Below are 57,169 nucleotides of genomic sequence, written 5' to 3' on the forward strand. Positions count from 1 at the left end.
ATTAAAAAAGAAGGGCTAGGATTACCCGCCTCTCCGGCGGGTAATCCTCTGCTTGGGTTGAGCTCCCTTGTTTTTAACCCGCCTTCTGGTAAATCTTTCCCACAAGCAAACCGGCGACGGTTGACTCGATCATCCCGCCGATGAACCAGGCGACAAGGAGCTTCGCCGGATAAGGAACATAGGCGTAGTGGGCAACGGTCATCGGAAGATGCAAAAGAAGTCCAATCCATAATCCATAGCGCAACCCCTGACCGATCGGAGATTTTCCCGTCTCCATCCCCTTCGTGTAGATATAACAAAAGAAAAGGGCGAAGAGGATGTGGCCGAGATAAATGAAATGCATCAACTTCATCATCTCCGCCTCAGGACGCCAGAACTGCATCGTTTCAATGTAGGTCGATTCCAGAATCTTGCCGTGGTAAATCATTCCGAAGATCGTGAGCCAGACAAAGACGGCGACTGCCGATAGCAGATATCTTTTGGTGTTCATTGGATCCCCCTTTTTTTAGGCCCTCATATCATAGGAGGTTAAGCAGAGGAATCAGAAAGTAACCCAAGGGGTAAAAAGATCAGTAATCCAATTGTCAGTTTGGTAAAAATTTCCGGCAAGGGTCCTGGGAAGCGCGCCGCAAGAAATTTAACCTCCGTAACAAATCGAGCCGCCGTTTTTTTTGGGCCTAACTCGCGAGCCACGATTCTCAAAATACCCAGACCATTTGTTGCCCTTTCGCAATGGCTCGCCAACTCTGCTGTATCCGCAACCATCCCCATTTGAGAGATCCTCGTTGTCGCTAGTGAAGGGGGGACTCCTCGCTGTGACCTGTGTGGAGTCCAACCTGGGGAGGCGGAGTCTGGTTGAAACCAAACATGACCGATCTTCGGCGCTTCTTCCCCCTCCACCGCCAGAACAGTGCCACGAAGAGCTGTAAATCCATATCTTCTTCCACCGGCTCCGGAGTCTCGTGGCATATGACCGGCAGCGAATTGTGCCTGTTCGATAATACGATTCGCAGCCATCTCTGCAGAATGAACTTCAGCAAAAACCGCATCCAAAAAACTCCCCAGATTAGCAGCCTCCTCCGGACCTCTCAAAAGAAGGGAGAATCGGCCCACTATTTGCTCGATCGGTTGAAAGAGCTGACCGACCCATTGACCAAAGGACCGGAATGTCAATTTCTCGGCAAAAATTCTTGAGGTTGCCTGGAGCTGAAACAAATCTTCTCCGCCAACCAATCCCGAGCCCGTAGCCAACGATCTCGCGAGCTGATCAATGTCACCTACAGAGGTTGCGGAGGCGATCGCCGGATGTTCATGAAGAGGAGGTAATTCCGACAACGTCCGAATCACAGCGACCGTTGCTTCTTCCGTAGGACTTGGAGTCTTCATTTTTTAATTCCGGTTTCGAAATTTACAAACCAGCAACAACCGATGTTCCTTGGGACCAAAGTAGTTTTGGATAGAACGACTTTTTCTGAAACCAAATTGGCCCAACAATCCCTGCGAGGCGTTGTTCGAGGGGCTGCAAGTAGCGTAGACTTTTTTGACTCTCAGTTGCTTGAAGCGTTGAAATAAATTCCGACAGAGTTTTTCTCCAACACCTCGACGGTGGAGATTTTTAGCAACAGCGATATCCAGCAACCATCCCTGGGATTGATCGGCCGAAATCAGACCGCCGACGACAAAACCAACTACTTTCCCTTTCGATATCGCAACAAAAAACAGGTCAGAGAAGAGATCGAAATATTGAATGAATGAAAAAAGTGGAAGGAGACTCGATTTTGAGAAAAACCGGGCCTCAATGGCTGCAACGGCAGACAGATCACCTTGCTGGCACCGTCGGATTTTAATGAATGGCGGGGCCATAAAGTAACCGGTACCTTCTGGTCTTCCTAAGAGTCAATAGATATCGGTTGATTGGTAATGGGAACCTTGCTACCTAAGCGACCGTAGCGACGGCTCCCATCGTCTAGAGGCCTAGGACGGTGCCCTCTCACGGCATAAACACCGGTTCGAATCCGGTTGGGAGCGCAAACAAAGGAGGACTCTATGCACATCACAAAACTAGCCATCATGATGGTGGTATTTCTGGCTCTGTCGATTCCGGCACTGGCCAAGACCTTCAAGGTCAGTGAGTATAAAAAGTCGGGTATTTATGAGCAAGAGATCGGCGATTTCCGTTACCTGTATGATACGGTGACTGAATTGTGTTACTTCATGTATGTAGACGGAAGCACGGCCGCCGGGCTGACCTCTGTCGATTGCAATCGCGTCACGAGACGGCCCGAATGGTCCGACTCGCTAAAAACACCGGCGTCCGAAGCAGAGCCGGAGGTAGCGCCAGAGGCAGAATCTAAAGCTGCTAAGCCCAAGAAAAAGAAGTAACGAATCGGACGGCATCTATTTCTTCTCGTGCCGATACAGAACGACTCGAACTTTTTCGACTGTCACCAGTCCCTCTTTGACCATTCCGTTCAAAATCGGCAGGAAGGATTCGATCTTTTCCTCAGCATCCACAATCTCAATAATGACCGGCAGGTCCTCCGAAAGCCTCAGGATCTTCGCCGTATGAATTCGACTGGCCGCCCCAAATCCCTCAAACCCCTTGACCACCGTACATCCGGCCAAACCCCTCTCTCTGGCCAACAACATAATCGCCTCATGGAGCGGTTTTCCGTCATGCCGGTCCGATTCACCGATGAAAATCCGGAGCAACTTTCCCTCTTCGGGTATCTGCATAACCCCTCCCTTATATGGTTCGCGCCAGGAGAACACCAAGTAACAACCCAACAAAACAACCTGCAAAGCTTGCCGCTACATTCACTCCAGCCAGGAGATACTCGCTCTCCTTGAATAACCCCCAGGTCTCATAGGCAAAACTTGAAAAGGTGGTAAAGGCACCGAGAAAACCGATCAGCAGGGTTGTTCGCATAGCGGAACTCAGCAAAAACTTTTCCTCGGCGATTGTCCCCAAAAAACCGATCGCACAACAACCCGCAAGATTCACAGCAAGCGTTCCATAGGGAAATTCGGATCCCAGAAAGCGATGAACCAACCCACCCACCAGATAGCGAGAGAGGGTCCCCGCTGCCCCGGCCACTGCCAAAAGAGTTAATCTCGCCATATTTTTTAATAAGGTCGTACCAGAACCCGGCTCAGGAAAGAACGCGTTCGTTCCGCCTTCGGGCAATTGAAGACCTCCGCCGGTGTCCCGATCTCGACGATCTCCCCCTGATCGAGGACAATGATCCGATCGGCCACCTCCCGCGCGAAGCTCATCTCATGGGCCGCCATGAGTGTCGTCATCCCATCGTCAATCAAATCCCGAACGACTGAAAGGACGTCACCGACCATCTCCGGATCGAGTGAGGAGGTCGGCTCGTCAAAGAGCATCGTCTGAGGCCTCATCGCAAGCGCCCTCGCGATCGCGACCCTCTGCTGTTCACCACCGGAAAGCTTTTCGGGATAACGGTCTTCCTTGGAATTCAGATTCACCTTCCTTAAAAGTTCCCGCGCCTGGCTGACCGCCTCCTCATGGGAAAGACCCAAGACCTTCGTTGGTGACTCAATGATATTTTGCAAGACTGTCATGTGGGGAAAGAGATTCAGATGTTGAAAAACCATCCCGACCATGAGACGGATCTGGCGAATCGCCTCACGATCCTTCCGCTTGGGCCTCAGCCGCTCGATCGAATGGAGTTCGATCGGCCCGACATCAATCTCCCCCTCCTGGAAATATTCGAGTCCATTAATACACCGAAGCAAGGTGCTCTTCCCGCTCCCGGAGGGTCCGATGATCGCCACCGCCTCGCCTTTCGCAATTTCGAAGTCGATCCCCTTGAGGACATGATGATCGCTGTATGACTTGTGAAGTCCTTGAATTTTTATCATCGAAGAGCCCTCCCCATACGCCTTTCCAGCCGCCTACTCAAGAGGGAAAGTGGGTAACTCATCCCAAAATAGAGGAAGGCGGTAATCAACCCCAATTCAAAATACTTAAAGGTTGTCGAGGCCAGAATGCTGTACGTCTTCGTAAGCTCAACCATCGCAATCATGGAGACGATCGAGGAATCCTTAAAAAGGGCGATGAAATCATTTGTCACTGCCGGCAGGGTGATGCGAATCGCCTGAGGAAGGATGATCCGTCTGACCACAACCGACTGAGGCATCCCCAAGGCCTGGGCCGCTTCACTCTGGCCTCTCGGGATGGCGGCAATCCCAGCTCGATAGATCTCGGACTCGTAGGCGGCGTAATTCATCCCAAGTCCGAGGATCGCCGCAACGAAAGGACTCAAACTGATCCCAATATTCGGAAGACCATAATAAAGGATAAAGAGTTGAACCAGCAGCGGTGTCCCTCGATAGATCTCGATATAGGCGGTCGCCAATCGACTGAAGGGCCCCGGTACATAAACACGAACGATCGTCAGAGCTAATCCGAGGACAATCGCCAAGACCATAGAAAGCACGGAGAGCCCAATGGTAATACCGGCCCCTTTCAAAAGGGTCGGGATAAATCGTAAGGTCGACACCTCCCGTGCCATCTCCCAAGTCATCATGCCGGAAAAATCACTCTGAAAAAGTTTGTCTTGTGCCTTATTCCAAATCCTCCATTTCTCATAAATTTTCTGCAGCTTTCCATTATGGAGGAGTTTTTCCAAAATCCGATCAATCTCCTTTTTGAGTTCCTCCTCCCCCTTCCTCATCGCAATCCCGTAAAAACCCTCACCGACCGGATCTCCGACAAATTTCAGCTTCGGATTCGGTCCGGCATAATACTCGGCAATCGGAAGGTCGAGGAAGACCGCATCCAATCTCCCCAAGGCAAGATCGGTATACGGCTCTACCTGCCCTTTGTAGACACGGATATTCACTCCACCGAGCTGGCCCAGCATCATCATCGCGGCTGAGGCAGAAAGGGTCCCGACCCTCTTTCCCTTCAGGTCCTCAAACTTTTGAATTTTTTCTTCTTCCCTGCGAACAACGATCTGTTCGGTATAGACGTAAAAGGGGCGTGAGAAGAGAACCTCCCCCTCACGTTCCGGTGTGATCTCGATTCCATCCAGAGAAAGATCAAAGTCTCCCTTTTGCAACGCAGGGATCAGGTTGTCCCAATCATCCTGGAATTGTCTCTGGCCGACACCAAGCTCCTTCGTTATCGCCTCGACAATCTCCACCTCGAAGCCCAGAAGACGATCCGGATCCTTCGGGTCCGGGAAAATAAATGGGGCACCCCCTTCACGATCAGCCCCCCAGAGGAGGAAGCCTCGAGATCTGATTTTCTCTAGTGTGCTTTCTTGACTAAAGGCCGCTCCGGAGAGCGCGGAAAAACCGAGCACCAGGAAGGCCAACCGGATCCAGGACATTTTTCTTCTCTTTAACAACTGATTTTCAAAAGTTCCAAGGGAAATCAGAAAAATTTTCAAATTTGATACTTGGGGTATTGGTGATGACCATTATCATCTTGCCCTCATCATGAGGATGCCTTAAAACCCTCTCCTATGAAACCCATACAAACCATCGGCGTCATCGGCTCCGGACAGATGGGTTCCGGAATCGCCCAGGTCGCAGCCCAAGCCGGCTACAAAGTCGTACTTGTTGATCTGAAGGAGGAATTTCTCAAAAAAGCGATTTCAGTCATCGATAAGTCGCTCGCCAAACTCGCCGAGAAAGGAAAGATCCAGGATATCCCGGCGATCAAAGAGAGGATTCGAACCTCGACTCAAACAAAAGACCTCGCAAACTGTGATTTTATCGTCGAGGCGATCACCGAAAATGAACCAATTAAATTCAAAACCTTTGAGGAGCTTGACCGGATTTGCAAGCCGGAGACCTTTTTTGCCACAAACACCTCGTCGATCTCGATCACGCGAATCGCCGGAAAGACCAAAAGGCCAGAACGGATCATCGGGATGCACTTCATGAATCCTGTCCCGATGATGGAGCTCGTGGAGATTATCCGTGGTCTTCAGACCTCCGACGAAACCTATGCCATCACGAAGGCGCTTGCCGAGAAGATGGGGAAGATCAGTGTTCTGTCAAAAGACTCTGCCGGATTTATCGTCAACCGGATCCTCGTCCCGATGATCAACGAAGCGATCTATGCCCTTTATCAAGGGATCGGCACCGCCGAGGATATCGACAAGGCGATGAAGCTCGGCACCCATCAGCCGATGGGACCCCTGACCCTCGCCGATTTTGTCGGACTCGATACGATCCTTTGGGTCCTCGAGGTCTTCCACGAATCATTCGGTGACAAATTCAAGCCGTGCCCCCTTCTCAAGCAGTACGTCGATGCGGGGTGGCTAGGGAGAAAGACCGGAAGAGGGTTCTACACGTACTCGTAATATGCCAAAGAAACCCCGCGTCGCGATTGCCATCCCCCTCGCCTCACCAATGATCTATTGGCAGACGGTCGCGGCGATCCTCGAGATGGAAAAGCCGAGGGGTTCCGAACTCATGGTCTTTCAGGGGGCGCTTGTCGATCGCGCACGAAATCACTTGGTCGAACAGATGCTCTCTCACGCGAACCAATTCACCCACCTCTTTTTTCTCGACGCTGACATCGCGCCTCGCCCAGACGCCCTCGCCCAGCTTTTATCAAGAAATCTCCCGATCGTGAGCGGCCTCTACCGGAAAAGGACACCACCCCACGAACCAATGGCCTTTATCAAAGCAAAAAAAGGTTTTATCCCAATCTCGGAAAGAGGCCCAGCCCTTCAGGAGGTCGATCGGGTCGGTGGAGGTTGTCTTTTGATCCGACGAGATGTTTTTCGAAAAATGAAACCCCCCTGGTTTGTCAATGGATGGACAAAAAAGGGACACGTCAGTGAGGATTTTTATTTTTGCGACAAGGCACACGCTTGTGGATATAAGATTTTTCTTGATCGAGAAACGAGGCCGCTTCATCTTCAGCCGGTAGGGATTGGAACATCGCCAGAGGGAAAGATGATTTATGAACCGTTCTAATTCACCAAAGACTCTCTTCGAAAAGATCTGGGACTCCCACGTCGTTTGCGAAACCGATAGCAATACCCTTCTTTATATTGACCGGCACCTGATCCATGAGGTGACAAGCCCACAGGCATTCGAGGGGCTCCGACTGGCGAGGCGAAAGGTCCGTCGTCCGGATCTGACCTTCGCCACGATGGACCACAACGTCCCGACGGTCGATCGACTCTCGATCAAAGATGAAATCTCACGAGCCCAGATCGAGGCGCTCACCAAAAACTGTCGGGAATTTGGGATCACCCTTTTTGATCTGAGCAGCGAGTCGCAGGGAATTGTTCATATCATCGGTCCTGAGCTTGGGCTAACCCTACCCGGCACAACGATTGTCTGTGGCGACAGCCACACCTCGACCCATGGGGCCTTCGGGACACTCGCCTTTGGGATCGGGACGAGTGAGGTCGAACATGTCCTAGCCACCCAATGCCTTGCTCAAAAAAGACCAAAGACGTTCCGGGTTGAGTTTGTCGGTAAGCTCTCCACTGGCGTCACGCCGAAGGACTTGATTCTCAAGCTGATCGGAACCATCGGCACCGCTGGGGCGACCGGATATGTCCTCGAGTACTGTGGTGCGGTCATCCGTTCTCTCACGATGGAAAACCGGATGACGATCTGTAATATGAGTATCGAGGCCGGGGCCCGTGCCGGGATGATCGCCCCGGATGAAACGACTTTTGAGTATATCGCCAAGGGAGACCGTCCTTATGTCCCGAAGGGGAAAAAATTCGATGAGTCTGTAAAGATTTGGCAACAATTGCCGACCGATCCGGAGGCGAGGTTTGACCGATCAATCACGATTCCGATCGATGAACTCGCCCCCCAGGTCACCTGGGGGACCAATCCGGGGATGGTGACCGATGTGACCTCTGTCGTCCCCGATCCGTCTAAAGTCGCTGGTCTTTCCAAAAAAGACGCCGAGCGCGCGCTCGACTATATGGGACTAAAACCCGGGACGCCGATCACGCAAATCCCGATCGACGTCGTTTTTATCGGAAGCTGTACCAACGCCCGGATCGAGGACCTCCGTGTCGCTGCAAAGATCTTGAAGGGCCGGAAGGTCTCTCCAAAGGTGAAGGTCCTCATCGTCCCAGGATCTCAACAGGTCAAAAAACAGGCGGAATCGGAGGGGCTTCACAAAATCTTCCTCGACGCAGGGGCGGAATGGCGGGAGTCGGGATGTAGCATGTGTTTAGGAATGAACCCCGATCAACTAAAAGAGGGAGAACGATCTGCCTCCACCTCGAATCGAAATTTTGAGGGACGCCAAGGGAAGGGGGGTCGAACCCATCTCGTGAGTCCCGAAATGGCCGCAGCAGCCGCGGTGGAGGGGCATTTTGTGGATGTGAGGAGATGGAAGTGAAATCCTTTAAATCACATCGCGGACTGATCGCCACACTCGATCGTACCAATGTCGACACCGATCAGATTATTCCGAAGCAATTTTTGAAGTCGATCCAGAAGACCGGATACGGCGAAAATCTTTTCTTTGATTGGCGTTATCTTCCGGACGGAAAACCAAACCCGCAGTTCGAACTGAACCAACCTCGATTTAAAAACGCCTCGATCCTCATGACCCGAAACAACTTCGGTTGTGGCTCGTCACGAGAACATGCGGTCTGGGCTGTGGTCCAGTACGGATTCAAGGTCGTCATCGCCCCAAGGAAGGGGGAGATCCCCGCATTCGCAGACATCTTCCATAACAACAGCATCAAAAACGGTCTCCTGAATGTCCAACTGAAGGAAGAAGAGGTGGAGGAGATCTTTCAGATGGTCGAACGTTATGTAGGACTGGAGGCGACTGTGAATCTCGAAGAACAGAGGGTCACACTCCATCTGCCGGAAGAGATCTCGTTTCACTTCGAGATTGACCGGTCTGTCAAAGAACACCTGATTCGTGGACTCGACGAGATCGGACTCTCCCTTCGACATGAAAAGGAGATTGCCACATTTGAAAAAAAACATAACCCGCAAATCTGAAGAACCACCTGCCTTTGATCCGAATCATCAAAGATATTCTGACCAGCCGCTCCCATCGTATCGATTTATTCCGGGGATTACACTGCATCCACATTTGAAAAATCCCCCCCAGCCCCCCTTTGTTAAAGTGGGGGGGGTAAATGATGAAACCTCTGAAAAAGACCCAGATGCGAGGCGGCTGAGGAGGCGCGACGCAGGCGTACTTACGCTGGTACGTCGAGGAGCGACCGACGAAGACAACGAAGCAGATGGACTTTTGCAGAGGTTTCTCTATGGAATCGATCTCTTCAATTTTAACTACTGGTGGGAGGCCCACGAGGCGTGGGAGACAGTTTGGAAAACAACGGAAAAAACAGACGAGGCAGGCCGTTTTCTGCAAGGCCTGATCCAAATCTCCGCCGGGATGATCAAGTGGTGGGTTGGAAACTCTAGCGGGATGAAGAAATTATTCAAAGAGGGGCTTGAGAAACTACAGACCGTTTCGACACAAAACTTGATGGGACTTGATCTCAGGAGTCAGATCGCCAAGATCCAACAATTTGAAGAAAATCCTTCCCCAGAAGACTACCCCTTCCTGAAATTAACAAGAAAATGATCTCTCTGGAAAAACAAAAACAGCTTTCGGAAAAAATGGCGGCGCTCGGGATCCGGGAATCCGATATCGAGGAACATTTTGTTCGCGGCACCGGTGCAGGGGGGCAGAAAATCAACAAGACATCGAGCACGGTCCTCCTCATCCATCACCCCACATCTCTCCAAATCCGTTGCCAATCTTCACGAAGTCAGGCCGATAACCGATTCCTCGCCAGACGCCTCCTTGTGGACAAGATTGAGGCACTTATCCTCGGCAAACAGAGTGAAGAGCGAAAAAGGATCGAGAAGATCCGTCGTCAGAAGAGAAAACGATCGAAGCGGGCGAAGGAAAAGATGCTGAAAGAAAAACACCGACGGTCGAAAATCTTGGCCCAGCGAAAAATTGAATTTTAACGGAAGATGGCTAGCCGCACTTCTCTTTCGGGATATCACAGGCATCACAAAGCTCCTGCTCCATCTCCGCTTCAGTCATGCTGTCGTCAATCTCAACCCCTTCGAAGGTACAAGAGGCAGATCCACCGGTACATGTCCCACTGATCGCGCCATCAAACTTCATCACCGTTTTGGCAAGGGTCCCTGAGAAGGTCACTTTAAAATTATCGGTAGAAAGTGACGTGCATCGAGAGGTGCTCCCACTCATTGTTACCGTCAATGAACCGCTTATTTTGGTCTTTGACGAATCCTTTGCATCAACATCAACCGTCAAATCACCCGCTGTGGTGACTGTCCCTGTCAGTTTGTCCTCTCCACATTCGGTCGCCGTCCCGGTCATCGTAAAACTCGATGTGATCTTCTCTCCTTCAGTTGCGCTGACGGTTGAATCAGCGGTGTATGCCATCGTACCGCCCCCTGTGCAATCGATCGAACCAGATGCGGCGTCTTTCGTCAGCGAAAGGACGTCGACAACAAGCGAGCTCGTCGAATCAGAACTTCCCCCTGCGGCACTTGACGTAGAGGCCGAGGCCCCTGTCAACTCCGCCCTATCCTCTACCTCTCCCGTTCCACTACCACCTCCTCCTCCACCACAGGCAGTGAGAGTTAGGCCCACAAGAAGCATGACAAAATAGAATCTATTTCTTCTTTTCATTTTTTTCTCCTTTTGAATAACCCCTCTTTTAAATCGAGGCCGAACGGTATCGAATCTGAAAGCCCAAAATCAAGCAGAAAGATCAAGACCTCATTTTTCACGAACCTTTTTGGCGATCGCTCGATAAGCTGTTCGTAATCGAGGTGCTCTTGAGACGACTCACTGCGTTAGCAAGATCAGGTGTTTCTCTCATTCATCATACCGGCCTCCCGGCCGCTGCCGAAAAAGTTGTCGGTCGGGTTGTTGGAGGGGTAGCAGATGTCGTCGTGAGTGGTTATGAAAGCTCTGCCGCTCAACGTCTTGGCAGTGGATTCTCACCAACTCTCCCCTCAGGGGCCCGAAGCGTTCTCCTGCTGCGCTGTCTTGGACATCTCCAGTATGCACCCCGTTTCATTGAAACGCTCGAGAGGGGCGGGCTGAGGGGCCAAACTGTCTTTTTCTCTCCTGAGGCGGAAAGGAGACGCCTCCTCGCGTTGAAAAGAACAATTGCCGAGACATTCGAAAGCCTGATTGTCCATCCCCCCGAAAATCCGGCAGCGATCGTCGGATCTTCACTGGGGGCAGTCGTGAGTGTTTTTGTCGCCGCACCGGCAAAGTTCCCTGCTCTCAGACGTGAGTTAACTATCCGAAGACTCGATCGTCTGTTCCCTCCAACGCCTCATCGAAATGTCCATGCGCTTCATGAATTGGCGGAACGTCTGGAAGGTGTTCGTGTGATGCCGATGGGAGGTCCATTGAATGAGGTCGAACTGACCGCCTTCGGTCAACAGGGGATCGGTGGCATCGAAATGGTCCTGCCGGGAACGCTGAGGTGGTTAAGAAAGGGGTATCTCAACGGGATCGGTGACAAACCCGGGTTATATCAAGAGATCGGTTTACGTCCTGAGGATTTCGAGACGATTGTTGACTACTTGCTTATTGGCGGTGCCCAGACCTGGGGGCTCCATGGGGGAGGCCCTCGTTCTTTGGTGGCAAACGCCTTTATGCAAGGAGGGACACGGCTTGTCTCGAGACTTGCGGTCAGACGCACACCCGGCGAACTTTACGATGGCGTCGTCGGTCATCGGTCGGCCCTTCTTCCGTTAGGACCCGGTCGCGTGATCGTCTTTCCACGCCGGAATCATATCGACATGATGGAGGCGGAGGAGGTGGCACAGGTTATTGTGGACCTTCTGAGTTAGAATTACCCCAGGCTTCTTCTGACCTTGGCTGCATGCAAGATCTCTTCGGTTATCTCCCCTTTTCCCTCTTGCCAAAGATGATAAATATTTGACGTCAGGTTTCGGTGGATAAAATGTTCTGTTTTTTGAGGGCCAATCCTCTTCCCCAGGTAATCTTCGATTGCGAGGACATCCTCCCGAATCTCACTCCAGCCAGGATTCCCTCGGGCAAGGAATTTGAGATTCTCCCAGTTTAGATAATTCCCAACATTTTCGAGATCATTCTGAAAGGTCGGCAGGAATCTCTCTAATAATTTCTCCTGACGATTCCGAATAACAGCGCGAAGAGCCCGGCCAGTCCCGATGAGACTTGGTGGGATACCAATCGAAGCGAGGGCGGCGACAAAGGCGATCGCACGCGGCATTTTTGTCTTATCCCTTCCAACCTTGCGAGAGTATCCGAAATGACCGGTGTGAGGAATCCTCTCCCGATGCGAAGGAACAAAACGAGCGATCTGGTTGATCACAGGGGCGAGGCGGGTCACCACTGGTCGATAAAATGAGGCGAAGTGTTCCGCCAGAATGGTGAGTTCCCGAATCTCGCGATCATTGAATCGAACAGCCCTCTTCTTCGGAAGTTCGCGATGGAGGCGCCGAATCGCATTTTTGACCTGAGGGAGGGGGTAATCATACCGAAAGGCTGACTGAATCGTAACGGTTCGAACCCCGGAATAATTTTTGAAAAAATCGTCGATCGTGGTTGGCGACAAACCACCCCGAAACGGCAGCGATCCGACACCAATAATCGGATAGACACGGATTCCACTCTCCTCTTCAAACCGGTAATATTCCGAAATCGCCCCGCGCGCCGAAAGGAGGGCGGGCACAAAGCCGGCATCCAGAGCTGGATCCGATCGCGCAATGAAAGGTCTCATATAAGTCAGTCTCTTTCTGAAAAGTCGTTCGTACCCCGCCGCATAATCCTTCAGAATTTTCCGGGAATGGAGAAGTGTGACACTCCCCTCGATCAGAGGGATTAATTCGATCGAATGTCGGCCGGCTACCTTTTCCTCAAAAATCGCCTCCTCATATTTCAAGGCCTCTTTGTATTTTTTTAAAACAGTCAAAAGTTGTGCCGCCTGCGTCGTCATCGGGAGGATCACCTCAAAGAGCGGTGGCACATGAAGTCCCTGTTCTTCAGCGGTGTGTGCCGCTGTAATGATCGTCATGTAGGAGCGTGCCAGCCGGTACCCTTTCTCCTCCCAGATGTTCGGGATTCGAAAGGTCAGGAACTTGTCCTTGCCAAGCTGATTTTTTCGAAAGTAGTCGTGGTAACGATTGAAGAGTCGATCGACGACCGCCTCATCAACAAACTTCCCCTCCCAATCCCACATATACTCATCTCCCCCGAGGTCCGAAAAGACGTGATAACACTCCTCCACCTCCTCGAGGGTGGAAATGGCGGCCGACTTTCCCCAATAAGGGATGTTGGCGTTGTCAGGGTGCTGGGTCGCCATCGTGGCGGGGATCTTGCGCATTTCTGTTAGAGATCCTATAAAAAGAAATCATGCAAGTGAAGAGTAATCAAACGAAAGAACCGACGTGGGACGCTGAATTCTATTACGATAACTCAAGACCACAATTTGAGGCGGCCCAAAGATTGATTCGGCAAATCTCCTTTCAGGGCAATGAGCATATTCTCGATGTTGGCTGTGGAGACGGCAAGATTTCAGCTGTATTAACCAAAAAGGTTCCGAAGGGACGGGTTGTTGGCATCGATCCTTCTCAATCGATGATTGATTTTGCCAAGAAAACTTTTCCTGTTTCAAAATACTCTTCCCTAGAGTTCTTCCGTCTCATGGCCGAAGAGATAACCTTCCAGGAGGAATTTGATCTCGTTGTCTCTTTTACCGCCCTGCATTGGTCTCGTGACATACCTGCTGTCTTGGCTGGTATTTCAAGGGCTCTCAAAAGAAAGGGGAAATTTTATTTGACCGTCCCAGCCAGCCTTGGAAGCCGATTTTACGAGGCTGTCTCACAGACGATTTCGACCGAACGTTGGAAGAGATATTTCGATAATTTCATACGACCTGTAACCCTTTTATCCGATACGGAATATTCTCAATTGTTGGCAAAACAAAATCTGCAGCCACTTTCTGTTCAAACATTTCCATTGTCTTATCGTTTTGAAGATGCGGAAGAATTAAAAAATTGGCTGCTGGGGCATAGTTCGTTTTTGACGCCAATTCCCCAACCTCTCCGTTCTCATTTCATTTCAGATCTTGTTGCGATCTTTATGAATCATCAAATTGGCAGACCCCAACCGGTTTTCTACGATGAAACTAGAACGGAGATCCATGCGGAAAAACTTGAACCTTTGCATGACTGATTTTTTGAAGGGCCTTCTTCACCGCTTCCCGATCCTTCTTTTTCACTTTATCCAGGACATTGCGCGTCTTGTGCGCCCAGCAGCGTTGCAGGGGGGTCTTGGGATAAACGATCTCCAAGGCGGCGTGAAGGCCTGTTCCCCCATCGGTGGCGATCAGCTGACAGGAACCCCATTCTTCCATCCGTCCCTCAAGAATCTTCTTTAACGCCTGCCTCGCCATCGGCTTGAAATCCCCCTCCCATTTCCCCCCTCCCTTTAATTTGTTCCTTGCCCCTGACGCGATGCTTCTATAAACTTCTTTTACTTTTCGATGATGGAAGAAAGACACCCATTAGAAGAAAAATCTTCCTGCGGGACGGGGTTCGTCGCCAATATCCTTGGCTACAAAAGTCATGAGATTGTTAAAAAGGGGCTTGAGGCGGTCGCCAATCTGACCCACCGTGGGGCCCTCTCGGCCGATGGAAAGACCGGAGACGGCGCCGGGATCCTCACTCAAATCCCCCGAAAAATCTTCCGACCTGAAATCCAGGGGTGGGGGCATTCCGTCCCCGAGAGCGGCGACCTCGCCGTCGCGATGGTCTTTTTCCCGCAGGCTGATATGGCACGGGAGCGTTGCCGGCAATTTTTTGAAGAGACCGCAGCAAAATACGGACTCCAGGTCCTCGGCTGGCGCAAGGTCCCCGTCAACCCTGAGGCGCTCGGGGAAAAGGCGCTGAAGACCCAACCGATCATCGAACAGTTCGTCGTCTCCAGAAAGGGTCGCACACCCAAAAAGGAGTTTGAACGAACCCTCTTCATGGTCCGAAAGGAGATCGAGGCACTCGTCCTCGAGCATTCCTTCTTTGATCTTCATGTCGCCTCCTTCTCCTCCCGCACCCTTGTTTACAAGGGCTTCATGCTCGCCTCCCAACTCCCTGAGTTTTATCTCGACCTCAAAAATCCGGACTACGAATCAACGCTTGCGATTTATCATCAGCGATTTTCGACCAACACGATGCCGAGCTGGGCACTCGCGCAGCCGTTCCGGTTTGTCGCCCACAACGGCGAGATCAACACGATCGCCGGAAACCGAAACTGGATGCGGGCGCGGGAACCCGATCTGTTAGAGCTTCCTTGGGCCCGCTACAATCCTCTCCTCAAACCGATCATCATGCCGGAGGGGAGCGATTCCTTTTCTTTTGATAATGCACTTGAAGTTTCGCTCGCGGCCGGTCGTGACGTCCTCGAGACGATGGCGATGTTGATCCCAGAGGCGTGGGAGAAAGACCCCAATGTCGCCCCTGACTTAAGGGCCTTTTATGAATTTCATTCCTGTTTTGCCGAGCCTTGGGATGGTCCGGCCGCGATCGCCTTTTCCGATGGGAAGATCGTCGGAGCGGCCCTGGATCGAAATGGTCTCCGACCGGCACGCTATATTGTGACCGATGACGATCTGATTATTATGAGTTCCGAAGTCGGTGTCGTCGATATCGACCCCTCTCATATTGTTCGAAAGGGACGTCTTGGGCCAGGAATGATGATCGCAGTCGATACCGAGGCGGGGAAACTTTTGGAGAACGATGCCATCAAGTCATCCCTCGCGACAAAACGCCCCTACCGAAAATGGCTCGACGACCACTTGAAATTCCTGAAGCCGGTCGCTGCCCCTGTCCCTTATCAGGCGGAGACACTCAAATTACGCCAGCGCGCCTTCGGGCTCACGGAAGAAGAGATCCAGCTCGTGATTCGTGCGATGGCAGCTGAGGCAAAGGATCCCGTTTTCTCCATGGGGGATGATACCCCGCTTTCTGTTCTGTCCCGAAAGCCACGTCGCCTCTATAATTATTTCAAACAGCTCTTTGCCCAGGTCACGAATCCTCCGATCGATCCGATCCGTGAAGAGATGATAATGTCGCTTGAGGTCCATCTGGGTGCCTGTAAAAACTATTTTCAGGAAACCCCCGAACATGCCTCGCGTCTGACCCTCTCTTCGCCAACCCTCCTCCCGGAAGAATTTGAGTCCCTAAAAAATGATCCTGAATTTAAATCAATTATCCTTCCAGCGACCTTCCAGGTCTCCGAAGGGGCCGATGGGATCGAGGATGCCTTGGTCATTCTTTCAGAGGCGGCACGAAAGGCGGTTGCCGAGGGATACAGCATTATCATCCTCTCCGACGAGGAGATCGACAAAGATCGAGCCCCGATCCCGATGCTTGCCGCTGTCGCTGCGGTCCATCATCACCTGATTCGCGAGGGACTCCGGATGAAATGCTCGATCGTCGCCGCGGTCGGAGACGCCTTCGATATCCATCACTTCGCCTGTTTGCTCGGTTACGGCGCCTCGGCGTTCTATCCTTATCTTGTTTATGAAACCCTCACAGAACAGGTTAATCGCGGCTATCTTCCCTCCACCGATTCTCCCACCGCCTGTCTCCGTTTCAAGAAGGCGATCGATCATGGGATCTTGAAGATCATGTCAAAAATGGGGATCTCGACGCTCTCCTCCTACAAGGCAGCCCAGATCTTCGAAGCCATAGGCTTACGGCGATCCGCCATCAATCGGTACTTTGCACTGACTCCCTCAAAGATCGGAGGCATCGGTCTCTACGAAGTGATTCATGAAGTCCTCGAGTGGCATCGAAAGGCCTACGCGGAGGGGGAAGACAAGCTACCACTAGGGGGTTATTACCGATTTCGCCGTGGCGAGGAATACCATGCCTTCAATCCCGATGTGGTCAAGGCGCTCCATGCCTACGCCAAGAGCGGCGACTATGAGGATTACAAAAAATACCAGAATTTGGTGAATCAACGGACACCAACCTGCCTTCGTGATCTTCTCGACTTCAAAAAAGGGGCACCGATCCCGATTGAGGAGGTTCAACCGATGGAGGAGGTTCGCAAAAAATTCACCACCGCCTCGATCTCCTTCGGGGCCCTTTCGGTCGAGGCCCATGAAACATTGGCAATTGCGATGAATCGGATCGGGGGGAGGAGCGGGAGCGGTGAAGGGGGAGAGGACCCGGCCCGTTATCATCCGCTTCCAAGCGGCGATTCCAAAAACAGTGCGATCAAGCAGGTCGCCTCCGGCCGGTTTGGGGTCACCACCGAGTATCTTATCCGTGCGACTGAACTCGAGATCAAGATGGCACAAGGCTCAAAACCGGGCGAGGGGGGACAACTTCCGGGACACAAGGTGACCCCCGAAATCGCCCGCGTGCGACATGCCCAGCCTGGTGTCACGCTGATCTCGCCTCCCCCTCATCATGACATCTATTCGATCGAGGACCTGAAGCAATTGATCTACGATCTGAAACAGGTCAATCCCGAGGCCCGAATTGCGGTAAAGTTAGTCTCTGAATTCGGTGTCGGGACAATCGCCTCCGGGGTCGCGAAGGCGCATGCCGATACGATCCTGATCTCCGGCCATGAGGGGGGGACGGGGGCCTCACCGATGTCGTCGATCAAAAATGCCGGGAGTGCGTGGGAAATCGGACTTTCAGAAACCCAGCAGAGGCTTGTGAGTGGGGGGCTTCGTGAAAGGGTGACCCTGCGCGTCGACGGGGGGATGAAAACCGGTCGCGATGTCGTCATCGCTGCAATGCTGGGGGCGGAAGAGTTTGGGTTCGGAACCGCACCGCTCGTCGCCGAAGGATGTGTCATGGCACGACAATGTCATTTGAATACCTGCCCTGTCGGGGTCACGACTCATGACCCGGAGCTCCGGGCAAAGTATGTCGGAACCCCGGAACGGGTCGTTAATTTTTTCAATGGTGTCGCCCAGGAGGTTCGAGAACTTCTCGGCGAGCTTGGATTCCGCTCTTTGGACGAAATTGTCGGGCGTGTCGATCTCTTGAGGATCCGGGAAATTACCGATCACCCGAAGACAAAGTATGTGGAGCTTTCACCGATCCTGCATGATGTCGACCCGGAGAAAAAACTCCCACGGCGAAGGGGGTGGGACCGAAATAATGCCCCGGATCAGCCGCTTGATGAACGGATCAAGTCCGATGCGCGCGACGCCCTCGAAGGGAGACGATCCGTAAAACTCTCCTATCCGATTCGAAACATCCATCGGACCGTCGGGGCGAGAATCGCCGGGGAGATCGCGCGCCATTATGGAGATGCGGGATTACCACGCGGGATCGAAATCCATTGCACCTTCGAGGGGAGTGCCGGTCAGAGCTTCGGCGCTTTTCTCGTGCCAGGGATGAGATGGACCCTTTTCGGAGAATCTAATGATTATGTCGGTAAGGGAATGACAGGCGGTGAGATTGTGATCCGGCCTCCGGAACGATCCCTTTTCATTTCCCATGAGAATGTCATCGCTGGGAACACGATCCTCTACGGAGCGACAGGGGGAACTGTGTATATTTCGGGCACCGTCGGTGAACGCTTCGGTGTCCGGAACAGCGGGGCGACGGCGGTTGTCGAGGGGATGGGGGATCATGGCTGTGAGTACATGACCGGGGGAACGGTCATCGTACTGGGCAAGATCGGCCGAAATTTTGGCGCCGGGATGAGTGGCGGAATGGCTTATATTCTGGATGAACAAAAAAATATCGAGCGCTTTTGCAACCTCGAGCTGATTGCTATTTCGACTGTCCCTCCAGAAGCGGAAAGATTCCTGCGTGAGATGATTCAAAACCACTTCAAATATACCGGCAGTCTGATCGCGCAGCGTCTCTTGAAGAAATGGACCCGGTACGGAAAACTTTTCCGCTGGATCCATCCAAAAGACTTGAGGGTGGTCCAACACCTGACCGCCGCCGCCGGGTGGACCGATGAACCGGCCGAAGAGACCACCCTGCCAGCAAGGGCTTGATCTAACCAGAAGGTACCGGTTACTTTCTGGTTGTGACAAAAGAAACGGCTAAACGGTTTCTCCACCAAATCGTCAGTTCCTACAATCGTCACCTGATAAAAACCGACCCGGTCTCATTTGTTCACCGGTACGCTGAACCACTCGATCAAGAGCTGGTTGCGTTTCTCTCGGCGGAGCTTGCCTTCGGGAATGCCAAGTCGCTCATGGCCTCGATTGAAAAATTGCTCAAGATCCTCGGCCACCGTCCTCATCAATTTCTAACCGAGGCGACAGAAAAGCAACTCGACAAGATCGACCACTCCGGCCACCGTTGGATTCGTGGGCATCATCTCATCCAACTCTTGAAACTCTTACGTTCTGTTTATCGAAAAGAGGGTTCGCTCGAGAAACTGTTTTTGAGGGGATATGCACCAGGAGATCTGGACGTTGGTCCGGCATTGGAAAAATTTTGTGAAGGGATGCTCCCCCCTTTGAAAAAGGGGGGCCAGGGGGGATTTTCCTACTTCTTTCCCACTCCATCCAACGGCTCCGCCTGCAAGCGACTCAACATGTTCCTCCGGTGGATGGTTCGACCGGCGGACGGGATCGACCTCGGTCTCTGGAAAGGAATTCCTCCCTCAAAACTGATCATCCCGCTCGATACACACCTCTATCAGTTCGCGCGAAAATTTAAGATCACCTGCCGCAAGACACCGGACTGGAAGATGGCGAAAGAGATTACCGAGTTTCTAAAGCAAATGGATCCGGAAGACCCTCTACGGTTCGACTTTGCGATCTGTCACTATGGAATGGAGAGGGGGTGGAAGGGACGCTAAGAGAGATGCTCAAAATCTTTCCAAGACCTCTAGCATTTGGTGAGGAGGCAAAACCTTAATGCCATCCATCGTCAGAGGGATCTCAATCGGTGCCACGATATAGCAAGGTTTTTTTGGATAAACCCCTCGAAAAGAATCAATGCCGGATAAATCCGCTCTGGAAATCGTTTTCTTAAATTTGCATTCGATCCCACAGAGAATTTCCCGCCCTCTTTCAATGACCAAGTCGACTTCAGCCCCATGACCAGTTCTCCAAAATGAAAGCTTCCAATCTTTTTGCCCATAAGCGTTCATTCGATAAACCTCCTGGATAAACCATTGCTCGAAAAGACGCCCCCTTTCGAGGGGGCTTGCAGCGGTTTTTAATGTCCCGAGGATCGCTCGGGTAACCCCATTATCAAAAAAATAGAACTTGGGGCTATGGCTCATTCTCTTTCTAAGACTCTTGAGACATGGAGGCATGATAAACCCCATAAGGGTATCTTCCAAAATAGAGTAAAACTCTCTGACTGTTGAATAGGCAACAGCGCATTCACGTCCCATATCGGTAAAATTAACTTGCTCAGCAAATTGCGCCGCCGCAATATCCAAGAAATTTTGAAAGCCCTGGAGATTTCTAACGAGGGCTTCTGCCTTTATCTCTTCTCTGAGATAGGTAATGACATAAGAACGCAAGAGATCTTGGGCTACATCTTCCTTCCCTTGAATAAGATGTGTGTAAATTTTTGGCAACGTTCCAAAATTCAGGACCCAATCTAAATGGAAGTCCTTTCCTAGTTCCTCAAGAGTTAGGGGATGCATTGTCCTATAAAGAGCACGCCCCCCAAGAAGATTGGCGGCCCCATGTCGGAGTTTACGTGCACTGGAACCGGACATCGCAAAATTAAGCCCTGGCTGTTTCTCTAGCAGGCCATGAATCACGTCGAGAAGTTTCGGAACCCGCTGAATCTCGTCAATAAGAACCATCCCCTTGCGAGGAAGAGATTCAAGTTGCCTTGATAGAAGGGTGGGGTCTTTTATGTAGGTAAGTTGTTTTTCTGGATCGAGGAGATCAACGGTAAAGAGGGTTTTGAGACCTCCAAGAAGCGTACTCTTCCCGACCTGCCTCGGTCCAAAGAGAAAAAAGCTTCGCTGAGGCAACTTCCCCTGAAGGGTTCTCCTAAACATCGCCGCTAATATACACGGCATATTATTTTAAATCAATAGGATTTCCCGAGGTAGGCTCGGGAGAGGGGGTGAGGCAAGATTCGCTAAAATTGGCCGATTTTAGATGTCGAGGTTTTTGACCGACAGCGCGTTTTCTTCGATGAATTCACGGCGGGGTTCCACTTCATCCCCCATTAGGACGGTAAAGATCTGATCCGCCTCGACGGCATCCTCGATCTTCACCTGGAGGAGTGTGCGGGTCGCCGGATTCATCGTCGTATCCCAGAGCTGATGCGGGTTCATCTCTCCGAGACCTTTGTAGCGTTGAACATCCTGCCCCTTTTGACCATGGCTCAAGATCGACTCGCGAATCTTGTCTAATTCCTCAAACTGAAGCTTTTCTTCCCCCAAGATGAGTTGATACGACCCCTGTCCCAGTTTTTCAAACTCCTCGGCCATCTTTTTCAACTCAATAAATTCTGCTGAATTAAGGAAGTCGAGATCGACGACTGTCTTCTTGGGAGAATTATTGTAGGTCGTCTGATAAACGGCCCGCGAGGCGTCGTGTTCGGTATCCTGCTCCACCTCGAGTTCAAAATCCCGGAGCTCAGGGTAATGCTTCTTGAGATATTGGGCGATCTTATCCAACTCGAGATCGAGCTTCTTCCCCCCCTTGAGGGTTGCCGGCCCACTCAAGACCTCGACAACCGCATCGACAATACGCGGGTCTTTTTTCTGTTGGATGAGATCCAGGACTTTTTTGTATCGAATCAGTTTTTTCGTCAGTTTGCCGAGCTCTTTGCCACTGATCTCCTCTGCCTTAACCTTAAGCCTCACCCCCTCGACACCGAGTTCGATCAGATAGTCTTCCAAGGCGACATCATCCTTGAGGTATTTTTCGCTCTTCCCCTTCTTCACCCGATAAAGAGGAGGTTGGGCAATATAAAGATGGCCCCCTTCCACCAGTTTCGGCATCTGCCGATAGAAAAAGGTGAGGAGGAGCGTCCGAATGTGGGCGCCGTCAACGTCCGCGTCGCACATCAAAATGATGCTATGGTACCGAAGCTTGGTCATGTCCGGCCCCTGCCCATCTTCACTCGAGATCCCGACCCCCAATGCCGTAATCATTGTCCGGATCTCCTCGGAAGAGAGCATCTTATCGAAGCGAGCCTTCTCGACGTTCAAAATCTTTCCCTTAAGTGGCAGGATCGCCTGGTTACGACGATCGCGCCCCTGTTTGGCTGAACCACCAGCCGAATCCCCCTCGACAATATAAAGCTCCGAGAGCTTCGGGTCGGTCTCCTGACAATCGGCCAGCTTTCCAGGGAGTGACCCTAAATCCAAGGCCCCTTTTCGCCGGACAAGGTTCCTTGCCTGGCGGGCCGCCTCACGCGCCCGGGCCGCCTCCATAACCTTCGCAACGATCTTCCTCGCAATCGTCGGTTTGCTTTCCAAAAATTCTGAAAGCCGTTCGTAGACGATCTGTTTGACGAGCCCCTCGACCTCGGAATTTCCCAGTTTCGCCTTGGTCTGTCCCTCAAACTGGGGATCGGGGATCTTTACTGAAACAACGGCGGTCAAACCTTCGCGAACATCCTCACCAGTTGGATTTTCTTTCAGATCTTTGAGGAGACCGCTGTTTGAAGCAAATTGATTGATCGCACGCGTAATCGCTGACTTGAATCCGACGAGATGCGTCCCTCCTTCTACGGTATTGATATTATTGGCGAAGGAGAAGATATTCTCGGCATAGCTGCTGTTGTACTGCATCGCCACTTCAAGAATGATCCGGTCTTTTTCGGCATCGAAGTAAACGACATCATGCAGCGGATTTTTCCGTTGATTCAAATAGTCAACAAAACTCTTGATCCCACCTGCATATTGAAATTCATGCTTTTTGTCAGGGGCCCTTTCATCGGTAATCGTGATTTTTAGCCCTTTATTTAAAAAAGAAAGCTCGCGAAGTCTTTGGGAAAGGATATCAAAACTGTACTCTGTCGTTTCGAAGATATCGGTATCCGGTTTAAAGGTAATCTTTGTGCCGCGACGATTGGTTTTGCCGGTCACCTCAAGCTTCGCGACAGGAGTCCCCCTCTTGTAAACCTGATGGTAAACCTTTCCATCGCGGAAGATCTCGAGATCCAACTTTTCCGAAAGAGCATTCACAACAGAGACACCGACGCCGTGGAGCCCCCCAGAGACCTTGTAACTGCTGTGGTCGAACTTCCCACCGGCATGGAGTTTCGTGAGGACGACCTCGGCCGCAGAGATCTTTTCGGTAGCATGAATATCCACAGGAATCCCGCGTCCGTTATCAATGACGGTGATGCTGTTATCTATGTGAATGGTAACGTCAATCTGATCGCATTCCCCAGCCAAGGCCTCATCCACAGAGTTATCAACAACTTCATAAACAAGGTGATGGAGTCCTGGAGAACCGGTCGAGCCGATATACATCGCCGGTCTTTTGCGAACCGCATCAAGCCCCTCGAGGACTTTTATGTGTGAGGCATCATACGCCGCAGATGTCTTGTTTTTGGGTGACATTTTGTTCCGATTTTCTATCAAGAAAATCTTTTTTTATCAACTAGATAGATTAAACCCGCATCGGCATGACCAAGGCCAAAAATCCCCTGTCAAACTCCGATCGGATCACACAAGGCGAGACCTCATCCTTGAGTTCCAAAACAACCTTCTCATCCTCCAGAACTGCAAGGACATCGACCAGGTATCGTGGATTGAAGGCGACTTCAAATTTCTGCCCCTTATAATCAACCGGGATTTCTTCCCTGGTTTCTCCCATCTCAGGGTTCGAACTGAAAATTTTCAGGAGGTTTGAAGAAAAATCGAGCCGAACTCCCCTCCCCTCTGCAGAGGCAAGGATGGAGGCCCTCTTCAAGGCTCCCATGACGAGTTCGCGTCCCACAGAAACAACCCGATCGGTACCCTTAGGGATCACCTGTTCGTAAGCGGGATATTCCGCCTCGATGAGACGAACCAGGAGCATCACCGGTCCGCGGTGAAAACAAATCCCCTTGTCATCCAAGGCGACCGTCAACTCCCCAGAACCCTCCGCCAAAAGTTTTTTCAGCTCCTGAACCCCCTTGCGTGGAATCAAAAGCCCTTTGCCAAGTTTCCACTTCTTATCGATACCCCTTTCGGAATAGGAAAGACGATGTCCATCCGTCGCCACCACGCGGAGCAGATTTTGTCCTTCTTTTTCCTGAAGACCGACAAAATAGAGGCCATTTAGATTATACCGGGTCTCATCTGTGGAAACAGCGTAGGCGGTGTTTTCAATCATCTCGGAGAGATCATCGGCATCGACCTTGATTTCATCTTTTGAGGAGATCGAGGGGAGTTGAGGAAAATCATCCGGCTTCATCCCGACAATACGAAACTCGGCCTTGCCCGAGGTAAGGTTGAGTCCCAACCCCTCGCCAGTTGAAAGTCGGATCTCCTCCTGAGGTGCCTCTCGAACAAGCTCATAAAGATGTCTGGCACTGACCACCCATCGTCCTGATCCCTTCCCCTCCACCTCTCCTTCAGCGGATAAGACAACTTCAAGATCGGTCGCTGTAATTTTTATTTTTTGGGAGGCAACGTCGATGAGGAGATTAGAAAGGATAAGCATTGTGCTTTTTCGTTCGACGATTCCTTGAGACCATCGAAGGAGATTGAGGAAGTTTGTTTTTTTGATCCTTAATTCCATCTTTTCACCCTTCCCTTCTTATTTGTATTTAATAAATATATAAAACATAGTCCTAGTAGAGGCTAAATAGATGCTGCGGATAAGCACGTCAAGACGTTGTTCTTGAGCGGTTTTTCTCCCCGGAACAGTTTGCGGAAAATACGCTGGAAGATCTGTTGACAAAGAGTGGGTAAGAGCGAGGGAGCAGTTATCCATAATTTATCCAGCTCCTCATAAACAGACTTATCCTGAAGCATTACTGACTTGTGAGATATTGTTCGAGAGAGAGAATCTGTTCGCGGAGTTTGGGATCTTCCTCAATCAAATGTTTGATTTTCGTTACGGCATGGACCACTGTCGAATGATCCTTTCCGCCAAATCGTGATCCGATCTCCGGAAACGAGGCCTTTACGTGTTGCCGACAGAGATACATGGCGATCTGCCGCGGATTGGCAAAACCTCGTGTGCGTCGTTTGCCTGTCAGATCGGCAACTCGGATGCCAAAAAATTCCGAGACGACTTTTTGAACCTTTTCGACAGTCAAAACCTGACCGATACGGCCGAGTACGTTTTTGAGGACCTCTTTGACAAAAGGGACGGTAATCGCGACATGGCCGAGGGAGGCAAAGGCGTTTACCCGGATCAAGGCCCCCTCAAGCTCCCGGATATTTGAGGTGATGTGGGTGGCCAGAAAGAGGGCAACGTCATCGGGCAGGTCAATCTTATCCTGTTCCGCCTTCTTTTTTAGAATAGCGACACGCGTTTCAAGATCAGGCGGCTGAATATCGGCAATCAATCCCCATTCGAAACGTGAACGGAGGCGTTCCTCCAAGCCAGGGATCTCCTTTGGCACCTTATCTGAGGTCAGGATGATCTGCTTCGCTGATTCATGAAGTTGATTGAAGGTATGAAAGAACTCTTCCTGACTTTTTTCTTTTCCACCAATGAACTGGACGTCATCCATGAGGAGGACATCGCAGCCTTCCCGGAATTTTTTGCGAAAATCCCCCATTTTTTCATAGCGAAGGCATTGGATCAGCTCATTGACGAATTTCTCACCTGAAAGATAGAGGACCCTTAACCCTTTCTTTTGAGAAACCAGCGAATGTCCGATGGCATTAATGAGGTGTGTCTTCCCAAGACCGACACCCCCGTAGATAAAGAGCGGGTTATAACTCCCAAGCTCGCGACAGATCGATTGACCACCGGCATGTGCAAATTGGTTAAAAGAGCCGACGACAAAGTTATCAAAGGTATACTTGGGGTTTAATCCGATTGCTGATGATCGATCGATCGTTGGAATCTGTTCCCGAACAACTTCTGCCGCTAACACAGGTTCTTCACTTTCTCCCTCTTCAACCACGATCTGGACAGGGACCTTCTTTCCTAGAACAGAGGCTGATTCATTAGCAAGCAGATCCAGATAATTCTCACGGATCCAATCCCGGACAAATTTGTTCTTGACCTTCACGATCAGGCCGGTCTCATCGAGCGATGAGAGCTCGATTTGTCCCAGAAAGGCAGGAGAGCTAGTAAGGCTTTTTAGCTTTTCTTTTAGAAGATTCAGAGAAATAGTTTCCAGACTCATGATAGGCCGTTCTAATAACCCACAGAGTTATCAACAATTGTGGATAGATGAATTTAGTATTCCAAAACCATGCAGTTGTTAGCCACTGCCAACAGCACCTTCTGCTCCGCCTGTCTCAATGGCCCACCGCATTGAGCTTCTAAGAAAAGTAACGGTGAGATGACGTCCGAGAGCGTGCGAGGAATAAACGGAAACGAAACAGTTTGTCAAAAAAAAATTGAAAAAATTTTTTTTCGTGATGAAGTGTTTGAAAAGGTGAGAGAAAATTTTCTCTTGACGGAACGACAAATCGGTTCATAGTTTTTCAAAAAAAAACAGGAACCGCAAAAACAACAAAGAAAGGCATTAGAAAATGAGTCAAACCTTCCAACCTAGTAAAATCAAGCGTTCCAGGACGCATGGCTTTAGAAAGAGAATGCGTTCCCCTGGAGGTCGACGCGTTTTAAAAAAACGACGGCAGAAAAAAAGGCATCGTTTGACGGTGCGATAAAGAACAACCTGAATTTTTTATGAAGAATTTTTTCCCCAGAAAATTTTTTACGAAAAAACTCCCAATTTTTCTTGTTCGGGGCTACCAATTTTTTTTGTCTCCCCTTATGGGAAAGGAGTGTCGATTTTACCCCACATGTTCTGAATTTTCAGTGGAGGCCCTGGAGAAGATAGAATTTCCAAAGTCATTTCAAATTGTTATTAAGAGAATTCTCTGCTGCCATCCCTTTCATGCCGGGGGGTATCATCCGGTGCCTCTCCCATGAGTCAGGAACTTCGTGCCCTTTTGGCGGGCGCTTTATCTTTGGCGGTCTTCCTCGGTTGGTATTATTTCTTTGCCCCTAAGGCTCTTCCACCACCAACCCAATCGTTAACAGAACGGAGTCTTGAGTCTCCGATACAAAAGCCTGAAAGTCCGACTGATTTTCTCCAAAGGGAAAAAACCTCCCCAGAGATCGTTGTCTCTTCCCTTGGGAATGATCTGATCCAATGGGAGGTAAGTTCTTATGGTGGACGAATCCGCAAGGTGCTTTTAAACAGCTATCAACAGAGCGTCGAAAAGGAGAGCCCCCCAATCGATATGATTCTTTCTGGAAAGGAGGCGGGGCCCCTGATTGTCTGCCGCGATTGTAATTTTGTCCTCCCTCCGGACGAAAACTATCATCTTACCACAAAGACAGAGAGGGAATTGGTTTATGAGGCGAAGGGGGAAGGGTTTGTTCTGAAAAAGATTTTTCGATTTGCCCCGGATCAGTATTTTTTTGAGGTCAGTGCCGTCATGACCAATCTCTCGCGCGATATCCTGACAGGCCAACTGGGTTTCTCCTGGCAAGGGACACAGAAGATTCAGGAGAAGCAGGGATTTTTTAGCTTCCTGAAGGGTCCTCCCGATCAGAGGGGATTTGTCTACCAGATTGGGGGAAAACTGGCGCATGCAGGGAAGAAGCAAGAGGTTATTGAGGAGAGGGGAAATCTGTCATGGATCGGACTCGAGGACCGGTATTTCCTTATTGCCCTTATTAATAGAAAGATTTCGTCCGAAAGCTGGGGCCGGCTGACCAGTGATGCGGAATTGCTTACCGGAACCCTTTATCCAGGGGCCTTTTCTATCCCCCGAAATGGAACGAATGAGGAGAGCTTCATCCTTTATACGGGGCCGAAGGAGAGGGAGCGGCTCAAGATGTTGGGGGTTGGTCTCGAAAAGGCGGTCGATTATGGTTTCTTTTCCATCTTTGCCATACCGATCCTGAAGCTCCTTATCCTTTTTAATTCCTTTTTAAAGAATTGGGGCCTCGCGATCATCTTTCTCACAATCTTGGTGAAGCTCATTTTGAATCCACTGACTGTCAAATCGCTAAAACAAATGAAGGAGATGCAGAATCTCCAGCCAAAACTTAAGGAGATCCGGGAAAAGTATCAGAATGACAAACAGCGCCTGAATCTGGAAACAATGCAGCTTTTCAAAAACCATAAGGTGAATCCCTTGGGCGGCTGTCTTCCGATGCTGATCCAGATGCCGCTTTATATCGCCCTCTATAAGGTCCTTTATAATTCAATCGAACTCTACCATGCCCCTTTCTTTGGTTTTTACCGTGACCTTTCTGCCCCGGATCCCTATCTCATCCTTCCGGTTTTACTCGGGATCTTTATGGTCCTTCAACAAAAGATGACCCCCTCGGGTTCGGCAGACCCCGCCCAGCGTCAGATGATGATGTTTATGCCGATCCTTTTTACCGGCTTTATGCTCTTTTTACCCCTTGGCTTGGTTCTTTATATATTCGTCAATACTTTCATGTCGGTCGCCCAACAGTTTATGTACCAAAGAAACTTAAAAGTAAGAGACCTCCCCCATTTATTTAAAAAGTAGAACTTTCCTTGATGCCTTGGCCTGAAGAGTGTATTTAAACAGGATATGGTCGCTCAGGGCGACAACTTAAAGACTGTAGCCAGTGTCGCCCGGATTCTTCAAAAATCTCACCCTTCTGAAAATCCGTTGGCCCATATTGTCACGCTTGTTCGAGAGGCGATGAAGGTCGATGTCTGTTCGCTCTATCTCCTTCAAGGTCATACCCTTAGTCTTGTGGCGACGGATGGTCTCGATCCCTCCTCAGTCGGTAAGGTCAAGATGAAGGTGGATCAAGGGCTTACCGGTCTCGCAGTTGAAAAGCGCCAACCTGTTTTGGTTCGGGAGGCCTCCCTCCATCCGCGCTTCAAATATTTTCCGGAGACCGGTGAGGAGAAATTTCATTCCTTTGCCGCCTTTCCCCTCTTTGATCGGGAGGAGATCGTCGGTGTTTTGACGATTCAGACTATAGAATCGCGTGATTTTTCTGCCTCGGATGTCGAGATGCTGAAGGTGATCTCCTTCCAGCTTGCTGGGGTTATTTACAGGCTGGTTGCGTTGGAGACGATTCAGACACGCCCCCGATCGGAAGGGCATATGGAGCGGTTGAAGGGGATCCCTGTCGCCCCCGGTTTTGGGATCGGGAGCTGTTTTTTTCTGACACCTGGAGTCCCCCCGGTTATTTTGATCCCTGGGAAAGGGAAGAAGGAAAAACCGGCTACTGCCTGGAAGCGGCTTAAAGGGGCTATTGTTAAAACCTCCTCCGATCTCCTGCGTCTTGAAAAGAAACTGATGAAGCGGCTCTCAAAACAGGAATCGGATATCTTTTATAGTCATCGGATGATTCTCTCCGATCGAAGTTTTCAAAAAAAATTAAAATTATGGATCGATAAGGGGCACGGACCGATCGAGGCGGTTCGGGATGTGATTGCCGAGTACATTCATCAGCTTGAATCGGTCGATGACCCCCATTTTAAAGAGAGGGCAGGAGATCTCGAAGATATCCGGCAGAGGCTCATGGAGCACCTGATCGGGGGGAGTCGTCTAAAGAAAAAAGAGGTCCTCGAGGGGGTTCTTGTAGCCGAGACGTTGGTCCCTTCAGATACCGCTCGGTTGGATCCAAAAAGGATTCAGGCGATTGTTACCGAAAGAGGGGGGGTGACCTCTCATGCCGCTATCCTCGCACGGTCCCTCGGTATTCCAGCGGTTATGGGGGTTGGGGGGATAACACGACACACAAATCCTGGAGATATTTTGATTGTGGATGGCGACAGTGGCCAAGTCATTCTGAATCCCCGCAAGGAGATCATGCAAGAATATGAGAGGATTCAGGATCGCTATGTCGATCGGCTTGTCCACCTCCAACCACTGGTTCATATGCCGGCGACGACCAAGGATGGTTATCGCGTGATCGTCGAGGCGAATGTGGGGCTTTTGGCAGGGGTCAAGTCGATCCGGGATTTCGGAGCGGAGGGGATCGGTCTCTACCGGACGGAATATCCGTTTATGATCCGGAAGAAACTCCCTAATGAGGAGGAGCAATATCAGATCTATTTACAGATCGTGAACGAGGCGGGTGGGTTACCTGTTACCTTTCGGACCCTCGATGCGGGTGGTGACAAGCCGGTAGCGGCACTCGATGGCCTTTCAACTTCGGAGGCGAACCCCTTTTTAGGGTACCGATCGATCCGGCTTTGCCTTGCCCAACCAGAGCTTTTGATTGTGCAGCTTCGGGCCCTTCTGCGGGCCTCGGCCCATGGGAAGATCAAGGTCTTGATTCCGATGATTTCCGGCGTCGAAGAGATTCTTCAGGTTAGGGAGATTTTCAATAAGGTTCAGACAGAGTTAGAGAACGAAAATACCCCCTTTGATCAAAAGGTCCCCTTGGGGATCATGATTGAGGTCCCTTCAGCGGTTCAGATGGCAGAGATCCTGATTCGGTACGTCGATTTTTTCAGTATCGGAACAAATGACCTTATCCAGTATACCTTGGCGGTTGACCGCAATAACGAAAAGGTGGCGGCCTTTTTTGAGCCGCTCCATCCGGCGGTGCTCAAGTCGATCCATAAGGTTTGTGAGGTGGGGCGTCAGGCGGGAAAACCGGTAGGGGTTTGTGGTGAGATGGCAGGCGATCCACTTCTGACTCCCCTCCTGATCGGTTTGGGCGTGAGTCATCTCTCGATGATTCCGGGCAATGTGTTACAGGTGAAGAATATGATTCGTCAAATCACGCTGGCGGAGAGCCAAAAGCTCGTCGAATTTGTCTTACAGGCCTCAACCGCTGCCCAGATTCGCGAGAGACTCCTCCCCTATCAAAAACTTCTTGCCTCTCAGTCTAACTAACAGTTTATTAATCAATGATGCAGCTGACCCGCGAAGAGTTTAAACGAAGGATTGAAGAGAAGAGACTCGCGATCGCCTTCATCGGGATGTCCAATATTGGGAAGAGCTATCGAGCACGCCAGCTCAAGGAGGAGAAGCGGTTTGATCTCCTCTCTGTGGATAGCGAGATCGAAAAGATCCTGGGGCTTGAGGGGATTGAGGCGGTCGCCCATTGGATGGGGTTTCCCCATGAGAGGAGATATCCGAAGGCAGAAAGGGATTATCTGGAGGCTGAGGCCCAGGTGATGGGGCAGCTAAAACCACCACGCAAGAAAAATTTTATCCTCGATACGACGGGAAGCGTTATTTATCTCACCCCTGAAACTCTTGGGTTACTTAAAGAGAACTTTTTTGTGGTCCATTTTGCGGTTGATGCGACGATGATCCAGGAGATGACAGAAAAATTTTTTGCCCATCCAAAGCCGGTAATCTGGGGGGGGATGTTTCAACAAAAACCAAAAGAGTCGCTCGAGGTGGCATTTCGACGGTGTTACAGTGACTGGCTCAAGTTTCGTCTGACGAAGTACCATGAGCTAGCCGACCTCTCGATTTCCGGAAAAATTTCTACTGATTCAAAAATTTCGATCGATCAGTTTCTAGAGGCGATTCAGGAAAAGTTATTTGCTAGCGGCGACGCCCCGATCTCCAGGAAGAGCGACTAAGATCCTGGTCCCACTCGTCGCGTCGCCACTTGACCGTTTTGGAAACATGACGCCTCTTTCTTGGAGGGCTGGCCTCTTCGCCCATTGCCACCACCCGCCTTCCCTTTCGAAGGACGGAGGACCGACCTAGCCGGATCGGATGACGACCGAGCAGCCCAATCCCCTCTCCACGGCCGCCGCGGAGTCCTATCGGTTTTCTCCGACCACGGAGGACGATTCCGAGACAAAGGGCGGTCAGTCCGACTTGGGCCGCCCAATAAAGGGATTGAAGTTGTGAGTTATTCTCGGACTCGGGAGAGGAGTCAGAGTTTCGAGGAGAAGGGAAAATGGCATTTACCAATCGTGCAAGCCATGAATTCCCTATCGCGTTGATTGCCATCAGGTAAGCCTGAATCCTTCAAACATATTTGTCGCAATCCACTCAAGATGTCGTGTCAATGTCCCATATTCCGCCAAGAGGAAACCAGGTGTTAATGGGTCATCCGCTTTCTCAACAAGGCGAGGTCTCTTGAGGGCGCCTCCCTCTTCGTAAGTTGCTTGAAAGTATCGATGCGATCGAACGGTTTTCGAACATTGCTGCAAATATTCATGGGCCCTACGGAGCCCATCTCGAGTCAGATCAAAAACCGGTTTGGATGTCACGTCAGGTGCCGTCGGATGGGAGTGAGCGAGGACAAACTTGAGACTTTTCTGCTCTATAGCCACCTCCCTCGCCAAACTGCCCCATGTGTAGATTCCCATTGAGCGGGAGGCGATACGATCTGCAATAAAAAATCGGTCCAGGCAAAGCATTCCGGACCCATCAAATCGCCATCCCCCTAAGAGGCGAGTTGGTTTTGTGGATGTTAGTGTCGACACGATTGAGGAAGAGGCACGGCCTCGGCCCCCTGCAGCACGAATAGCGAGAGTTGTCAGGCCAATCAGGAGGAGGCCACCAGCAATACCACCTACCATATCCCCCATTCCCATCGTGGTAGGGGGTGTCCCGCGAGAAGCGACGCACCGACCCGCCTCTTCTACCATATTTCTTATCTCTTCCAAGCCCACCTGGATCTGATTGAGACAGTCTTCCCTTACCGGTTCATTTCCTTTTATGGAGGCGTTTTGAAAACGCCACCGGTCATCCATGAGTTCTTTAAAGAGATCCTCGATCTCGTTCATCTTTGGTCGAAGGCAATTCCTCGTCTTGGCGTCAAAGTCACCATATCGATTCAGCATCCCGCTCCGGAGGAGATACAGTTCATTAACCGTTCGTTCGACCTGTTCCCAATCCCCCCGATCTTCGCCGGTTAAATCGTCTGGGGGGCGTGAGGGATTAAAACGAATGTCATCGGCCCGGAAGCGAATACAGGCGGTCAGCCCGGCGCTGAGAAGCCCAAGAGTTGCGAGTTGGCTGGCTGAAATACGCATATTTTTCAATTCTACTATCGAGATCGATTAGCAAACGTTGTGAGGAAAAATAATGGCACTTTACGAACTTTCGCTAGCAACTTTTAATGAGATAAGCCGAGAACAATAATGAAAGCTGCTTGGGTAGTAAAAGCAAAACGGGGGATCCAAAAGTGGATCCCCTTTTTTATTGGTTAAAAAGGTATGGGCAGGGAGGGAATCGAACCCCCGACGCACAGATTTTCAGTCTGTCGCTCTACCGACTGAGCTACCTGCCCCAACGGCGTTAGGAAACGCCCTCTTTTTGGCAGGAGGGAATGGAGCTGTCTAGGAAAAAAGACTTTGACGGTAAGTGTCATTTATGATACCTAAAGCGATCTTCAAAATTAGAATTTCTGAAAACCTCAAGGAGGATCAGTAACATGGCGCTCCAATTCAAACCTGGTGATAAGGCAGTCTACCCTGCTCATGGTGTTGGTGAGGTTAAGGCTGTCGAAACAAGAGAAATTTCAGGAAACAAACAAACTTTCTACATCCTTTCTATCCTGGATAACGGGATGACGATCATGGTCCCGACCCAGAATGTGAAGAGTGTCGGGTTGCGTGAGATTATTGATGAAGACCAGGTGGACGAGGTGTACGAAATCCTCCAAGAGCGTGATATTACTATTGATAATCAGACCTGGAATCGACGCTATCGGGAGTACATGGACAAGATCAAGACCGGTTCTGTCTATGAGATCGCCGAGGTCATGAGAGACCTGTCTCTTCTCAAGTTTGAAAAAGAGCTTTCGTTCGGAGAGCGCAAGATGCTCGATACCGCCCGTAGCCTCTTGATCAAGGAATTGGCCATTGCCCAAGACTGCTCCGAAGAAGAGGTCTTGAAAGAGATCCAGAAAATCTTTAAATCCTAAAAGAATGGATATTCAGGCGATCATCCCCTCTGCAGGGCAGGGGAGGCGCTTTGGTGCCTTGAAGCAGTTTTTAGATCTCGAAGGCAAACCGCTTCTTTGCCATGCCTTGGAATCTTTTCTGAAGTCTCCCCTTATCACGGGGCTTTGTCTTGTTGTTCCTGAGCCAGAAATGGAACAGGCAAGGGAAATAGTCGACTCGTTTTCTACCAAAAAACAGATCAAGATTATTGCTGGAGGGGCAACACGACAAGACTCTGTGGCACGCGGTTTTGATGCCCTGAAACCTTGCGATCTCGTTGTCATCCATGACGGTGTCAGACCATTGATCTCAACCACCTTGATCGAAGATGTCATCTCTGCGGCACGGGAATCCGGCGCCTCTGTCGCTGGCTTGCCTGTTAAAGAGACCACGAAGGAAGTGTCGAAAGAGATGTTCGTGACTAAAACAGTTGATCGAAATCAGCTCTGGAGTATTCAAACACCACAGGCCTTCCGTTACCCCCTCCTCAAAAAGGGGTTCGAGCAAGCGAAGAGGGACAACTTTACAGGGACAGACGAAGCGATGTTAGTCGAACGAATAGGGGCAAAGGTCAAGGTCGTCGAAGGAGATCCGTATAATATTAAGGTGACTCGTCCTCAAGATCTGGAAATGGCAAAAAAGCTTCTGGTGCTCCGGAGGGCAAAATCATGAGAATCGGATTGGGATACGATATTCATCCTCTGGTAGCCGGGCGAAGTCTGGTCATCGGGGGAGTGAAGATCCCGTTTGAAAAAGGTCCGATCGGACACTCTGATGGAGACTGTCTTTACCACGCTATTGCGGATGCCCTGTTGGGGGCTGCCGGTTTAGGGGATATGGGTCACTACTTCCCCGATACCGACCCTCGCTGGAAGGACGCTCGTTCCGACATTTTCCTAAAAGAGGTGCGAAAACTTATTCGAGATCGTCACCTTGCTATTGAAAATATTGATGTCAATATCCATCTCGAAAAACCGACGCTCAAGCCTCATCTCGCTGGAATGATACAAAATATCAGCGAGCATCTTGGCATAGAAAAAGAGAGGATTAATATTAAGGCGAAACGGGGCGAGGGGCTCGATGCCATCGGTCGTGGAGAAGCGGTCGCTGCCCAGGCGATTGTCCTTCTCAAGGAAGGCCATTAAGAAATGACACTGGCAATCTACAATACCTTTACTCGTCGGAAAGAAACTTTTGAACCAATCAAGCCAGGCGAGGTCAAGATGTATGTCTGTGGAATTACCTCTTATGATGAGTGCCACCTCGGACATGCAAGGGCTGCAATCGTCTTCGATATTGTTTATCGTTATCTAAAATATTTAGGTTACGAAGTGAGCTACGTTCGAAATTTCACGGACGTTGATGATAAAATTATCAAGAAGGCGAATGACGCCAAGACGAGTTGTGAGGCGATCGCTGAAAAATACATCGTTTCCTATAGCGAGGCGATGGCTCAGTTAGGAGTCCAATCTCCAACGATTGAACCCCGTGCCAGTCAACATATTGCCGAGATGCTGCATTTGATAGATTCCCTTGAGAAAAAAGGGTTTGCCTATGTTGCGGGAACGGATGTCGTTTATCCCGTTCGTCAGTTTCCTGGTTATGGAAAATTATCCCATAAAAAAATCGACGAACTCGAATCCGGCGCTCGAGTCGATGTCGACGAAAAAAAGAAAGACCCTCTGGATTTTGTTCTCTGGAAAGGATCGAAGCCGGAAGAACCGAAATGGCCTTCACGATGGGGCGAGGGGAGACCCGGTTGGCATATCGAATGCAGCGCCATGAGCATGAAATATTTGGGAGAGAGTTTTGATATTCATGGAGGTGGGCGGGATCTTATTTTTCCCCACCATGAGAATGAAATCGCCCAGAGTGAGGCGGTAACAGGGGTCTCTTTTGTCCGCTATTGGATCCACAATGGTTTTGTGAATATCGATCAAGAGAAGATGAGTAAGTCCCTTGGGAATATCCGAACAATTCCTGAGATCCTCAAAAAATGGTCCCCTGAGTCCGTGAGGTTATTTCTCCTCTCAACCCATTATCGGAGTCCCCTGAATTTTACTGAAACAAGCCTCTCAGAGGCTGAGGAGGCGGTTCGGCGCGGTTACGAAACACTGCTAAGATTAAAAAAACATCCTGAGGGAGAGACGGCGCTCCCTGAACCCCATCTCTTGAGCCATTTTTCAAAGTATATGGATGACGACTTCAATTCTGCGCAGTTCATTGGCACCCTCTTCAACAAAATCCGTCACCTGAACAGCTGGCTGGACAAAACTCCCGATGTCGAAGCCGAAAGTCGAACAGATTTTTTCGAACAATTAAAAAAAATCGGCTCTATTCTTGGAATTTTTGACAAAGATCCTGAACAATACCTTCAGGCCAAAAAAGAATCTCGTGTATCTACCCTCGGGCTCTCACCTCAAGAGATCGAAAAGAAGATCCTTGCCCGGCAAGAGGCCCGCTCCCAAAAAGATTGGAAGGCGGCCGATGTCATTCGACAAGAACTGGCGCAAAAAGGTGTCGAGCTCAAGGATAACCCTGATGGCACGACAAGTTGGAGCGTCAGAGCAACTCCCCAGTGAAAATATTCAGGTGATGTTTCAGCTTGAGTTGCCGGTCTTGGTCCATCATGCCACTTGAGAGTTCGTCTCCGATCAAACCGAAGACCCGACCTTCTAAAAATATCGGACGGGTATTACCGTACCAGTCAGCGCAAGAGGTGGTGCAACTCTCGGATGGCTCGTTGAAGGCTTGGAGCCCTGTCGTTTGACTGAACTCAATGGATCCGTCAGTATCGATATTAAAGAAACTGATCGATGGGATGATCTCATAGCCGTCCCAACAAAAAATATCCGGAGAGGAGACATCCTCCAGACAGGATCCGACCTCGACGATGGACTGCGTTGCAAGACCAAAAGTGTCGAAAAATTCCCCCTCATGATAGGCATACCCGTGGCTCCGCCATTCCCCTTCAAAAAACGGAACCGTAATGGAATCGGAGATTTTTGGCGTGTTGTCTAAATCAACAAGGTTAATCCTCAGGTTGGAATCAAGATCAAACTGGTCTCCCTCTGGACCGATAGCGACAAATCGGTTGCCGGCAAGTTCCAATCTCTGGACCACCATGCCGGTATCCAAACGAGTCACCTCTTGAGTTCCCCGGTTAACGATCGTCAGAAATTTATCGCCGCCCAAGGCGAGATGCGTCGGGCTGAATCGATTGACCCATGGTTTCCCCCCCAAATCGATTATCTTCTGACGAGAAAGACTTGAGGGGAGGTCATCAAAGGCATCGAATGGGATTTGTGTTAAGGTGGTTTTCGCTTCGTATCCAGAACTTGTCCGTTGAAAGTTCATGAGCAGGAGATCAATGCCATCCTCTGATTCACTGAATGAAAACTGATCGAGAGGAAACCCTTTTACCTGAACAACACCACTCGTCGAGAGATCCAGAGATAAGCTGTAGAGCAGATTCGCTTCCTTGTCGTTATTGGACCACCCCTTGCCCGCAAAGAGATAGGCGTGATTCTCCGAGATGTAGAGCTCACGGGGCCATGAGGCGACAAACGCCTTCCCCTCGCAATCAAGGCGAGAACTTTCTTCAAGATCGCAGATCAGGATCGAGTGCAGAACCGGCCAGCTTGTCTCTTGGATCGGCTTGAAAATGTCGGTCGGCCGGAACAAAGGTGCTTGCGGTGTGAGTTTCCCCTCCCCTTCATAAATGTAGAGCTGTGGCATTTGGAGGTGCCTTTCAGAATCGAGTAGGCTGGAAGAGGCATACGGTGTATAAAGAATAAGTTTCCCATTCAAGAGTCGTCCCGCATAATTCTTCCAGGAATAGTAATCATTCGATTCGATGAAAAAGGTTTTTAAACGCGAGAGACTTCCCTCTTCGGAGATCTCGAAAAAATTAAGCTCTGTCGCACTCCTTTTATACGGTTTGTTCGGGATCACACCATAGCGATAGCCGATCACGATCGCCCGATTCTCGTGGACCAGAAGTTCATCATACCAGACGTTATTATCAAGCCCGGCAGGTGTGACCTCCTCCTGATCAATCTTCTTCAGAGAACCGTTTTCCCCGACTTGGACAGTCACAAGCCTGCCACGACGCAGGATGATCAGAAGATCCTTGTAGTTCTTGACCAACCCCCCTTCATCAACACCCGATTCCTGGTTATTGGTGATCTCGGCATTGTTGCCGCTTGACGCCGCATCGGCAGCCGGTTCGCTCGATACTCCCGTTGTCTCGGCATCTGCAGCGGAGGAATCGCTGTTCTTTATGGCATCTACCTGCAGCAGGTAGTCTTGCAACTCAGTGTCGTCAGAAAATGTCTTTAATTGTGACAGGACAAGGTCGGGTTTCAGGTCCGGTGGGACAGGTCCCGGAAGGCCGGACCCCTGCACAAGACATCCTGCATAGATAATAGTCGTTATGATGACCCCGATGAGTTGTTTTGTCTTCATGATGATTCTCCGTTTCATGAATCTATTATCGCCGGAAGGTCTTCAGGGGTCTATTGGGAGGGATCTGTTTTTGTATTCTGGAGAATACGGCTCTATTCGAACCGAAGTGAATCGATGAAGGCCTCAAATTTCTTAAGTCCATCGTTAACATCGAAGAGATCGGTGATGACGTAAAGGAGAGTTTTTTCGTTTAAAAAATAGTATTCCTGCCGATCTCCTCCCGTATCTCCGGCCTCAGGATTGTCATATTTAAAACCGGATATCTGGCTGTTGGAGAATTCCTGAAAAACACGGGAGGGAAACTTGGATTCCAGGTAATTCAAAAGACTGTCAGGCACCGAATTCAAGGTGACATAATAAATAGTTACGATCGTCGTCCCATCAGTGAATTCTGTCGACGGTGAATCCGATGTGTCTATCCCCTCGGCAGGGGCAGCAATAGGGGCATCACCGGCAGTGGTACTGTCTGGCGATCCAGCAGCAGGAGTCTCTGTCACACTCCAACCACTGTCATATCGGGCGGAAACCCCAAAATCATCATTCGTATAATTTGGCTCTTCCTCTTTTGGAACCCCAGGTGTTTGAGGATTCCCGGTCTCTGTCCCCCCAAAACAACCACCTAAAATAACAAAAGAAATGAGAAAAAGGGTCCGCATCCGCTTCATTTTGGCCACAAAACCCCCGAGAGATTGAAGATCTGAAAATTGAGTTGGTAAACAGAATCAACTTTTTGATCATCCGATAGCAGGATATTCAATTCACGACGGAAATCCTGAATCCTCCGTTTCGCCTCCTCAAATTTTTCCTTAGACAAGGCTAATGTTAGCGAGGAGATATCCCTTTTTTCTGGAGGTGTTTTCTCGATTGATTCAGCGGCCTTTTGTATCATTTCCCGATGAAAATTGGCGATCGCGAGTGACACCACCTCGCGATCGGTTGTCATGTTACGAGTTGCCTGGATAAGGTGTCCCGAAGAATTCCTCTTCAAGAAACCGAGTTCCAGAAGAAGTTCCAGAGCGACCTTGGCCTCTCGGGGTGTAATCGGAGGAAAGAGTCTTTCCGCAATCCATTGGGGGTCTTCTTTAAAATCTGGGAGCAAGACTAACTCGCGTACGGCTGGATAATACCATCTGGAATAATAGACGAAATAATCCTTTTCGATCTGCTTGATCTCGCGATAACGACGCGATCGAGACAATGTTTCGTACCATTGATTTCTTTCGCTATCATTGGGCGCCTGATTAAAATTAACCAGCGCTTCGAAGAAGGAACTTTCCTCCTTGTTTAAATGAAGCGCCTTGCTAAAGCCTCGGATTCCCTGCGGACCAAGATTACGCTTCCCCTCCATCACGAGCTTGAGAAAATTGGGCGATTTTAATCCGGCCAATCGAGAAAAAGTCCTAAAGGAAAATAGAGCCCCCCTCTTCTCTTTTGCCTCTCTATAGTAGTCCTTGAGAAAATGACGGTAGTTAAGATAGTTAAAAAGATCCGGCACGATAATAACCTTTCTTAACTCTATTATCGTGAAAAGGAGGTGTTGAGTCCACTCGATTTTTAAAAAGATACATTTTTAAGAATACATTAATAATATTAAATTTAATAATTTCATTTACTTATTATTAAATATTTATATTTTTTAATTATACAGAATACATATGGGAAACGGTAAATTCAGATTAATTAGCGAATTCAAACCAAAGGGGGATCAGCCGAAGGCGATCGAGGCCTTGACCGAGGGGATTTTAAAAGGGACCAAACACCAAACTCTTTTGGGGGTCACCGGATCTGGCAAGACCTTCACCATGGCTCACACCATTGCCAATCTGAATAAACCAGCCCTCATCATCGCCCCCAACAAGACACTCGCCGCCCAACTTTTTTCTGAATTTAGGGAGCTTTTCCCTGAAAATGCGGTTGAGTATTTTGTTTCCTACTATGACTACTACCAGCCGGAGGCGTATGTTCCGCATCAGGATCTTTACATCGAAAAAGATTCTTCGATTAATGAAGAAATCGACAAGCTCCGCCACGCCTCTACGCGATCCATTTTAGAACGACATGATACGATCATCGTCGCCTCGGTCTCGTGCATCTACGGTCTTGGTTCTCCCGAGGCGTACCATGGGCTTGTGGTCCCTATTGAAAGTGGAAAAGAATACCCCCGGCAACAGCTCCTGAAGGACCTTATCAAGGTTCAGTATGAAAGAAACGACTATGATTTTCATCGAGCCACCTTTCGTGTCCGAGGGGATGTGGTTGAGATTTTCCCGGCCCATGAGGAAGAGCGCGCGATCCGTGTTGAATTTTTTGGAGATGAGATTGAACGCCTGACTGAGATTGATGCCCTGCGTGGTCAAATCCTCAAAGAACTTGAATCGATCACTATCTATCCCGCCTCACATTACGTCACCCCTGAGGAACAGATAAAGCGTGCCATCCAGAACATTCGCGATGAACTGAAAGAACGTCTGGAATGGTTCAAAAATCAAGGGAAGCTGGTGGAGGCTCAACGGCTCGAGCAACGAACCAACTTTGATCTGGAGATGATGGAAGAAATGGGTTTTTGTAAGGGGATCGAGAACTATTCACGACATATTACAGGACGGGGTGCTGGGCAGCCACCACCGACGTTGATTGACTACTTCCCACGCGATTTTCTTCTTTTTGTCGATGAAAGCCACATCACCATCCCGCAACTCAATGGGATGTACAACGGAGACAAGAGCCGAAAGGCAAATCTTGTTGATTACGGGTTTCGCCTTCCCTCAGCCCTCGACAATCGACCGCTCAAATTCGAAGAGTTTGGGGAACTGATTCATCAGATCATCTATGTCTCCGCGACCCCCTCAGACTACGAAATCAAAACATCGAAAGGGGTTATCATTGAGCAGCTCATCCGTCCCACCGGTTTGATCGATCCAAAGCCAGTTGTACGACCGGCAGAGGGGCAGGTCAGTGATCTTGAAAAAGAGATTCGGCTTCGTGCAAAAGAGGGAGAACGGGTTTTGGTAACCACTCTCACAAAAAAAATGTCTGAAGATTTGACACGTTACTATCAGGAGAAGGGGATTCGGGTTAAATATCTTCACTCGGATATAGAAACTCTGGAACGTGTGGAGCTGCTTCGGTCATTACGGCTTGGAGAGTTCGACGTCCTTATCGGCATTAATCTTCTTCGTGAAGGGCTTGACCTCCCTGAAGTATCTCTGGTTGCCATCCTGGACGCCGATAAAGAGGGTTTCTTGAGATCGGCGCGGTCTTTGATCCAGACCTTTGGCCGTGCAGCCCGAAATCTGAAGGGAGAGGCGATCCTTTATGCCGATCGGATGACCGACTCGATGCAAAAGGCGATCGAGGAAACTCTAAGACGTCGCAAGCTTCAAACCGACTATAATAAAAAACATGGGATTACCCCTCAGTCTGTAAAGAAAAATATTAGTGATGCCCTCCACTCCATCTATGAAAAAGATTATTTTACCGTTCCCGCAGAGACCACGAAAGGGGGAGAGAGAATCCCCATCGAAAAAATCCCTGAGATCATTGAAGATCTCAAGAAACAGATGAAGAAATTTGCCACCAATATGGAATTTGAAAAGGCTGCTGAAATTCGAGACAGGATCAAGCTCCTGAGGGAGAAGGAACTCACGCTGGGTATCCGCGCTTAAGTACCTGGGCGATGTCTGTGTAAAATCAGCCCGTGGGTCGGATCATAGGGAGACACGCCAACCGTAACCTTGTCTCCCACAATGACCCGGATTTTAAAGCGTTTCATCTTCCCGCAAAGTTTTGTTGAGACCGTCACGCCGTTCTCGAGGGCGACCATATAATTCCCACCGCCGGTTGCATCTTTGATCTGACCCTCAAACTTAACGAGATCGTCTTTCGACAACGCCTAGAATCCCCCTCGAGAGCCTCGGCGTCCGCCGCCACCACCACCACCAAAACCGCCACGTCGTCCTTCATTACCACCACGATCCCGATCGTCACGTTGCTCTTTTGGACGAGCTTCATTGACGGTCAAGGCACGACCTGAATGGTCCTTGCCATTCAACTCAGAAACAGCGCGAAGGGCCTCTTCGTCAGTCGACATCTCGACAAAACCGAAGCCCTTGCTCCGTCCTGAATAGCGATCCATGATGACCTGTGCGGAAACGACAGTCCCCATCGGAGCGAAAAGCTGTTGGAGCTCCTCGTCTCGGATGGAATAAGGCAGATTGCCTACATACAGTTTCTTACCCATGATTAACCCTCCTAAGGTTTGGGTGTGAGCCTTAAGAGGACATGGGCACCATGCTCAAATCTCTCAAAAAAGGCCACGATCACTGACCGGCCATTTATGCAACTTTAGGCTAAAAATGTCAACGGGGTGTCATTTTCTACGCACCCGTTTTCTCATTTCGTCGATAGGAAGCCTGTCAAACGGAGGTTATTTATGCCCGATACTGACCAACGCCGTCATGCCCGCCTCGATATCGCACTTTCAGTCAATTATGTCATCCAGAAGCCGGGCGGCGATCTGAGTGAGATCGCCGAGTCAAAAAGCGCAGATATCAGTGCCGGGGGTATTCGCTTGATGACCCCCCATCTACTTGAAAATGGGACACTTTTAAACCTCGAAATCCAACTCCTTGACGAAGAGGACCAGGAACCGATCCGTGCCCAGGGGGAGATCGTCTGGCAAAACAAGCTTTCGGATCATTGCTTCGAAACCGGTGCGATTATTCGGGATATGGATGAAAAAGACAAAGAACGCTTCATGACCTTTATCTACAATCAGATGTCCCGCCTTGTGGAGACGAATGGCACGCCTAGTCGCTACTTGCATTAGTTTGAAAAAATAACCGAAATCATTTATCCCTTTTCTCCGTGAATCTTAAAGAGAAGTCCTCTCATTTTCCCACCTCTCCTGGGGTCTATTTAATGAAGGATGACCGGGGAGGTATCCTCTATATTGGCAAGGCCAATGATCTCAAAAAGAGGATTAGCAGCTACTTTGGGAAGACAAAGGAAAACCGGCATCAGATCCAATTCCTCATGAGGCGTGTCCAAGACCTCGACCACATCGTTACCGAAAATGAAAAAGAAGCGCTCCTTTTGGAGAATACGCTTATCAAAAAACACCACCCTAAATACAACATCCAGCTTCGAGACGACAAAAGCTATTTAAGCCTTAAGCTCTCAACAAAGGACAAATTCCCCCGCCTCTATGTCACCCGCCAGATCAAAAAAGATGGTTCCCTTTATTTTGGCCCTTACTCATCGGCTGCTGCTTGCCGTGAAACGGTTGATTTTATTGAGCGACATTTTCGGCTCCGGACCTGTTCAGACCAGGAGTTGACGAACCGTATTCGCCCCTGCCTCCAGTACCAGATCCATCGATGCGATGCCCCCTGTGTCGGCTATATCTCGGAAGAGATTTATAAAAGGACAGTCGAACAGGTAAAACTTTTTCTCCAGGGTCGAAAGCAGGACCTCCTAAAAGAAGTCGAACAAGAGATGGCCAAGCTTTCAGAACGGGAGGAGTTTGAAAAGGCGGCGAAGGCTCGCGACCTGATCCGGTCTATAAAGGAAACTCTCGAAAAACAGTCTGTCGCACGGCATCGGTGGATTGACCAGGATGCCATTGGGTTCTACCGTGAAGGGGAGCGGATCACTTTTTGTGTTGTGGAGATCCGAGAGGGGAAGGTCTGGGAATCTCGACTTTACCATCTCAAGAATTATCAGGAAGAGCCTGTGGTACTCGAGGAATTTCTGAATCAATACTATGGAGAAGGGCGTCTCATCCCGGATGAAATTCTCTTGCCCTCCGATTTGGAAAATAAAGGGCCTCTTCTTGAGGTTCTTCAGGAACGTCGTGGGAAGGCTTGTTCTCTCCTCTCTCCCCAAATGGGTGATCGGAGGGATCTGATCCGGCTTGCCTTCAAGAATGCAGAGGAGGGGTTTCGTCACCGGGAGGCGAAACAGGAAGAGATCGGGGAAATCTTGGACCACCTCCAGTCGGTTCTGCACCTCCAGAATCTTCCACGACGGATCGAGTGTTTTGATATCTCAAATATCGGAGGAACCCTGGCAGTCGGGTCTCTTGTCAGTTTTCTTCAAGGAGAACCTTTCAAAGAAGGGTACCGCCGATTCCGTATCAAAACAGTGCTGGGACCCGATGATTTTTCGATGATGAAAGAGGTTTTGAAAAGACGACTGATCCGAAGCGAAAAAGAGGGGGATAAGGGAGAAAAATGGGAAAGACCCGACATGATCCTGATCGACGGTGGCAAAGGACAACTGAACTCTGTTATCGAAGTCATGTCTGAACTCAATATTACGGGAATTGATATTGCCGCGCTGGCAAAGGCCCGACCCGACGAGTCAAGCGACAAGGTCTACCTTCCAGGGAGAAAAAATCCGGTCCGATTAAAACCCCAATCGAGCCTTCTTCATCTCCTCATGCGGATCCGTGATGAGGCGCATCGCTTCGCGATTACCTACCATAAGAAGCTTCGACAAAAACAGTTTCTGTCAAAATAATGACACTTGTTTATCATTTTGAGACACCAGCCACTCCATTTCTAAAAATAGAAAAATAAAAAAGATTTAAAAATCATCTAGTAAGCAGAAATAGGGGGCGGTCCATCCTGTGGCACAGGGATTGCACTTTCATGAAGGCGGGAGGTGCAAAGGATGTTTGCCGATCCAGAATTGGAAAGCGTCCTGGAGTCGCTCTGTTTCGAGGTCAGGGGGGAGACCTCGAATCCCTCTCAACCAACGGTCCTTTCTTGTGGTGGGATTCTTTTGCCAAGACCAAGTTCTTCGATGCATCTTCAGAGATGGCAACAAGTGATTAACCTTCCTCACGGTGAGATCTCGGCAAAAATCTTTATCCACAATGCGCCGGACAAGAGAGATGATCTAAGGCACTTTCTCTTCAAGGAAACGTTAAACTAGTCCTGAGTTCATCGAAGGATTAGACGGGATCAAGCCAGGCACGATATTTCGAATTCTCTCCCCGGACGACGCTGAAGAAAAGCTCCTGGACCTGTCGTGTCACGCTACCAGGCTTTCCAGCGCCGATGGTCCTGTTATCGATCTCCCGAATTGGTGTGATCTCCGCTGCAGTCCCTGTTAAAAAAACCTCGTCAGCAAGATAGAGTTCATCCCGACTGAATCTTTCTTCGGAAATAGAAATACCGTTGTCTCGCAAAAGTGTGATGACGGAATCCCTCGTAATTCCCTGAAGAATCGAGGAACCGAGAGGGGTTGTCTTGGCAGAACCATTCTTCACCAGGAAGACATTTTCTCCAGAGGCCTCCGCAACAAATCCATCGACATCAAGCAGGATCGCCTCTTCATAGCCGGCCAATATCGCCTCTCTTTTTGCCAAGATTGAATTAATATAGTTCCCACAGGCCTTTGCCTTGTTCATCGTGGTATTAACGGGGGGTCGACTGAATGAAGAGACCTTTGCCCGGATCCCATTCTTGATCCCCTCGTCACCCAGATAGGTTCCCCACTCCCACGCCGCTACTGCCACACGCACTGGATTTGACGTGGCATAAAGCCCCATCTCACCATCCCCAAGAAACACGATGGGACGGATATATCCTTTCTTAAGGCTATTGATACGGATCGTCTCTTTACACGCCTCAATGATCTCGTCCTTACCAAAGGGGATCTTCATATTAAAAATGTGGGCCGAATCAAAAAGGCGTTGGATATGTTCCTTCAGGCGAAAGACCGCCGATTTTCCGTTTGCCCCCTCATAGAACCGGATTCCCTCAAAAACGCCGAGACCATAATGGAGGGTATGGGTCAAGACGTGAACATTCGCCTGATCCCAAGGAACGAGTTTGCCATCCATCCAAATTTTAGCCGCTTTTTTGAGCATCGATGCCTGTTCCTACCGTATCCCACTCCCGGAGTCGAGATGTTTTGTGGTTTATCAAAATGATAGAATTATCAAAATGATAAGAAACCATAGTTTCGATATTCAGTTTGGAGATCGATTCAACCTACTGAATAATAATGGAAATTATCTAATGTTCGCGCCTGTCTTGCTTTGGCACTTAAATTGCTCTATCACTCATGTATGATGATCTCTTCTCCTAGGCACCAATTCAAAAAATGGCTCCCCTGTCTCATGTTCTGTGCCATCTCATTTATTTCTCCCGCTATCTTCGCACAAGCTGTGACAATTAACGTGACTACCTTTTCAGACGAATTTGATGAAAGTGGAACCGGTACCGGCTGCTCACTCCGAGAGGCGGTCCAGGCGGCCAACACCAACGCCCCCTTCGGTGGTTGCACGACGGGGGGGACAGGCCAAGAGACGATCCAACTGCCGATCGGTACTTACACATTCACCCTCTCTGGAACAGATATTACGAACATGGCCGGAGACCTTGATATTAGCTCCAATCTGATCCTCCGGGGAGAGGGGACCATTACGGATAACACCGTGATCAATGCCAATGGGCTTGATCGGGCCCTCCAGATCCTCTCGGGCGGCATCGTGGAGGTCAATAACCTGACCATTCTGAATAGCAACGCTGGTGCCGGTCTTGGTGGAAGTATTTATAATAACGGGACGCTGACGCTGAACCGCGTTGTCATCAATGGTGGTCAGTCATTGGATGGGACGGTCCAAACCTTGAATGGAGGACTGCAGGCGAGAGGTGGAGGCGGAATTTATAATGAAGGGACACTGACGATCACTCGAAGCACCATTCGACATAGTCGTGCCTCCGAAGATGGGGGTGGACTTTATTCGGTGTTGGGGAGTGTCACCATCACAAACAGCACATTTGGTGAGAATCGGGTGAATCGAAACGGAGGTGGAATTTATTTTTCGGGTGGTACAGCAACGCTCCTCCACGTCACTATAAGTCGTAACTTTGCCGACAATGACTATACCGTGAGTCGGGGTGGGGAGGCCGGCGGCCTGTATGTCGATACGGGAGTCCCGGTGACCCTGACCAGCACGTTGGTTGCGGGTAACGCTGATTTTTCGACTTCCGCTGGTGTTGCCCATGATTGTGTCGGGACGATCTCTTCAGGGGGTGGGAATATCCTCCGCAATAATGCCGGTTGCAGCTTCAGTTCCGTCGCTTCGGACCAGGTGGGGACGAATGCTGCCCCAGTGAGTATCTCCATGCCATCAACTTTTACGAACAGTGGAGGACCGATACCGGTTTATTACATAGGCGTTATCACCAGTCCTATCGTTGATAATGCCGTCTCTACCAGTTGTCCCGCAACAGACCAGCGTGGTTTTAACCGGGAAGTGGGGGCCTGTGATGTGGGGGCGGTGGAGATTGTCTGTGGAGATGCCCTGGTCAATGGACCGCGTGAACAATGCGACGATGGGAATACCGCCAACGGTGATGGTTGTAGCAGTACCTGCCAGAATGAGTGGACCTGCCCGAACGGGGTTCTGGAAGTGACCGAAGAGTGTGACGATGGGAATAGCGTCGATGGAGATGGGTGTGATTCGAATTGCCGGACGACCCGATGCGGTAATGGACGAAGGACCGACGGTGAGGAGTGTGATACAGGTGGTGTCCAGACCAACGGTTGTGAAACGAACTGCCGATCTTCGACCTGTGGTGACGGGATCCTCAATACCCTCCGAGGAGAGCAATGCGACGACGGCAACGCTGTGAATACGGATGCCTGCACCCTTGGCTGCCAAAATGCGCGATGTGGCGACCGCATTGTTGGTCCGGGAGAAGAATGTGACGATGCGAACAGCATTTCTGGCGACGGTTGTGATGTCAACTGTACAGAGACCCGTTGTGGTAATGGTGTGATTACTTTAGCAGAGCTCTGTGATGATGGTGCCTTGAACAGTAACACTGTCGCTGGGGCCTGCGCGACCAATTGCCTGAGCCCCACTTGCGGTGACGGTGTGGTGAATAGCAACAATGACGAACAATGTGACAATGGTGTCACTAATAGCAATTCCCAATCAAATGCTTGCCGGACGACCTGCCGAAACCCCTTCTGTGGTGATGGTGTGACCGATAATACAAGTAGCGAGACCTGTGATGACGGTCTATTGAACGGACAAGCCGGCCGCTGTAACAGTTCCTGCTCCGGTATCGTTCCACAGCCAGCCCAGGAGCCAGAGGCTTCACCAGCCAGTGCAGGGGGGGACACCCTCAGTGGGTTTACCCCGGTTGTTGCCCCTGGAGTGGCAGAGGTACCGTCTGGTGTTATGCCTGAAGCCCCCTCAACCTCTCCTCCGCGACGCGCGGCGAGAGGGGGGGGATGTCAGCTGATCACGCGATAATTTTTCTGAGATTTTCGCTGTAGGGTTCTCGCAGGATCCCCTTCTCTGTCACAATCGCTGTTATCAACTCATGGGGAGTCACGTCAAAAACCGGATTCCTGACCTTGATCCCTTCCGGGGCGACCTGTTGACGGTAAAACCGCGTCACCTCATCGGCGGACCTCTCCTCAATCGGTATCTCCTGACCCGTTGGTGTCTCGAGGTCGATTGTTGAGGTCGGTGCTGCCACATAAAAAGGGATATCATGTTGTCTCGCGAGGACAGCGACGCCGTAGGTCCCGATCTTGTTGGCCACGTCCCCATTCGCAGCGATCCGATCGGCCCCGACAACGACCGCTTGGATCTTTTTCTGTCTCATGAAGTAGGCAGACATATTATCCGTAATCAGTGTCACCGGGATCCCATTTTTCGCAAGCTCCCAGGCGGTCAGTCGCGAGCCCTGAAGAAAGGGACGGGTCTCGTCGGCAAAAACCTCAAACCGTTTTCCTTGATCCCAAGCAGCATAGAAGAGACTGAGCGCTGTCCCCTGTCCTGCTGTTGCTAAGGCACCTGCATTACAATGGGTTAAAATCGTCTGGTTTGCCGGGATCAATGTGGCCCCATGCTCTCCAATCTGGCGACACATCTCGATATCTTCCTCACAGATTCGAATCGCCTCTTGTTTGAGCCTCTCCTTGAGTTCTGAGACGGAAAGGGTCGGATTCTTGACCATCACCCGTCTCATCTTTTCCACGGCCCACTTCAGATTGACAGCGGTGGGACGTGTCTTCAGCAATGTCGTGAGGATCCCCTCCATTTTGCCGCAAAAGGATTGGTAATCCCTTGCATCGACCCCCATCGCCCCCAACGCAACCCCCATCGCCGCCGTGACGCCGATCGCCGGTGCCCCCCGAACGGTCATGTTCCGGATCGCATCGGCCACCTGCATGTAATCGGAACATTCGACATAGGTCTCCTCAAGCGGCAGCTTTCGCTGATCGATCAGGATCACCTTATTGTCTTTCCACTCAATGGTTTTGAATTTCATGCCCTCACCCCATCCACCTTTTAATCGGAGGGATCTTATTGAGTAGACGAATATTGTCAACCAGTGTTCCGAAAAAACTCCCCACCCCCGATAGGCTGGGGATGGGGAGTTGAACGAATCTGTGGCAGGCGATTTACGGTATCGTGACAGAGACCTCATTACTTCCAAATGAGTCGCCATATGCATTGGTTGCCTTAATCCGATACCAGTAAGTACCTGCAGCCGGGACGGTGTTCGTGTAGGATGTCGCATTCGCTGCTGTCGTCGTCACCACTTCAAAATCACCTTCCAAACTGTCTTTTCGAAGGATTTTGAAACCGGTCTCATTACTGCTGTTATCTGACCAGGATAAAGCGACACTGGTTTCACTCGCTGTAGCTATCAAGTCTGTTGGAGCAGATGGCGGAATGTCGATTTTGTCGCAAACAAGGCCAACGCCATGATCGGTCCCTAGTTCTTTCACAAAATCAATACCCGTTACAGACCTTCGTGTGATACTAAAGACCTGTCTAAAAAACCTTGTGCTACAGATTGATAAGCAAGGGTTTTCTTGCATGGTGACACCAAGATAGCCATCCCTCACCCCAATGCTCCCGGTACCCCTATCACAGGCAGGGGCACAACCACCTCTTCCAGCCGCGCTGATCCATGCGATCTCGGGTGATGAATTCCAGGAATATGTCCCATCGCCATCGTTCACAATATTCAAGGTAATAGTAGACCGATTAAAGGCCCCATCAAAAGATGAAGCACCGGGATCCCCAACGTAATTATCGCTCTCAGCAGCGTACTTGGAACAGCTCCAACTTCCCACCACCTGATTGGTGCTGGTAATCCGCTGAAGGGCATCTTCAATAGTCCCAAAAACCTCATTCAATAGGTCCGCTGAAACGATATCTCCTGCTGAAACTCGTGGCAGACGAAAGTCCTCAGCGTTCGCTAACCGTAACATCATGGTCATTAAGAGAATGATTCCCAAGCTGACCACCGTGCTTTTTTTGCTGCATTTATTGAACTGCATATTGTCCTCCTCAATTCGTTTTTATTCAAAATTCGACTCACCAAACCCTGACTCTCCGAATCGATTTTTCTTCTGTGCCGCATTCGCTGGCTTTCCTCCAACACCCCCGCTTCCTTCGCTTCCACTTCCTACAGTAGAACCGACATCCCTCTCAGCAGGTGTCTCCGTGGCCCCTTTTTTGCCACTACAACCTACCGAGAGAGCCAAGTCCCCTATCAGAAGGATCGCAAAGAGCATCTTCCCCCACCTCATAAAACTCACCTTCCTTTCTCATTACTCAAACTTTGCATTACCAAAAGTTCCGATACCAAATTGATTCGTGGCCGCCGTTGGTTTATCCCCTCCTCCTGATGGATTTCCAACAACCGTACTTTCCTTTTTCTTGAAGCAGGAGGTCAAAAGAAGGAGCAGGATAAACGCTAATATTTTGAATCTCTTATTCCTCATTTTTCCTCCTTCACTGTCTTCATCTTCGTGAGACCGAAGAGCTGGAAATTTAGTTGATAGATCTCCTCCGAGGCCCTTTCCAAGGCCGCTGACCAACTTTGGATCTCTTTCAGAAACTGGAAAACCTTCGTTTTAATGAAGGGAAACTGCTGCCTTGGCAGAGGGAGTGTAATCGAGGAGATGAATCGTTCCTCCTCCGGATAATTGAGCGCCTCCAGTCCCCTCGAGATCATCTGCTGATGAAATTTATAAACCGAGATCGTCTTGACCGCCTCATCCGTAGTCAGATGAGTTTCAGAGTGTTTTAATTTTCCCCTTTCATCGCGGACGAGCAGACCGATTTGTAAAAGGACCCGAATCGCCTCCTTCACCTGCTCTTCGGTAACCGGCGGATAAAGGGAGGCGGCGATCACTTTCGGATCTTCCTGAAAATCTTTTAGGGCAACCATTTCCCGAATAGCGACGTAATACCAATTTGAGAAATAGGCGTACTGTTCCGTTCGAATCCGAGTTGTCTCACGATACTCACGGAAACGGAGAAGCGCCTTGAAATAGAGGTCTTTTTCACTTGCGGTTTCCGCCTGCGTAAATTTTACAAGATTTCCAAAAAATTCCTTCTGACGATTTTCCAATTTAAGCGCCTCGGCGAACCTCGGAATCATCTTCGAAGAGAGATTTCTCCTCCCTTCCATGATTAATTGAAGGTAGTTCGGTGATCTCAATCGTGCCCGTTTGGAAAAAATGCGGAATGAAAAACCATGTGTCGATTTCTCTTTATGAAAGCGGTAGAAATCCAAAAGATAAGCTCGATAATTATTGTATTCGTAGATATTCGGTTTCTTTTCTAAAGGTTTTTCTTCCACGTTGACTATTATCGGCGAATCCTCGGACCAAGTCATCCGCTATCCGCATAAAATCCGTGATTTTGTATACAGCGAGTCTTCACCCCAAGAAGGAACTTCATCAAAAAAACTTGTTGAGAATCGGGATCTTATTGACCAATGTTCCAAGTCTCGGCAAGGACGACACTCCGCCTAGGAAGATCAGGATCACCCCCACAATCTCGAGGAGGCGATGAATTCTCAAAGGAGAAAGGTTTCTTTTGATCGGATGGGAAAGGATAACTAAGATCACCCACCAGACGAGGGAACCGGAAAAAACCCCGAGACAGATCCGGAAATAATCGATCTTTCGAGGATCCAGTGGAATCAGATTGGAACCGGCAAAGAGCGCGGCAAACGCAATGATCGTCATCGGATTCGTCAGTGTTAAAAGGAAAACAGAGAGGGTATCCCACAGATAGTGATGGAGGTAGCGCTCTGAAAGGACCTCTTCGGTCTGAAGCGCGGGCGGTTTTTGAAAAAAAAGTTTGAGGCCGACGAGGACAAGCACAATGCCACCGAATCCTCCGACAAAGGGATGAGAGCCACCAATCTCCTCAAGCAGGGCCGTCAATCCGAGGCCGGCCAAGAAGGCAAAAAGGCCATCGGCCAAGGCGGCGCCGATCCCGCTCGCAATCCCGGCTAACCAACCGATCTGAAGGGAGCGTTGCAGGATCAGGATCGCAATCGGCCCGACAGGCAAAGCCACCAGAAAACCTAACAGGAATGATTTAAAATAAAGAATCATCTGCCGATCTTTTTCCGCAAGAGATCAGCGACGATCTTTGGGTTCGCCTTCCCTTTGGTCTTTTTCATCACCTGACCCAGAAAGAAGGCAAAAAGCTTTTCTTCTCCACCCCGAAACCTTTCAACCTCTTTTGGATTTTCGGAAATGGCCTCATTAATAGCCGCCTCAAGAGCCGCTGTATCCGAAACCTGTGTTAACCCCTCTTTCTCAATAACCTCCTCGGGGGGACGCCCTGTTTCATAAACCTTCTGGAGGACCTCCTTCGCCATGTTTGAAGAAAGGGTTCCGGCATCCACAAGAGTTAGCACCTTGGTTAAATGGTCTGGATTAAGTTTAGTGACGGGGAAGGGGCTATTGATGATCCAATTGGCAAGCTTCTTCGAGTCAGGATATTTTTGTAGCATCTGCTCAAAGAACGAAGCGATTTCGCCGGTCTCAATCAAGACCTCCGCCTGCGCTGGTGAGAGTTGGAACTGTTTGATAAATCGGTCGCGTTTTTTTTGAGGGAGCTCCGGCAGATTGCTTTGAATCTTTTCGATCCATCTCTCGTCGATTTCGACAGGGAGGAGATCAGGGTCGGGGAAATAGCGATAGTCATGTGCCTCTTCCTTTGACCTCATCGATTCTGAAACCTCACGTTCCGGATCCCAAAGCCGTGTCTCCTGGGCAGTGGTTCCCCCTCCCTTCAAGACTTCCGTCTGCCTCTTGATTTCATAGTAGAGGGCCTTTTCGATATGGCGAAAGGAATTCATGTTCTTGATCTCTACCTTGGTCCCAAACTTCTTGGTCCCCACTGGCCGGATCGAGATATTTGCATCACAGCGAAGCGACCCCTCCTCCATGTTCCCATCGCAGACGTCGAGATACATGAGGATCCTCCGAAGCTCTTTCAGATAGACAACCCCTTCCTCCGGCAACCGGATATCGGGCTCGGAAACAATCTCCAGAAGGGGGACACCGGCACGATTCAGATCAACCCATGATGCCGCCTTCGATCGGGAGACTGGGTGTTCATGCAAGAGTTTTCCGGCATCCTCCTCCATATGGATTCGGGTGAGTCCAATGCGTCTCTTCTCTCCCTTGACTTCAATATCAATCCAGCCCTTTGTGCAAATCGGGTTCTCATATTGTGAAATCTGGTACCCCTTCGGGAGATCGGGATAAAAATAGTTCTTCCTCGCGAAGATGTTTTTTCGCGTGATCTGACAATTTGTCGCAAGTCCCGCACGGATCGCGAACTCAACGACACGCCGATTCAGGACCGGCAGGACGCCGGGGAGGCCAAAGCAGACCGGGCAGGTATTCGCGTTGGGTTCATTGCCAAATTGAGTCGAACAGCTGCAGAAGAGCTTGGTGCGCGTCAAGAGTTGGGCGTGGACCTCAAGTCCAATGACCGGTTCGTAGTTCATACCTTCGGTCTCTTCATAATTTGGGTCTCCTCTTATGCCACTCTGTAGATTGTTCATAGGTATAGGCAGCCCTCAGGAGTTTCTCTTCTTGAAAGTGCGAACCAATCAGTTGCAGGCCGATCGGGAGTCCTGACTTTGTGAAGCCGCATGGAATGCTCATTCCAGGGAGGCCGGCCAGGTTCACATTGATCGTATAAATATCCGAAAGATACATCTTGAGTGGATCGTCTGTTTTTTCACCAAACTTCCAAGCGGCGGTCGGTGATGTCGGCGCTAGTATGACGTCATGGTTTTCAAAAATTTTTTCGAAATCCCTGCGGATCAGGGTCCGAACCCTCTGCGCCTTCAGATAGTAGGCGTCATAGTATCCGGCTGAAAGGACATAGGTCCCAAGCATAATCCGACGCTTCACCTCCACTCCAAACCCCTTGGTTCGGGACCTCTTGTAGAGGTCAATCAACGTCGTCGCCTCTTTTTGTCGATAGCCGTAACGGATCCCGTCATAACGGGCGAGGTTCGAGGAGGCCTCGGCCGGTGCCAAGATATAATAGGTCGGAACGCCGTAATCGGTATGAGGGAGTGAGACCTCGTCGACCTTCGCCCCAAGTTTCTCAAACAGACGGATCGCCTCCCGGATCGATTTTTCAACTTCCGAATCAAGCCCTTTCACAAAATATTCCTTTGGAACACCGAGACGCCACCCCTTGATATCGGGGATGAGTGATCGGGTATAATCAGGGACTTTTTCATCGAGTGAGGTCGAATCACGCGGGTCATGCCCTGCAAGCAGATTCATCATCAGGGCCGAGTCCGTCACATCCTTCGTCAAAGGACCGACCTGATCGAGCGAAGAGGCGAAGGCGATAACACCATAGCGTGAGACACGCCCATACGTCGGCTTCAAACCAACCACACCGCAAAGACTTGCCGGTTGACGAATCGATCCCCCCGTATCGGTTCCGGTCGCTGCGATACATTCCCCGGCAGAAACAGCCGCCACACTCCCTCCGCTCGATCCTCCCGGGATCCGTTCCAGGTCCCAAGGGTTTTTGACAATTCCAAAGGACGAGGTCTCATTCGAGGATCCCATTGCAAACTCGTCCATGTTGAGCTTTCCGGTCAGGATCATGCCATTCTGTTTCAACTTCTCTACGGTGGTGGCATCATACGGTGGGATATACCCCTCCAGGATCTTCGAGCCACAGGTGGTCTGAATCCCTTGGGTCAAGAAGATATCCTTGAGACCGATCGGGATCCCCATGAGCGGTGGAAAATCTTTCTGCTTCTCCATCATCGCATCCGAGGTCTGGGCCTGGATGAAGGCAAGTTCCTCGGTCAGGGTGATGTAGGAATGAATTTTTGGTTCGACCGAGCGAATCCTCTTGAAGACGGAATCAACAATATCGAGCGATCGGATCTCCCGTTTCTTTAGTTTTTCATGAAGTTCATGGATGGTCAGGTCACAGAGTTCCATCTAGATCACCTTCGGAACCTTGAAAAACCGCCCCTCCCGATCGGGTGCCTGAGAGAGGACCTCTTCCTGGTTTTTAAACTTTGCGGGTTCGTCATTCCTCATCGGGGTCGGGACCGAGATCGCATGGGCGGTCGGTTCAATCCCGGAGACATCGAGCTCGTTCAGCTTTTCAACAAAACTTAGAATATTCGAGAGCTGGGTGGAGTATTTCTCCATCTCGACGGAATTCATCTCAAGCCGGGCTAGCTCGACAATTTTTTTTACCTCGTCGGGAGAAAGTTTCATTGCCTTTGTTGGCTAACATAAGGAGGTGGACGGTTCAAGGATTAGAAGGGGCTATGTCACGACGAGTGATGAGAGGGGGAATGTCAGTGTCCGATGCCTCTCCTTCCACGAAAGAAGTGCGGCAAGCATTTCATCGGCGGTCTGATAACGCCCATCGGGATAGAAGGCGATCGACCGTCGGATTATTTGGTCCAGCTCCTCCAGGGCGAGCTGTTGAGGTCCTGTCATATGATGAAAGAAATTCGTGAGTGGCGGAGGAGGGGTGTAAAACCATTCAAGTAGAGAACCATCGGCCATCAGATCCTCTCCAATACCCCTGTTCCTAATGAGTGAGAACGCCTTCCGACCGGTGACCGTCTCATAAAAGGAGGCCCCCAGTGAGAAGACATCGGCAGGGTAACTATACTGATACAATCTCTCGTCAAAATTAACAAAATCCCTGTAGGCCTCGGGGGGCATATAGTCCGGTGTCCCCGCGGCAGCTCTGGGGGAGATCCTACGGCTCCTTCTGACAATCTTCTCGGCAACACTAAAATCGAAGATCTTGCAATTCCCTTCGAAGGGGACCCAAAGATTCGCCGGTGTCAGATCACGATGGATATAACCAACCTCCAGATGAAGATCACTGACACCCCGAGAATAATCGATAAAATAACCGACCGCCTTCTGCACCGGCACGGCACCCCTCTGTTCAAGGATCTTCGTATCGAGGGCTAACCCCTCGAGGGCCTCCATGACAATCCCACCGGTCCTCGTCGCCTCATCACTAACGAATCCATCAACACGAACGATATACGGAGAATCAACCATAGCGACTTGACTCGCAACCGCCTGCTCGCGAAGCCAAACCTCTGGAATCGTATCAACGTTGGTAAAGAGCTTGAGCGCGCGATAGTCACCCGATGGGAGAAGCCTCACCCGATAGACTGCTGCGAAGCCTCCTTGGCCAAGACACTCCGTCGTTCGCTGAATCTCCGAAGGATCGAAAACTCGAATACAGCTGGGTTTCGCAGCAGGGACAGAAGGCGGTGGCAGCTCCTTCGGGCGGCGGGCCCTGAAAAGAAACGTGAGGCCCAATTGGAACAGGACCTGGGGCTTGCTCGCCTGATGGACCTCCGGTCGATTGCTTCCGACGAGATAAAGCAGGTGGGTGATATCGATGAGACATCCCAGGAAA

At 50.2% G+C, this 57,169-nt stretch carries 58 protein-coding genes and 2 tRNA genes (2 of these 60 cut by a window edge); 27 read left to right on the top strand and 33 right to left on the bottom strand.

Annotated elements, in window-relative coordinates:
• Positions 1-5, top strand: the 3' end of a protein-coding gene (locus HYT76_01770) for a heavy-metal-associated domain-containing protein (protein MBI2082274.1). 352 nt of this gene lie to the left of the window's left edge; the window shows 5 of its 357 coding nt (coding positions 353-357); the start codon falls outside the window, past its left edge; the stop codon is at positions 3-5.
• 68 nt (positions 6-73) lie between these two features.
• On the opposite strand, the gene HYT76_01775 is transcribed toward HYT76_01770, so the two are convergent.
• Genes HYT76_01775 through HYT76_01785 form a run of 3 tightly spaced genes read right to left on the bottom strand, consistent with a single transcriptional unit; the run spans position 74 to position 1,863 of the window.
• Complete coding sequence (locus HYT76_01775; protein ID MBI2082275.1) at positions 74-490, bottom strand: hypothetical protein; 417 nt, start codon at positions 488-490, stop codon at positions 74-76.
• A 38-nt stretch (positions 491-528) separates the two neighbouring features.
• Positions 529-1,386 (bottom strand): hypothetical protein, encoded by an 858-nt coding sequence (locus HYT76_01780; protein MBI2082276.1) that lies wholly within the window; start codon positions 1,384-1,386, stop codon positions 529-531.
• 3 nt (positions 1,387-1,389) lie between these two features.
• Complete coding sequence (locus tag HYT76_01785; GenBank protein ID MBI2082277.1) at positions 1,390-1,863, bottom strand: GNAT family N-acetyltransferase; 474 nt, start codon at positions 1,861-1,863, stop codon at positions 1,390-1,392.
• A 92-nt stretch (positions 1,864-1,955) separates the two neighbouring features.
• On the opposite strand from HYT76_01785, the gene HYT76_01790 reads away from it, so the two are divergent.
• Positions 1,956-2,028: transfer RNA gene (locus HYT76_01790), tRNA-Glu, on the top strand.
• 18 nt (positions 2,029-2,046) lie between these two features.
• On the top strand, positions 2,047-2,382 hold the full coding sequence (locus HYT76_01795; GenBank protein MBI2082278.1) for a hypothetical protein: 336 nt from the start codon (positions 2,047-2,049) through the stop codon (positions 2,380-2,382).
• A gap of 15 nt (positions 2,383-2,397) precedes the next feature.
• Here the strand turns inward: HYT76_01795 and HYT76_01800 are convergent, their stop codons facing one another.
• Genes HYT76_01800 through HYT76_01815 form a run of 4 tightly spaced genes read right to left on the bottom strand, consistent with a single transcriptional unit; the run spans position 2,398 to position 5,363 of the window.
• A complete protein-coding gene (locus HYT76_01800) occupies positions 2,398-2,736 on the bottom strand; it encodes a DUF190 domain-containing protein (protein MBI2082279.1) in 339 nt (112 codons plus the stop codon).
• 10 nt (positions 2,737-2,746) lie between these two features.
• Positions 2,747-3,121, bottom strand: coding sequence for a fluoride efflux transporter CrcB (gene crcB / locus HYT76_01805; protein MBI2082280.1), 375 nt, complete (start codon positions 3,119-3,121; stop codon positions 2,747-2,749).
• A 5-nt stretch (positions 3,122-3,126) separates the two neighbouring features.
• Positions 3,127-3,888: an amino acid ABC transporter ATP-binding protein gene (locus tag HYT76_01810; GenBank protein MBI2082281.1), complete on the bottom strand. Its 762-nt coding sequence runs from the start codon at positions 3,886-3,888 to the stop codon at positions 3,127-3,129.
• Complete coding sequence (locus HYT76_01815) at positions 3,885-5,363, bottom strand: ABC transporter permease subunit (protein MBI2082282.1); 1,479 nt, start codon at positions 5,361-5,363, stop codon at positions 3,885-3,887. Before HYT76_01815 ends, HYT76_01810 begins: the two co-directional genes overlap by 4 nt.
• Before the next feature lie 135 nt (positions 5,364-5,498).
• Between HYT76_01815 and HYT76_01820 the strand changes: the two genes are divergently transcribed.
• From HYT76_01820 to HYT76_01845, 6 genes are read left to right on the top strand one after another with little or no spacing between them, the layout of a single operon-like run.
• Entirely contained in the window at positions 5,499-6,344 is an 846-nt protein-coding gene (locus HYT76_01820; protein MBI2082283.1) for a 3-hydroxybutyryl-CoA dehydrogenase, read from the top strand.
• 1 nt (position 6,345) lies between these two features.
• Positions 6,346-6,966 carry a hypothetical protein gene (locus HYT76_01825; protein ID MBI2082284.1) on the top strand — a complete coding sequence of 207 codons (621 nt, stop codon included), beginning with the start codon at positions 6,346-6,348 and terminating at the stop codon, positions 6,964-6,966.
• Entirely contained in the window at positions 6,953-8,365 is a 1,413-nt protein-coding gene (leuC, locus tag HYT76_01830; GenBank protein ID MBI2082285.1) for a 3-isopropylmalate dehydratase large subunit, read from the top strand. The genes HYT76_01825 and leuC overlap by 14 nt, the downstream gene beginning before the upstream one ends.
• A complete protein-coding gene (gene leuD / locus HYT76_01835; protein MBI2082286.1) occupies positions 8,362-8,982 on the top strand; it encodes a 3-isopropylmalate dehydratase small subunit in 621 nt (206 codons plus the stop codon). The genes leuC and leuD overlap by 4 nt, the downstream gene beginning before the upstream one ends.
• Positions 8,954-9,577, top strand: coding sequence for a DUF309 domain-containing protein (locus HYT76_01840; GenBank protein ID MBI2082287.1), 624 nt, complete (start codon positions 8,954-8,956; stop codon positions 9,575-9,577). Before leuD ends, HYT76_01840 begins: the two co-directional genes overlap by 29 nt.
• The gene (locus HYT76_01845) at positions 9,574-9,969 is read left to right on the top strand and encodes a peptide chain release factor-like protein (protein ID MBI2082288.1); all 396 of its coding nucleotides are present in this window, start codon (positions 9,574-9,576) and stop codon (positions 9,967-9,969) included. The genes HYT76_01840 and HYT76_01845 overlap by 4 nt, the downstream gene beginning before the upstream one ends.
• A gap of 10 nt (positions 9,970-9,979) precedes the next feature.
• Here the strand turns inward: HYT76_01845 and HYT76_01850 are convergent, their stop codons facing one another.
• Entirely contained in the window at positions 9,980-10,663 is a 684-nt protein-coding gene (locus HYT76_01850; protein ID MBI2082289.1) for a hypothetical protein, read from the bottom strand.
• A gap of 149 nt (positions 10,664-10,812) precedes the next feature.
• Here HYT76_01850 and HYT76_01855 point away from each other — a divergent pair, with 149 nt between their 5' ends.
• On the top strand, positions 10,813-11,844 hold the full coding sequence (locus tag HYT76_01855; protein ID MBI2082290.1) for a hypothetical protein: 1,032 nt from the start codon (positions 10,813-10,815) through the stop codon (positions 11,842-11,844).
• A 2-nt stretch (positions 11,845-11,846) separates the two neighbouring features.
• Here the strand turns inward: HYT76_01855 and ppcA are convergent, their stop codons facing one another.
• Complete coding sequence (gene ppcA, locus HYT76_01860) at positions 11,847-13,361, bottom strand: phosphoenolpyruvate carboxylase (protein MBI2082291.1); 1,515 nt, start codon at positions 13,359-13,361, stop codon at positions 11,847-11,849.
• A gap of 29 nt (positions 13,362-13,390) precedes the next feature.
• On the opposite strand from ppcA, the gene HYT76_01865 reads away from it, so the two are divergent.
• Positions 13,391-14,212 (top strand): methyltransferase domain-containing protein, encoded by an 822-nt coding sequence (locus HYT76_01865; GenBank protein MBI2082292.1) that lies wholly within the window; start codon positions 13,391-13,393, stop codon positions 14,210-14,212.
• On the opposite strand, the gene HYT76_01870 is transcribed toward HYT76_01865, so the two are convergent.
• On the bottom strand, positions 14,166-14,540 hold the full coding sequence (locus HYT76_01870) for a transposase (GenBank protein MBI2082293.1): 375 nt from the start codon (positions 14,538-14,540) through the stop codon (positions 14,166-14,168). The genes HYT76_01865 and HYT76_01870 overlap by 47 nt on opposite strands.
• Between HYT76_01870 and gltB the strand changes: the two genes are divergently transcribed.
• Positions 14,523-19,013 (top strand): glutamate synthase large subunit, encoded by a 4,491-nt coding sequence (gene gltB, locus HYT76_01875; protein MBI2082294.1) that lies wholly within the window; start codon positions 14,523-14,525, stop codon positions 19,011-19,013. The genes HYT76_01870 and gltB overlap by 18 nt on opposite strands.
• Positions 19,014-19,045: 32 nt before the next feature.
• Positions 19,046-19,828, top strand: a complete 783-nt coding sequence (locus HYT76_01880; protein MBI2082295.1) for a TIGR02757 family protein — start codon at positions 19,046-19,048, stop codon at positions 19,826-19,828.
• 9 nt (positions 19,829-19,837) lie between these two features.
• Here the strand turns inward: HYT76_01880 and HYT76_01885 are convergent, their stop codons facing one another.
• From HYT76_01885 to dnaA, 4 genes are all read right to left on the bottom strand, one after another.
• Positions 19,838-20,995: an ATP-binding protein gene (locus HYT76_01885; protein ID MBI2082296.1), complete on the bottom strand. Its 1,158-nt coding sequence runs from the start codon at positions 20,993-20,995 to the stop codon at positions 19,838-19,840.
• 99 nt (positions 20,996-21,094) lie between these two features.
• Entirely contained in the window at positions 21,095-23,521 is a 2,427-nt protein-coding gene (gyrB, locus tag HYT76_01890) for a DNA topoisomerase (ATP-hydrolyzing) subunit B (protein MBI2082297.1), read from the bottom strand.
• A 49-nt stretch (positions 23,522-23,570) separates the two neighbouring features.
• Positions 23,571-24,686, bottom strand: a complete 1,116-nt coding sequence (gene dnaN, locus HYT76_01895) for a DNA polymerase III subunit beta (GenBank protein ID MBI2082298.1) — start codon at positions 24,684-24,686, stop codon at positions 23,571-23,573.
• A 235-nt stretch (positions 24,687-24,921) separates the two neighbouring features.
• The gene (dnaA, locus tag HYT76_01900; protein ID MBI2082299.1) at positions 24,922-26,253 is read right to left on the bottom strand and encodes a chromosomal replication initiator protein DnaA; all 1,332 of its coding nucleotides are present in this window, start codon (positions 26,251-26,253) and stop codon (positions 24,922-24,924) included.
• A 352-nt stretch (positions 26,254-26,605) separates the two neighbouring features.
• Here dnaA and rpmH point away from each other — a divergent pair, with 352 nt between their 5' ends.
• From rpmH to HYT76_01925, 5 genes are read left to right on the top strand one after another with little or no spacing between them, the layout of a single operon-like run.
• A complete protein-coding gene (gene rpmH / locus HYT76_01905) occupies positions 26,606-26,743 on the top strand; it encodes a 50S ribosomal protein L34 (GenBank protein MBI2082300.1) in 138 nt (45 codons plus the stop codon).
• Positions 26,744-26,762: 19 nt separating this feature from the next.
• Positions 26,763-27,008: a membrane protein insertion efficiency factor YidD gene (gene yidD, locus HYT76_01910; protein ID MBI2082301.1), complete on the top strand. Its 246-nt coding sequence runs from the start codon at positions 26,763-26,765 to the stop codon at positions 27,006-27,008.
• On the top strand, positions 27,005-28,609 hold the full coding sequence (gene yidC, locus HYT76_01915; protein MBI2082302.1) for a membrane protein insertase YidC: 1,605 nt from the start codon (positions 27,005-27,007) through the stop codon (positions 28,607-28,609). Before yidD ends, yidC begins: the two co-directional genes overlap by 4 nt.
• A gap of 45 nt (positions 28,610-28,654) precedes the next feature.
• A complete protein-coding gene (gene ptsP / locus HYT76_01920) occupies positions 28,655-30,928 on the top strand; it encodes a phosphoenolpyruvate--protein phosphotransferase (protein ID MBI2082303.1) in 2,274 nt (757 codons plus the stop codon).
• Positions 30,929-30,945: 17 nt separating this feature from the next.
• Positions 30,946-31,629 carry a hypothetical protein gene (locus HYT76_01925; protein ID MBI2082304.1) on the top strand — a complete coding sequence of 228 codons (684 nt, stop codon included), beginning with the start codon at positions 30,946-30,948 and terminating at the stop codon, positions 31,627-31,629.
• Here HYT76_01925 and HYT76_01930 read toward each other — a convergent pair.
• The 3 genes from HYT76_01930 to HYT76_01940 all read right to left on the bottom strand — a co-directional run bounded on the left by HYT76_01930 (position 31,592) and on the right by HYT76_01940 (position 33,296).
• The gene (locus HYT76_01930; GenBank protein ID MBI2082305.1) at positions 31,592-32,008 is read right to left on the bottom strand and encodes a hypothetical protein; all 417 of its coding nucleotides are present in this window, start codon (positions 32,006-32,008) and stop codon (positions 31,592-31,594) included. The two genes, HYT76_01925 and HYT76_01930, sit on opposite strands and share 38 nt — an antisense overlap.
• Positions 32,008-33,039 carry a hypothetical protein gene (locus tag HYT76_01935; protein MBI2082306.1) on the bottom strand — a complete coding sequence of 344 codons (1,032 nt, stop codon included), beginning with the start codon at positions 33,037-33,039 and terminating at the stop codon, positions 32,008-32,010. The genes HYT76_01930 and HYT76_01935 overlap by 1 nt, the downstream gene beginning before the upstream one ends.
• Before the next feature lie 184 nt (positions 33,040-33,223).
• Positions 33,224-33,296, bottom strand: a tRNA-Phe gene (locus HYT76_01940).
• Positions 33,297-33,440: 144 nt separating this feature from the next.
• On the opposite strand from HYT76_01940, the gene HYT76_01945 reads away from it, so the two are divergent.
• From HYT76_01945 to HYT76_01960, 4 genes are read left to right on the top strand one after another with little or no spacing between them, the layout of a single operon-like run.
• Positions 33,441-33,932: a CarD family transcriptional regulator gene (locus HYT76_01945; protein MBI2082307.1), complete on the top strand. Its 492-nt coding sequence runs from the start codon at positions 33,441-33,443 to the stop codon at positions 33,930-33,932.
• 4 nt (positions 33,933-33,936) lie between these two features.
• Complete coding sequence (gene ispD, locus HYT76_01950; protein ID MBI2082308.1) at positions 33,937-34,623, top strand: 2-C-methyl-D-erythritol 4-phosphate cytidylyltransferase; 687 nt, start codon at positions 33,937-33,939, stop codon at positions 34,621-34,623.
• The gene (locus tag HYT76_01955) at positions 34,620-35,096 is read left to right on the top strand and encodes a 2-C-methyl-D-erythritol 2,4-cyclodiphosphate synthase (GenBank protein MBI2082309.1); all 477 of its coding nucleotides are present in this window, start codon (positions 34,620-34,622) and stop codon (positions 35,094-35,096) included. The genes ispD and HYT76_01955 overlap by 4 nt, the downstream gene beginning before the upstream one ends.
• A gap of 3 nt (positions 35,097-35,099) precedes the next feature.
• Complete coding sequence (locus HYT76_01960) at positions 35,100-36,533, top strand: cysteine--tRNA ligase (GenBank protein ID MBI2082310.1); 1,434 nt, start codon at positions 35,100-35,102, stop codon at positions 36,531-36,533.
• Here the strand turns inward: HYT76_01960 and HYT76_01965 are convergent.
• From HYT76_01965 to HYT76_01975, 3 genes are all read right to left on the bottom strand, one after another.
• Entirely contained in the window at positions 36,514-38,436 is a 1,923-nt protein-coding gene (locus HYT76_01965; protein MBI2082311.1) for a beta-propeller domain-containing protein, read from the bottom strand. The genes HYT76_01960 and HYT76_01965 overlap by 20 nt on opposite strands.
• A 74-nt stretch (positions 38,437-38,510) precedes the next feature.
• On the bottom strand, positions 38,511-39,083 hold the full coding sequence (locus HYT76_01970) for a hypothetical protein (GenBank protein MBI2082312.1): 573 nt from the start codon (positions 39,081-39,083) through the stop codon (positions 38,511-38,513).
• The gene (locus HYT76_01975) at positions 39,080-39,913 is read right to left on the bottom strand and encodes a TIGR02147 family protein (protein ID MBI2082313.1); all 834 of its coding nucleotides are present in this window, start codon (positions 39,911-39,913) and stop codon (positions 39,080-39,082) included. Before HYT76_01975 ends, HYT76_01970 begins: the two co-directional genes overlap by 4 nt.
• A 160-nt stretch (positions 39,914-40,073) precedes the next feature.
• On the opposite strand from HYT76_01975, the gene uvrB reads away from it, so the two are divergent.
• Positions 40,074-42,083 (top strand): excinuclease ABC subunit UvrB, encoded by a 2,010-nt coding sequence (gene uvrB / locus HYT76_01980; GenBank protein ID MBI2082314.1) that lies wholly within the window; start codon positions 40,074-40,076, stop codon positions 42,081-42,083.
• On the opposite strand, the gene infA is transcribed toward uvrB, so the two are convergent.
• Complete coding sequence (infA, locus tag HYT76_01985) at positions 42,080-42,307, bottom strand: translation initiation factor IF-1 (GenBank protein MBI2082315.1); 228 nt, start codon at positions 42,305-42,307, stop codon at positions 42,080-42,082. The two genes, uvrB and infA, sit on opposite strands and share 4 nt — an antisense overlap.
• A 3-nt stretch (positions 42,308-42,310) precedes the next feature.
• A complete protein-coding gene (locus HYT76_01990) occupies positions 42,311-42,658 on the bottom strand; it encodes an RNA-binding protein (protein MBI2082316.1) in 348 nt (115 codons plus the stop codon).
• 192 nt (positions 42,659-42,850) lie between these two features.
• On the opposite strand from HYT76_01990, the gene HYT76_01995 reads away from it, so the two are divergent.
• The 3 genes from HYT76_01995 (at position 42,851) to HYT76_02005 (ending at position 45,357) form a co-directional block, all read left to right on the top strand.
• Complete coding sequence (locus HYT76_01995) at positions 42,851-43,246, top strand: PilZ domain-containing protein (protein MBI2082317.1); 396 nt, start codon at positions 42,851-42,853, stop codon at positions 43,244-43,246.
• Positions 43,247-43,284: 38 nt separating this feature from the next.
• Positions 43,285-44,940, top strand: a complete 1,656-nt coding sequence (gene uvrC / locus HYT76_02000) for an excinuclease ABC subunit UvrC (protein ID MBI2082318.1) — start codon at positions 43,285-43,287, stop codon at positions 44,938-44,940.
• Positions 44,941-45,093: 153 nt separating this feature from the next.
• Positions 45,094-45,357 (top strand): hypothetical protein, encoded by a 264-nt coding sequence (locus HYT76_02005; GenBank protein MBI2082319.1) that lies wholly within the window; start codon positions 45,094-45,096, stop codon positions 45,355-45,357.
• A 19-nt stretch (positions 45,358-45,376) separates the two neighbouring features.
• Here the strand turns inward: HYT76_02005 and HYT76_02010 are convergent, their stop codons facing one another.
• A complete protein-coding gene (locus tag HYT76_02010; protein ID MBI2082320.1) occupies positions 45,377-46,297 on the bottom strand; it encodes a branched-chain amino acid transaminase in 921 nt (306 codons plus the stop codon).
• 204 nt (positions 46,298-46,501) lie between these two features.
• On the opposite strand from HYT76_02010, the gene HYT76_02015 reads away from it, so the two are divergent.
• Positions 46,502-48,700 carry a DUF4215 domain-containing protein gene (locus HYT76_02015; protein MBI2082321.1) on the top strand — a complete coding sequence of 733 codons (2,199 nt, stop codon included), beginning with the start codon at positions 46,502-46,504 and terminating at the stop codon, positions 48,698-48,700.
• Here HYT76_02015 and mtnA read toward each other — a convergent pair.
• The 10 genes from mtnA to HYT76_02065 all read right to left on the bottom strand — a co-directional run.
• The gene (gene mtnA, locus HYT76_02020; protein ID MBI2082322.1) at positions 48,690-49,727 is read right to left on the bottom strand and encodes an S-methyl-5-thioribose-1-phosphate isomerase; all 1,038 of its coding nucleotides are present in this window, start codon (positions 49,725-49,727) and stop codon (positions 48,690-48,692) included. The genes HYT76_02015 and mtnA overlap by 11 nt on opposite strands.
• Positions 49,728-49,860: 133 nt before the next feature.
• Positions 49,861-50,748, bottom strand: coding sequence for a fibronectin type III domain-containing protein (locus HYT76_02025; GenBank protein MBI2082323.1), 888 nt, complete (start codon positions 50,746-50,748; stop codon positions 49,861-49,863).
• A 21-nt stretch (positions 50,749-50,769) separates the two neighbouring features.
• Positions 50,770-50,985, bottom strand: a complete 216-nt coding sequence (locus tag HYT76_02030; GenBank protein ID MBI2082324.1) for a hypothetical protein — start codon at positions 50,983-50,985, stop codon at positions 50,770-50,772.
• Positions 50,986-51,021: 36 nt separating this feature from the next.
• Positions 51,022-51,195 (bottom strand): hypothetical protein, encoded by a 174-nt coding sequence (locus HYT76_02035; protein MBI2082325.1) that lies wholly within the window; start codon positions 51,193-51,195, stop codon positions 51,022-51,024.
• On the bottom strand, positions 51,192-52,058 hold the full coding sequence (locus tag HYT76_02040; protein ID MBI2082326.1) for a TIGR02147 family protein: 867 nt from the start codon (positions 52,056-52,058) through the stop codon (positions 51,192-51,194). The genes HYT76_02035 and HYT76_02040 overlap by 4 nt, the downstream gene beginning before the upstream one ends.
• A gap of 100 nt (positions 52,059-52,158) precedes the next feature.
• Positions 52,159-52,824: a LysE family transporter gene (locus HYT76_02045; GenBank protein MBI2082327.1), complete on the bottom strand. Its 666-nt coding sequence runs from the start codon at positions 52,822-52,824 to the stop codon at positions 52,159-52,161.
• Positions 52,821-54,233 carry an Asp-tRNA(Asn)/Glu-tRNA(Gln) amidotransferase subunit GatB gene (gatB, locus tag HYT76_02050; protein ID MBI2082328.1) on the bottom strand — a complete coding sequence of 471 codons (1,413 nt, stop codon included), beginning with the start codon at positions 54,231-54,233 and terminating at the stop codon, positions 52,821-52,823. The genes HYT76_02045 and gatB overlap by 4 nt, the downstream gene beginning before the upstream one ends.
• Before the next feature lie 13 nt (positions 54,234-54,246).
• Entirely contained in the window at positions 54,247-55,707 is a 1,461-nt protein-coding gene (gatA, locus tag HYT76_02055; GenBank protein MBI2082329.1) for an Asp-tRNA(Asn)/Glu-tRNA(Gln) amidotransferase subunit GatA, read from the bottom strand.
• A complete protein-coding gene (gene gatC, locus HYT76_02060; protein MBI2082330.1) occupies positions 55,708-55,992 on the bottom strand; it encodes an Asp-tRNA(Asn)/Glu-tRNA(Gln) amidotransferase subunit GatC in 285 nt (94 codons plus the stop codon).
• Between the two features lie 51 nt (positions 55,993-56,043).
• Positions 56,044-57,169: the 3' portion of a serine/threonine protein kinase gene (locus HYT76_02065; protein ID MBI2082331.1), read on the bottom strand. Its footprint extends 344 nt past the window's final position; the window shows 1,126 of its 1,470 coding nt (coding positions 345-1,470); the start codon falls outside the window, past its right edge; its stop codon occupies positions 56,044-56,046.

This window comes from Deltaproteobacteria bacterium (genome assembly GCA_016180845.1).
Taxonomy (GTDB): domain Bacteria; phylum UBA10199; class UBA10199; order JACPAL01; family JACPAL01; genus JACPAK01.

Coding starts and splice junctions, on each gene's coding strand:
- HYT76_01775 (MBI2082275.1), bottom strand. CDS start 490: ATGAACACCAAAAGATATCTGCTATCGGCAGTCGCCGTCTTTGTCTGG.
- HYT76_01780 (MBI2082276.1), bottom strand. CDS start 1,386: ATGAAGACTCCAAGTCCTACGGAAGAAGCAACGGTCGCTGTGATTCGG.
- HYT76_01785 (MBI2082277.1), bottom strand. CDS start 1,863: ATGGCCCCGCCATTCATTAAAATCCGACGGTGCCAGCAAGGTGATCTG.
- HYT76_01795 (MBI2082278.1), top strand. CDS start 2,047: ATGCACATCACAAAACTAGCCATCATGATGGTGGTATTTCTGGCTCTG.
- HYT76_01800 (MBI2082279.1), bottom strand. CDS start 2,736: ATGCAGATACCCGAAGAGGGAAAGTTGCTCCGGATTTTCATCGGTGAA.
- crcB (MBI2082280.1), bottom strand. CDS start 3,121: ATGGCGAGATTAACTCTTTTGGCAGTGGCCGGGGCAGCGGGGACCCTC.
- HYT76_01810 (MBI2082281.1), bottom strand. CDS start 3,888: ATGATAAAAATTCAAGGACTTCACAAGTCATACAGCGATCATCATGTC.
- HYT76_01815 (MBI2082282.1), bottom strand. CDS start 5,363: ATGTCCTGGATCCGGTTGGCCTTCCTGGTGCTCGGTTTTTCCGCGCTC.
- HYT76_01820 (MBI2082283.1), top strand. CDS start 5,499: ATGAAACCCATACAAACCATCGGCGTCATCGGCTCCGGACAGATGGGT.
- HYT76_01825 (MBI2082284.1), top strand. CDS start 6,346: ATGCCAAAGAAACCCCGCGTCGCGATTGCCATCCCCCTCGCCTCACCA.
- leuC (MBI2082285.1), top strand. CDS start 6,953: ATGAACCGTTCTAATTCACCAAAGACTCTCTTCGAAAAGATCTGGGAC.
- HYT76_01845 (MBI2082288.1), top strand. CDS start 9,574: ATGATCTCTCTGGAAAAACAAAAACAGCTTTCGGAAAAAATGGCGGCG.
- HYT76_01850 (MBI2082289.1), bottom strand. CDS start 10,663: ATGAAAAGAAGAAATAGATTCTATTTTGTCATGCTTCTTGTGGGCCTA.
- ppcA (MBI2082291.1), bottom strand. CDS start 13,361: ATGCGCAAGATCCCCGCCACGATGGCGACCCAGCACCCTGACAACGCC.
- HYT76_01865 (MBI2082292.1), top strand. CDS start 13,391: ATGCAAGTGAAGAGTAATCAAACGAAAGAACCGACGTGGGACGCTGAA.
- gltB (MBI2082294.1), top strand. CDS start 14,523: ATGATGGAAGAAAGACACCCATTAGAAGAAAAATCTTCCTGCGGGACG.
- HYT76_01885 (MBI2082296.1), bottom strand. CDS start 20,995: ATGTTTAGGAGAACCCTTCAGGGGAAGTTGCCTCAGCGAAGCTTTTTT.
- gyrB (MBI2082297.1), bottom strand. CDS start 23,521: ATGTCACCCAAAAACAAGACATCTGCGGCGTATGATGCCTCACACATA.
- dnaN (MBI2082298.1), bottom strand. CDS start 24,686: ATGGAATTAAGGATCAAAAAAACAAACTTCCTCAATCTCCTTCGATGG.
- dnaA (MBI2082299.1), bottom strand. CDS start 26,253: ATGAGTCTGGAAACTATTTCTCTGAATCTTCTAAAAGAAAAGCTAAAA.
- rpmH (MBI2082300.1), top strand. CDS start 26,606: ATGAGTCAAACCTTCCAACCTAGTAAAATCAAGCGTTCCAGGACGCAT.
- yidD (MBI2082301.1), top strand. CDS start 26,763: ATGAAGAATTTTTTCCCCAGAAAATTTTTTACGAAAAAACTCCCAATT.
- yidC (MBI2082302.1), top strand. CDS start 27,005: ATGAGTCAGGAACTTCGTGCCCTTTTGGCGGGCGCTTTATCTTTGGCG.
- ptsP (MBI2082303.1), top strand. CDS start 28,655: ATGGTCGCTCAGGGCGACAACTTAAAGACTGTAGCCAGTGTCGCCCGG.
- HYT76_01925 (MBI2082304.1), top strand. CDS start 30,946: ATGCAGCTGACCCGCGAAGAGTTTAAACGAAGGATTGAAGAGAAGAGA.
- HYT76_01930 (MBI2082305.1), bottom strand. CDS start 32,008: ATGGCAATCAACGCGATAGGGAATTCATGGCTTGCACGATTGGTAAAT.
- HYT76_01935 (MBI2082306.1), bottom strand. CDS start 33,039: ATGCGTATTTCAGCCAGCCAACTCGCAACTCTTGGGCTTCTCAGCGCC.
- HYT76_01945 (MBI2082307.1), top strand. CDS start 33,441: ATGGCGCTCCAATTCAAACCTGGTGATAAGGCAGTCTACCCTGCTCAT.
- ispD (MBI2082308.1), top strand. CDS start 33,937: ATGGATATTCAGGCGATCATCCCCTCTGCAGGGCAGGGGAGGCGCTTT.
- HYT76_01955 (MBI2082309.1), top strand. CDS start 34,620: ATGAGAATCGGATTGGGATACGATATTCATCCTCTGGTAGCCGGGCGA.
- HYT76_01960 (MBI2082310.1), top strand. CDS start 35,100: ATGACACTGGCAATCTACAATACCTTTACTCGTCGGAAAGAAACTTTT.
- HYT76_01965 (MBI2082311.1), bottom strand. CDS start 38,436: ATGAAACGGAGAATCATCATGAAGACAAAACAACTCATCGGGGTCATC.
- HYT76_01970 (MBI2082312.1), bottom strand. CDS start 39,083: ATGAAGCGGATGCGGACCCTTTTTCTCATTTCTTTTGTTATTTTAGGT.
- uvrB (MBI2082314.1), top strand. CDS start 40,074: ATGGGAAACGGTAAATTCAGATTAATTAGCGAATTCAAACCAAAGGGG.
- HYT76_01990 (MBI2082316.1), bottom strand. CDS start 42,658: ATGGGTAAGAAACTGTATGTAGGCAATCTGCCTTATTCCATCCGAGAC.
- HYT76_01995 (MBI2082317.1), top strand. CDS start 42,851: ATGCCCGATACTGACCAACGCCGTCATGCCCGCCTCGATATCGCACTT.
- HYT76_02005 (MBI2082319.1), top strand. CDS start 45,094: ATGTTTGCCGATCCAGAATTGGAAAGCGTCCTGGAGTCGCTCTGTTTC.
- HYT76_02010 (MBI2082320.1), bottom strand. CDS start 46,297: ATGCTCAAAAAAGCGGCTAAAATTTGGATGGATGGCAAACTCGTTCCT.
- HYT76_02015 (MBI2082321.1), top strand. CDS start 46,502: ATGATCTCTTCTCCTAGGCACCAATTCAAAAAATGGCTCCCCTGTCTC.
- mtnA (MBI2082322.1), bottom strand. CDS start 49,727: ATGAAATTCAAAACCATTGAGTGGAAAGACAATAAGGTGATCCTGATC.
- HYT76_02025 (MBI2082323.1), bottom strand. CDS start 50,748: ATGCAGTTCAATAAATGCAGCAAAAAAAGCACGGTGGTCAGCTTGGGA.
- HYT76_02030 (MBI2082324.1), bottom strand. CDS start 50,985: ATGCTCTTTGCGATCCTTCTGATAGGGGACTTGGCTCTCTCGGTAGGT.
- HYT76_02035 (MBI2082325.1), bottom strand. CDS start 51,195: ATGAGGAATAAGAGATTCAAAATATTAGCGTTTATCCTGCTCCTTCTT.
- HYT76_02045 (MBI2082327.1), bottom strand. CDS start 52,824: ATGATTCTTTATTTTAAATCATTCCTGTTAGGTTTTCTGGTGGCTTTG.
- gatB (MBI2082328.1), bottom strand. CDS start 54,233: ATGAACTACGAACCGGTCATTGGACTTGAGGTCCACGCCCAACTCTTG.
- gatA (MBI2082329.1), bottom strand. CDS start 55,707: ATGGAACTCTGTGACCTGACCATCCATGAACTTCATGAAAAACTAAAG.
- gatC (MBI2082330.1), bottom strand. CDS start 55,992: ATGAAACTTTCTCCCGACGAGGTAAAAAAAATTGTCGAGCTAGCCCGG.